47 protein-coding genes and 1 pseudogene are annotated in these 49,232 nt (G+C 69.7%); 22 read left to right on the forward strand and 26 right to left on the reverse strand.

Features of this window, described 5'->3' with window-relative positions; all coding sequences use genetic code 11:
• Window positions 1-475: alkaline phosphatase PhoX (locus tag FREUN1FDRAFT_RS18450; RefSeq protein WP_006541644.1), on the reverse strand; the 475-nt coding region annotated here is incomplete at its 3' end.
• A 286-nt stretch (window positions 476-761) separates the two neighbouring features.
• Entirely contained in the window at window positions 762-1,343 is a 582-nt protein-coding gene (locus FREUN1FDRAFT_RS18455) for a TetR/AcrR family transcriptional regulator (RefSeq protein ID WP_006541645.1), read from the reverse strand.
• 115 nt (window positions 1,344-1,458) lie between these two features.
• Here FREUN1FDRAFT_RS18455 and FREUN1FDRAFT_RS18460 point away from each other — a divergent pair, with 115 nt between their 5' ends.
• Window positions 1,459-2,949, forward strand: coding sequence for an MDR family MFS transporter (locus tag FREUN1FDRAFT_RS18460; RefSeq protein ID WP_006541646.1), 1,491 nt, complete (start codon window positions 1,459-1,461; stop codon window positions 2,947-2,949).
• A gap of 40 nt (window positions 2,950-2,989) precedes the next feature.
• Here the strand turns inward: FREUN1FDRAFT_RS18460 and FREUN1FDRAFT_RS18465 are convergent, their stop codons facing one another.
• The 10 genes from FREUN1FDRAFT_RS18465 to mftA form a co-directional block, all read right to left on the reverse strand.
• Window positions 2,990-3,823 (reverse strand): SAM-dependent methyltransferase, encoded by an 834-nt coding sequence (locus FREUN1FDRAFT_RS18465; protein ID WP_006541647.1) that lies wholly within the window; start codon window positions 3,821-3,823, stop codon window positions 2,990-2,992.
• Between the two features lie 96 nt (window positions 3,824-3,919).
• Window positions 3,920-4,582 (reverse strand): mycofactocin system transcriptional regulator, encoded by a 663-nt coding sequence (gene mftR, locus FREUN1FDRAFT_RS18470; RefSeq protein WP_006541648.1) that lies wholly within the window; start codon window positions 4,580-4,582, stop codon window positions 3,920-3,922.
• Window positions 4,583-4,637: 55 nt separating this feature from the next.
• Window positions 4,638-4,760, reverse strand: coding sequence for a hypothetical protein (locus tag FREUN1FDRAFT_RS47430; RefSeq protein WP_006541649.1), 123 nt, complete (start codon window positions 4,758-4,760; stop codon window positions 4,638-4,640).
• A 35-nt stretch (window positions 4,761-4,795) separates the two neighbouring features.
• On the reverse strand, window positions 4,796-6,406 hold the full coding sequence (mftF, locus tag FREUN1FDRAFT_RS18475) for a mycofactocin biosynthesis glycosyltransferase MftF (RefSeq protein WP_006541650.1): 1,611 nt from the start codon (window positions 6,404-6,406) through the stop codon (window positions 4,796-4,798).
• Window positions 6,403-7,251 (reverse strand): mycofactocin-coupled SDR family oxidoreductase, encoded by an 849-nt coding sequence (locus tag FREUN1FDRAFT_RS18480; RefSeq protein WP_006541651.1) that lies wholly within the window; start codon window positions 7,249-7,251, stop codon window positions 6,403-6,405. The genes mftF and FREUN1FDRAFT_RS18480 overlap by 4 nt, the downstream gene beginning before the upstream one ends.
• Window positions 7,248-8,087 carry a mycofactocin biosynthesis peptidyl-dipeptidase MftE gene (mftE, locus tag FREUN1FDRAFT_RS18485; RefSeq protein WP_035952216.1) on the reverse strand — a complete coding sequence of 280 codons (840 nt, stop codon included), beginning with the start codon at window positions 8,085-8,087 and terminating at the stop codon, window positions 7,248-7,250. The genes FREUN1FDRAFT_RS18480 and mftE overlap by 4 nt, the downstream gene beginning before the upstream one ends.
• 2 nt (window positions 8,088-8,089) lie before the next feature.
• Complete coding sequence (gene mftD, locus FREUN1FDRAFT_RS18490; protein ID WP_006541653.1) at window positions 8,090-9,382, reverse strand: pre-mycofactocin synthase MftD; 1,293 nt, start codon at window positions 9,380-9,382, stop codon at window positions 8,090-8,092.
• A 31-nt stretch (window positions 9,383-9,413) separates the two neighbouring features.
• Window positions 9,414-10,697, reverse strand: a complete 1,284-nt coding sequence (mftC, locus tag FREUN1FDRAFT_RS18495) for a mycofactocin radical SAM maturase (RefSeq protein ID WP_006541654.1) — start codon at window positions 10,695-10,697, stop codon at window positions 9,414-9,416.
• Window positions 10,694-11,023, reverse strand: coding sequence for a mycofactocin biosynthesis chaperone MftB (mftB, locus tag FREUN1FDRAFT_RS18500; protein WP_006541655.1), 330 nt, complete (start codon window positions 11,021-11,023; stop codon window positions 10,694-10,696). Before mftB ends, mftC begins: the two co-directional genes overlap by 4 nt.
• Window positions 11,013-11,183, reverse strand: a complete 171-nt coding sequence (mftA, locus tag FREUN1FDRAFT_RS40685; protein ID WP_006541656.1) for a mycofactocin precursor MftA — start codon at window positions 11,181-11,183, stop codon at window positions 11,013-11,015. Before mftA ends, mftB begins: the two co-directional genes overlap by 11 nt.
• Window positions 11,184-11,398: 215 nt before the next feature.
• Between mftA and FREUN1FDRAFT_RS18505 the strand changes: the two genes are divergently transcribed.
• The 4 genes from FREUN1FDRAFT_RS18505 to FREUN1FDRAFT_RS18520 are packed head-to-tail and all read left to right on the forward strand — an operon-like array spanning window position 11,399 to window position 16,005.
• Complete coding sequence (locus FREUN1FDRAFT_RS18505) at window positions 11,399-13,795, forward strand: xanthine dehydrogenase family protein molybdopterin-binding subunit (RefSeq protein ID WP_006541657.1); 2,397 nt, start codon at window positions 11,399-11,401, stop codon at window positions 13,793-13,795.
• Window positions 13,792-14,664 (forward strand): xanthine dehydrogenase family protein subunit M, encoded by an 873-nt coding sequence (locus FREUN1FDRAFT_RS18510; protein WP_006541658.1) that lies wholly within the window; start codon window positions 13,792-13,794, stop codon window positions 14,662-14,664. The genes FREUN1FDRAFT_RS18505 and FREUN1FDRAFT_RS18510 overlap by 4 nt, the downstream gene beginning before the upstream one ends.
• Window positions 14,657-15,178 (forward strand): (2Fe-2S)-binding protein, encoded by a 522-nt coding sequence (locus tag FREUN1FDRAFT_RS18515; protein WP_006541659.1) that lies wholly within the window; start codon window positions 14,657-14,659, stop codon window positions 15,176-15,178. Before FREUN1FDRAFT_RS18510 ends, FREUN1FDRAFT_RS18515 begins: the two co-directional genes overlap by 8 nt.
• On the forward strand, window positions 15,175-16,005 hold the full coding sequence (locus FREUN1FDRAFT_RS18520; protein WP_006541660.1) for an SRPBCC family protein: 831 nt from the start codon (window positions 15,175-15,177) through the stop codon (window positions 16,003-16,005). Before FREUN1FDRAFT_RS18515 ends, FREUN1FDRAFT_RS18520 begins: the two co-directional genes overlap by 4 nt.
• A gap of 86 nt (window positions 16,006-16,091) precedes the next feature.
• Here the strand turns inward: FREUN1FDRAFT_RS18520 and FREUN1FDRAFT_RS18525 are convergent, their stop codons facing one another.
• Both FREUN1FDRAFT_RS18525 and FREUN1FDRAFT_RS18530 read right to left on the reverse strand, forming a co-directional pair.
• Window positions 16,092-16,529 (reverse strand): nuclear transport factor 2 family protein, encoded by a 438-nt coding sequence (locus FREUN1FDRAFT_RS18525; RefSeq protein WP_006541661.1) that lies wholly within the window; start codon window positions 16,527-16,529, stop codon window positions 16,092-16,094.
• A 261-nt stretch (window positions 16,530-16,790) separates the two neighbouring features.
• Entirely contained in the window at window positions 16,791-17,168 is a 378-nt protein-coding gene (locus FREUN1FDRAFT_RS18530; RefSeq protein WP_006541662.1) for a VOC family protein, read from the reverse strand.
• 345 nt (window positions 17,169-17,513) lie between these two features.
• On the opposite strand from FREUN1FDRAFT_RS18530, the gene FREUN1FDRAFT_RS18535 reads away from it, so the two are divergent.
• From FREUN1FDRAFT_RS18535 to FREUN1FDRAFT_RS18565, 8 genes are all read left to right on the forward strand, one after another.
• A complete protein-coding gene (locus tag FREUN1FDRAFT_RS18535; protein WP_006541663.1) occupies window positions 17,514-18,311 on the forward strand; it encodes an enoyl-CoA hydratase/isomerase family protein in 798 nt (265 codons plus the stop codon).
• Between the two features lie 31 nt (window positions 18,312-18,342).
• Window positions 18,343-18,501: a hypothetical protein gene (locus FREUN1FDRAFT_RS43980; RefSeq protein WP_006541664.1), complete on the forward strand. Its 159-nt coding sequence runs from the start codon at window positions 18,343-18,345 to the stop codon at window positions 18,499-18,501.
• 16 nt (window positions 18,502-18,517) lie between these two features.
• Window positions 18,518-19,333, forward strand: coding sequence for an SDR family NAD(P)-dependent oxidoreductase (locus FREUN1FDRAFT_RS18540; protein WP_006541665.1), 816 nt, complete (start codon window positions 18,518-18,520; stop codon window positions 19,331-19,333).
• A gap of 79 nt (window positions 19,334-19,412) precedes the next feature.
• Entirely contained in the window at window positions 19,413-19,907 is a 495-nt protein-coding gene (locus FREUN1FDRAFT_RS18545; protein WP_232295269.1) for a hypothetical protein, read from the forward strand.
• 50 nt (window positions 19,908-19,957) lie between these two features.
• Window positions 19,958-20,548: a DUF4231 domain-containing protein gene (locus tag FREUN1FDRAFT_RS41625; RefSeq protein ID WP_083828736.1), complete on the forward strand. Its 591-nt coding sequence runs from the start codon at window positions 19,958-19,960 to the stop codon at window positions 20,546-20,548.
• Window positions 20,549-21,004: 456 nt separating this feature from the next.
• On the forward strand, window positions 21,005-22,243 hold the full coding sequence (gene mdoC, locus FREUN1FDRAFT_RS18555) for a glucans biosynthesis protein MdoC (protein ID WP_006541670.1): 1,239 nt from the start codon (window positions 21,005-21,007) through the stop codon (window positions 22,241-22,243).
• 418 nt (window positions 22,244-22,661) lie between these two features.
• Window positions 22,662-24,020 carry a Na+/H+ antiporter NhaA gene (gene nhaA, locus FREUN1FDRAFT_RS18560; protein ID WP_006541671.1) on the forward strand — a complete coding sequence of 453 codons (1,359 nt, stop codon included), beginning with the start codon at window positions 22,662-22,664 and terminating at the stop codon, window positions 24,018-24,020.
• Window positions 24,021-24,144: 124 nt separating this feature from the next.
• Window positions 24,145-24,915: an SDR family NAD(P)-dependent oxidoreductase gene (locus FREUN1FDRAFT_RS18565; protein WP_035952240.1), complete on the forward strand. Its 771-nt coding sequence runs from the start codon at window positions 24,145-24,147 to the stop codon at window positions 24,913-24,915.
• 171 nt (window positions 24,916-25,086) lie between these two features.
• Here FREUN1FDRAFT_RS18565 and FREUN1FDRAFT_RS18570 read toward each other — a convergent pair whose 3' ends face one another.
• Window positions 25,087-25,863, reverse strand: coding sequence for an enoyl-CoA hydratase/isomerase family protein (locus tag FREUN1FDRAFT_RS18570; protein WP_035952221.1), 777 nt, complete (start codon window positions 25,861-25,863; stop codon window positions 25,087-25,089).
• 393 nt (window positions 25,864-26,256) lie between these two features.
• Between FREUN1FDRAFT_RS18570 and FREUN1FDRAFT_RS18575 the strand changes: the two genes are divergently transcribed.
• The gene (locus FREUN1FDRAFT_RS18575; protein WP_006541674.1) at window positions 26,257-28,074 is read left to right on the forward strand and encodes a protein kinase; all 1,818 of its coding nucleotides are present in this window, start codon (window positions 26,257-26,259) and stop codon (window positions 28,072-28,074) included.
• 375 nt (window positions 28,075-28,449) lie between these two features.
• Window positions 28,450-29,640 (forward strand): amidohydrolase family protein, encoded by a 1,191-nt coding sequence (locus FREUN1FDRAFT_RS18580; RefSeq protein WP_006541675.1) that lies wholly within the window; start codon window positions 28,450-28,452, stop codon window positions 29,638-29,640.
• Between the two features lie 111 nt (window positions 29,641-29,751).
• Here FREUN1FDRAFT_RS18580 and FREUN1FDRAFT_RS18585 read toward each other — a convergent pair whose 3' ends face one another.
• The 5 genes from FREUN1FDRAFT_RS18585 to FREUN1FDRAFT_RS18605 all read right to left on the reverse strand — a co-directional run bounded on the left by FREUN1FDRAFT_RS18585 (window position 29,752) and on the right by FREUN1FDRAFT_RS18605 (window position 34,411).
• On the reverse strand, window positions 29,752-30,504 hold the full coding sequence (locus FREUN1FDRAFT_RS18585; protein WP_006541676.1) for an SDR family NAD(P)-dependent oxidoreductase: 753 nt from the start codon (window positions 30,502-30,504) through the stop codon (window positions 29,752-29,754).
• A 112-nt stretch (window positions 30,505-30,616) separates the two neighbouring features.
• Window positions 30,617-31,450, reverse strand: coding sequence for a TauD/TfdA family dioxygenase (locus tag FREUN1FDRAFT_RS18590; RefSeq protein ID WP_006541677.1), 834 nt, complete (start codon window positions 31,448-31,450; stop codon window positions 30,617-30,619).
• 13 nt (window positions 31,451-31,463) lie between these two features.
• A complete protein-coding gene (locus tag FREUN1FDRAFT_RS18595) occupies window positions 31,464-31,808 on the reverse strand; it encodes a hypothetical protein (protein ID WP_006541678.1) in 345 nt (114 codons plus the stop codon).
• Between the two features lie 14 nt (window positions 31,809-31,822).
• A complete protein-coding gene (locus FREUN1FDRAFT_RS18600; RefSeq protein WP_006541679.1) occupies window positions 31,823-33,118 on the reverse strand; it encodes an aromatic ring-hydroxylating dioxygenase subunit alpha in 1,296 nt (431 codons plus the stop codon).
• Window positions 33,119-33,220: 102 nt separating this feature from the next.
• Window positions 33,221-34,411: a CaiB/BaiF CoA-transferase family protein gene (locus FREUN1FDRAFT_RS18605; protein WP_006541680.1), complete on the reverse strand. Its 1,191-nt coding sequence runs from the start codon at window positions 34,409-34,411 to the stop codon at window positions 33,221-33,223.
• Window positions 34,412-34,640: 229 nt separating this feature from the next.
• Here FREUN1FDRAFT_RS18605 and FREUN1FDRAFT_RS18610 point away from each other — a divergent pair, with 229 nt between their 5' ends.
• Window positions 34,641-35,618, forward strand: coding sequence for a TIGR03621 family F420-dependent LLM class oxidoreductase (locus tag FREUN1FDRAFT_RS18610; RefSeq protein ID WP_006541681.1), 978 nt, complete (start codon window positions 34,641-34,643; stop codon window positions 35,616-35,618).
• 71 nt (window positions 35,619-35,689) lie between these two features.
• Here the strand turns inward: FREUN1FDRAFT_RS18610 and FREUN1FDRAFT_RS18615 are convergent, their stop codons facing one another.
• Together FREUN1FDRAFT_RS18615 and FREUN1FDRAFT_RS18620 are read right to left on the reverse strand one after the other, a co-directional pair.
• Window positions 35,690-36,460 carry an SDR family NAD(P)-dependent oxidoreductase gene (locus FREUN1FDRAFT_RS18615; RefSeq protein WP_006541682.1) on the reverse strand — a complete coding sequence of 257 codons (771 nt, stop codon included), beginning with the start codon at window positions 36,458-36,460 and terminating at the stop codon, window positions 35,690-35,692.
• 277 nt (window positions 36,461-36,737) lie between these two features.
• Window positions 36,738-37,616: a CoA ester lyase gene (locus tag FREUN1FDRAFT_RS18620; protein ID WP_157474974.1), complete on the reverse strand. Its 879-nt coding sequence runs from the start codon at window positions 37,614-37,616 to the stop codon at window positions 36,738-36,740.
• 666 nt (window positions 37,617-38,282) lie between these two features.
• Between FREUN1FDRAFT_RS18620 and FREUN1FDRAFT_RS18625 the strand changes: the two genes are divergently transcribed.
• Window positions 38,283-39,740, forward strand: coding sequence for an aldehyde dehydrogenase (locus FREUN1FDRAFT_RS18625; protein ID WP_006541684.1), 1,458 nt, complete (start codon window positions 38,283-38,285; stop codon window positions 39,738-39,740).
• A gap of 241 nt (window positions 39,741-39,981) precedes the next feature.
• Here the strand turns inward: FREUN1FDRAFT_RS18625 and FREUN1FDRAFT_RS41630 are convergent, their stop codons facing one another.
• The 4 genes from FREUN1FDRAFT_RS41630 to FREUN1FDRAFT_RS18645 all read right to left on the reverse strand — a co-directional run bounded on the left by FREUN1FDRAFT_RS41630 (window position 39,982) and on the right by FREUN1FDRAFT_RS18645 (window position 45,187).
• Window positions 39,982-40,344: a hypothetical protein gene (locus FREUN1FDRAFT_RS41630; protein ID WP_006541685.1), complete on the reverse strand. Its 363-nt coding sequence runs from the start codon at window positions 40,342-40,344 to the stop codon at window positions 39,982-39,984.
• A gap of 577 nt (window positions 40,345-40,921) precedes the next feature.
• Window positions 40,922-42,313, reverse strand: coding sequence for a glutamate decarboxylase (locus tag FREUN1FDRAFT_RS18635; protein ID WP_006541686.1), 1,392 nt, complete (start codon window positions 42,311-42,313; stop codon window positions 40,922-40,924).
• A 107-nt stretch (window positions 42,314-42,420) separates the two neighbouring features.
• Window positions 42,421-43,593 (reverse strand): PP2C family protein-serine/threonine phosphatase, encoded by a 1,173-nt coding sequence (locus FREUN1FDRAFT_RS18640; RefSeq protein ID WP_006541687.1) that lies wholly within the window; start codon window positions 43,591-43,593, stop codon window positions 42,421-42,423.
• 139 nt (window positions 43,594-43,732) lie between these two features.
• Window positions 43,733-45,187, reverse strand: coding sequence for an amidase (locus tag FREUN1FDRAFT_RS18645; protein WP_006541688.1), 1,455 nt, complete (start codon window positions 45,185-45,187; stop codon window positions 43,733-43,735).
• Between the two features lie 415 nt (window positions 45,188-45,602).
• Here FREUN1FDRAFT_RS18645 and FREUN1FDRAFT_RS18650 point away from each other — a divergent pair, with 415 nt between their 5' ends.
• From FREUN1FDRAFT_RS18650 to FREUN1FDRAFT_RS18670, 5 genes and pseudogenes are all read left to right on the forward strand, one after another.
• Window positions 45,603-46,142, forward strand: a complete 540-nt coding sequence (locus FREUN1FDRAFT_RS18650) for a hypothetical protein (RefSeq protein WP_006541689.1) — start codon at window positions 45,603-45,605, stop codon at window positions 46,140-46,142.
• 162 nt (window positions 46,143-46,304) lie between these two features.
• Window positions 46,305-46,610: a GlsB/YeaQ/YmgE family stress response membrane protein gene (locus tag FREUN1FDRAFT_RS18655; protein ID WP_006541690.1), complete on the forward strand. Its 306-nt coding sequence runs from the start codon at window positions 46,305-46,307 to the stop codon at window positions 46,608-46,610.
• Between the two features lie 521 nt (window positions 46,611-47,131).
• Window positions 47,132-47,626 carry a GNAT family N-acetyltransferase gene (locus FREUN1FDRAFT_RS18660; protein ID WP_063745325.1) on the forward strand — a complete coding sequence of 165 codons (495 nt, stop codon included), beginning with the start codon at window positions 47,132-47,134 and terminating at the stop codon, window positions 47,624-47,626.
• 238 nt (window positions 47,627-47,864) lie between these two features.
• A complete protein-coding gene (locus FREUN1FDRAFT_RS18665; protein WP_006541692.1) occupies window positions 47,865-48,683 on the forward strand; it encodes an SCO2525 family SAM-dependent methyltransferase in 819 nt (272 codons plus the stop codon).
• A 128-nt stretch (window positions 48,684-48,811) separates the two neighbouring features.
• Window positions 48,812-49,232, forward strand: a pseudogene (locus FREUN1FDRAFT_RS18670) (hypothetical protein); the annotation flags it as partial.

Raw genomic sequence — 49,232 nt, forward strand, 5'->3', positions numbered from 1 at the left:
GCCGCCGGCGCAGTTGGTGAGGGGTTCCGGCCAGGCTGACGTACTCGCGGACCCGGTTGCCCTTCCGGTCGACCTCGATGTTGGTGGTTCCGCCGGGGGCGCCCGGGTCGTAGGTGTAGTCCGCGATGTGCGGCACCGGGTTGGCCGCGGCGCCGCTGAGCTCGTGGTTGTTGACCAGCACCGAGCCGCCGTTGCGGGTGGGGAAGGAGGCGGTGCCGTCCGGGGCGCCCGGGGTCGGCTCACCCGACTCGAGCGTCGTCACGCCGGTCTGGGCGATGATCTTGTAGGAGAAGCCGTCGGGCAGCGCGAGCAGGCCCGCCGGGTCGGCGATGACGGCGCCGTAGCCGGCCGCGGAGCGGGACGTGGCCTGCGCGGCGGTGCCGGCGAGAACGTCCATGCTGCCGGCGGCAACCAGGCCGAGGCCGCCCACCGCACCGGTGCGCATCAGGTTACGGCGGGAAATGGAAGAAGTCACCGGCGTGCCTCCACGATCATTATTAACTGGGACGCCATGGACATTGTCGGGTCGACCTGACACCTCGTTTGTCGGTATGTGGCCGGACGGCCAACAGCTGGGAAACGATTGCTACGTGCGCGCAGGTTGGGCCCCCGGTCACCAGCAGGTCCGTGTCTGTTGGGGCAGGCATTCCCGGGCCGGGAAAAGCCGTGTACGCGGGGTCCCCGCAATGAATACCGAGCGTCGCCGATTCGGGTGCCGAATCCGCGAAAAAGGCTTCCGCTCTTGTTTGGTAAGCCTAAGTTTAGTTTGAAGCTCGCCGTGCGAGCGGCAGGAAGATCGTATCGACGATCTCGGTGAGGACGTCCTCGGGTACCGGCGCGAGAGTCATCAGGACCTCGTGGTGCAGGAGGTCGAACGGCAGCGACCTCACCCGGTCGGGCAGAGGTGTGGGGCCGATCTCGCCCCGCTGGGCGGCGCGGGCGTACAGGGCGTCGAGCCCGTCCTTGCGGTCCCCTCGCAGAACACGGCGCAGGTCCGCGGGGCTGGTGCCGGTCTCCTGGTAGTAGCCGGCCAGGTGGACGCTCACCAGCGTGACGAGCTGGATTCGGGTGGCGTTGACCTGCCGCATGAGCGTGAGGACGTCACCGCGCAGGCTGCCCGTGTCGGGGACGGTGATCTCGTCCCGTTCGAGGGCGCGGATGATCGTGGCGCGGACGAGCTCGTGCCGGTCGGACCAGCGGCGGTAGAGGACGGGGCGGCTGGTTCCGGCGCGCTGGACGACGGCATCCATCGTGAAGTTGGCATAGCCGTGCTCGGTCAGCTCCGCCCAGGCCGCGTCGAGCAGTGCTGCCTCCAGCGCGGCCCCGCGACGACGCTCCGTCATCTTCCCTTCGACCACTGTCTACCCATTTCGCGTTAGACACACTTGCGTATCTTACCGGGGACGCCTACGATCGCCCCCGGTAAGAAACGCCGATGTATCTTAGGTGGTCGTTCATTTGAGTACCTCCGACCGGACCGCAACCGCTGCGCAGCAGGGCCAAGCCGACCCCGACCGCATCGACCCGGTGGTGTGGCGCATGGCGATCACCGTCATCGTGGGTGCGCTGGCCGTCATCTTCGACACCACGATCGTCAGCGTCGCCATCAATGATCTCACCCGCGAGCTGGACACCTCGCTCTCCACCATCCAGTGGGTGAGCACCGGTTATCTGCTGGCCATGTTCGTCACGATCCCCGTCGCCGGGTGGGCGCAGTCCGTACTCGGCGGCAAACGGCTGTGGATCGCCGCCCTCGGTATCTTCCTGCTCGGTTCGGTCCTGTGTGCGGCTGCGTGGGATGTGCACAGCCTCATCGTGTTCCGCGTCGCGCAGGGCATCGGCGGCGGGATCATGATGCCACTCATGATCACGTTGATCATGCAGGCGGCGCGGGGAAGCAACATAGGCAAGGTCATGGCGACGATCTCGCTGCCGGCTGCCCTCGGGCCCATTCTCGGGCCGGTCCTGGGCGGCGTCATCCTGCACATCGGCGACTGGCGCTGGATGTTCCTGGTCAACATCCCCTTCTGCGTTGTCGGTGCCTGGCTCGCAGCCCGGAACCTGCCCGACGACCGGCCGCGGGGGGCCGCCCGAGCCCGCCTCGACGTCGTCGGCCTGCTGCTGGTCTCGCCGGGCGTCGCCGCCGTCATCTTCGGTCTCTCCCGGGTCGAGGGCAGCGCCGGTTTCGCCAGTGTGGAGGTCCTGCTGCCGCTGCTCGTCGGCCTCGCCCTGACCGCGGCGTTCGTGGGCTGGGCGCTGGCGCGCTCCACGACCGCGCTGGTCGACCTGCGCCTGTTCCGCCACCGCCCGCTGGCGTCATCCGCCGCCGTCGGCTTCGTTCTCGGTGGGGCCCTCTACGGCTCCATGCTGCTGCTGCCGCTGTTCTGGCAGCAGGCTCGCGGTGAGGATGCCCTTGGGGCGGGGCTGCTGCTGATCCCGCAGGGAGTCGGCACCCTGTTCTCCCGGAACCTCGCGGGCAGGTACACCGACCGGTACGGGCCCCGCTGGGTCGCGCTGACCGGATTCGCCCTCGCCTGCGTGGCCACCCTGCCGTTCGCGTTCGTCACGGCCGGCACGGGCGACGTGCCGCTGCTGGCCGCGCTCTTCGTGCGTGGGCTCGGCCTCGGCGCCGCCACCATCCCACTGGCCGGCGCCGCCTACATCGGCCTCGGCCATGCGGAGATCCCGCACGCCAGTGTCATCACCCGAGTCGGCCAGCAGATCGGCGGCTCCCTGGGCACCGCGGTCCTTGCCGTGGTCCTCCAGCACACGGCCGGGGGAGCTCACACCCCCGAGGCAGTCGCCGCCGCCTTCGGCGAGGCCTTCTGGTGGTCGATCGCCTTCACCGCCGTCGCCGTCCCGCTCTGCCTGCTGCTGCCCGGCCGCCCCACCTCGGCGTTCGTTCCCGAGGCGGCCGACGTCAACGCGGAAGTCGCTGCGCCGGCGTAGGACGGAAGCCGCCGTGCCGGCGCAGGGCAGACAAACGTCTTCAGGGCTTGCGGGCCACGCCTGCGAACAGCCAGTCGGTGCGCGGGCTGTCATCGTCCCCCGGGTTCCACTGCCACGGCCGGACAATTCCGGGTTCGACCGGGTCGAGGCCGGAGAAGAAATCCTCAATGGCGGCCCGTGGCCGGAAGATTATCGGCGATGTCGCGTTCTTGTAGGCTGCCTCCGTCCGGGCCACGCCCTCGGCCGGAGGCCCGTCCGTCGTCAGGTGCGAAAGCGTCAGGAAGGATCCGGCGGGAACCGCGCTCATGAACTCGGTGAGCAGCTCATGGGGTCGCTCGTCGTCCTGGATGAAGTGGAACAGGGCCACGGAGAGAACGGCCACGGGCCGGGAGAAATCGATGAGGGCGCCCGCGTCCGGATGGTCGAGGATCGACCGGGGCTCGCGTGCGTCCGCAGTGATTATTGTTGTCGTCTTGTTCGTCGCGAGCAGCGCGCGGCCGTGTGCCAGGACGATCGGGTCGTTGTCCACATAGACGACCCGGGCATCCGGGTTCACCTGCTGGGCGATCTCGTGCACGTTCCCCTGCGTCGGCAGGCCGGTCCCGATGTCGAGGAACTGGTCTATACCGGCGTTCGCGAGCCAGCGGGTCGCCCGCTGCAGGAAACGGCGGTTCTCCCAGACGATGTCGAACGTCATCGTCTTGCCCAGGGCGGCGTCGACCGCGGCGGCAGCCGTCCGGTCGACCTCGAAGTTGTCCTTGCCTCCGAGGAAGAAGTCGTACATGCGGGCCGGGGTCGGCCGGTCCGTCCGAAGATCGGCGTTGGGGTCACCGCCGTCCGCCTCGGACACCGCTGATTTGAAGTTCCAGCCCATCAGCCCGCCTCGCCAGCTGTCTCGTCGAATCCGGCGACCTCGATGACGCCGGTGAATGTGCATTGCGGAGCGTATCGCCTGGGATGTCCCCTCGACCTACCCGAGGTAGGTCCGCAGCGCGCCCAGTGCCTCGTCGAGGATCTCCTCAATCGTGCGCTGCTCGTCGTCCAGCCACTGCTCGTAGGCGGAAACCGCGATTGCCAGGGCAACATGACCGACGGTGCGCGGCAACAGGTCCTCAGGTGTCAGCCCGTGGCGTTCGGCGACATAGGAGGCGATGACCCGGCGCCACTGCCGGTACTTCAGCGCGGAATGGGCCATCAGCGTCGGAGTTCTCAGCAGCAGGGTCATCCGTTGCCGGTGCTGGGCCACGGCCGCCGCGTCGACATGGTTGAACGCGAGCACCGCCCGATGCACCGCCTCGTGGACGGGAATGTCCCTCGGCATGGCGGCGAGGGTCTTCTGCAGTCCGACCAGGCTCTCGTCGAACTGTCCCCATGGGATGTCGTTCTTGGACGGGTAGTACCGCAGCAGCGTCCGGCGCCCGACCCCGGCCGCCGCGGCGATCGCGTCCAGGGTGGTGGCATCGAAGCCGTGCTCGGTGAACACCGCGAAGGCGGCCCGCTCGATCGAGGCATGATCAGTGACGGGCGGGCGCCCTTTCGGCCGGCGGGCCGGGGCGTCCAGCGCGCCTGGGATGTCCGAGATGTTCGAGATGTCGGGGGTGCCCGAGGTGTCTGGGGTGTCCAGGCTGTTCACCGAAGCTCGTCACTCGAGGAGTTGAGGATTTTGGTCGTTCCCGTGACCAAGATCCTCAGATCTTGTCCAGCAGCAACTCCAGCCGCGCCAGCGGCTCGAAGCCGCGGCTCGAGGAGTTGAGGATTGCGGTTGTTCCCGCGACCAAGATCCTCAGGTCTTGCTCGGCAGCAGCGGTCATGCTCGCGGAGATCGAGCGCGGCGATGGCGCTCCTGTCAGCGCGGCGCGCCCGTGGGGTGCCACCGGGCATGGCGGAACTCTGCTGGGTGCCCAGGAGCAGGGCGAGGTCCGCGCGCATGACCCGATTCTTCCCTACCCGCGGGGCGCGATCGTGCTCGCGACCCGGGCGGTCGGGCTGGGAGCAGCGGTCGAAGGGCCCGGCCGCGCAGCGCGCCGGCCCACAGCCCGGTGCCGTAGGCGAGGTCGTCGAGGCGGCGGGCGAGCAGGAACCTGGCCGGATCAAGCCGTGGGGTGCACCGGCGGTAGTCGACCATCCCGTCGACGACCGCGGCGGCCAGCACGGCGCGGCGCAGGCGGCGGGAGACCAGGCAGCCGGCCAGGCTCAACGGCCACCAGTGACGCAGCAGCAGGCCGCTGGTCTGGCTGGCATTCGCGGCCAGTCCGTGGCGGGCGACACCAGGTGAGATCCCCGCGCGGGCGAGACGCACGGACTGGGCGGTGAGGATGGCCGCCGCGGCCGGCAGCGACCATCGTCGCTGGGCGAGCAGGGCGACGGCGACGCCCGCGCTCCACGGCGCGAAGACCGCAGGTGCCACCGCGTCGCCGTGCCGGCTGGCGAGGACGGTCGCTCCGGTGCCGTAGAACGCCTTGCGGCCCAGCCAGGCGGTGAGGCCGGTGCGGTGATCGTGCCGGGCGGTCACGGCGGGCTCGTGCCGCACCTGCCAGCCGGCGGCGGCCAGCCGCCAGACCAGGTCGACGTCCTCGGCGACCCGTTGGCCGTCGGTGAAGGTGAAACCGGCGCCGAGCGTGGCGACCCGGGCCATCAGGCACGCGGCGGGCACCCAGCCGACCGCGGAGCGAGGATGCACCAGCGCGGCCACGGGGCCCATGTCGAGTGAGGAGCGGGCATCCTCGTAGCGCCCGATCCAGTTCGTGCCGCCCGGCTCGGCCAGACCGAGGACGCGGGGTGCCACGGCGGCGACCTGAGGCTGGTGGAAGTGGCGGGCCAGCATGGCGAGCGCCGCCGGCTCGACGACGACATCCGAGTCGACGAAGACGACCAGCGGTGTGGTCACCTGCGCGAGCCCGGCGTTGCGGGCCGTCGCCGGGCCGCGGTTGGCTGGCAGGGCGACGAGCTCCGCACCATGCCGGTCGGCCACCCGCGCGATGGGCGCCGGGTCACGTGAGCAGTCGTCGACGACGATCACCCTGAGCTGTCCGGCGAGGCCGGACAGCAGGCGGTCGAGCGGCCCGTCCCGGTCGCGGACCGGGACGACCACCGTGACCGCGGACAGCTCGGCCGGTGGCAGCTCGTCGAGCACCGGGTTCGCCACGCCGCTGGCGAGCAGCCGGTCGGCGAGCTGCGCGGACGTCGCGTCGACCACCCGCAGCCGGCGTCCGTCCAGGTAGCGTGCCGCGCGTTCGTTGAGGCGGAGCAGCCGCATCGGCGCACCGCCGACCAGCACCCGGCCGCCGTCGGAGACCCGGACGCGCTCCCCGAGCTCGACGACGAGCCCCAGGCCGACACCGGGATCCCTGTCGACACCGGTGCCAACGCCGGTACCGACACCAGTGCCAGTGCCAGTGCCAGTGCCAGTTCCAGTGCCAGTGCCAGTTCCAGTTCCAGTGCCGGTGCCGGTGCTCATCCGCGGAATCCGCCTTCGGCGCTGACGACGGAGCCGGTCAGCACCCCTCCGGCGACCGAACAGCAGAAGGCGATGGTCTCGGCGATCTCGCCGGGGTCGATCAGCCGGCCGGTGAGCTGCCCGGAGGCGAAGGACTCGACGCCGTCCAGGTCGTACAGCGCCGCGGTGGCGGCCAGCATCGCGGTGCGGGTCGAACCGGGTGAGACCGCCACCGCGGTGACACCCGTACCGACGAGATCGGCGGCGAGGCCGCGGACGAGGCCGATGACGGCGTGCTTGGCCATGCTGTAACCGGCCAGGTGGAACAGCCCGCGGGTGCCGGCGGCGGAGGCGACGGCGGTGAAGCGACAACCGCCCGGGTCGGGCCCGGCCAGCATGTGCGGCACGCAGGCGGCGGCGGTGTTCCACACCCCCAGGACGTCGACATCCCACAGGGTCTGCACGTGCGTGGCCGGGGTCTCCCACAGCGGCTGGCCGCCGACCATCACGGCGGCGGCGGCGACCGCCGCGTCGAGACGGCCGAAACGCTCGACGGCCGTGGCCGCCGCCGCGTCGAGGGCGGCGCGGTCACGCACGTCGGCGAGCACGGTGTGGATCTGGTCGGGGTGCGCGGCGCGCAGGGCCGCCAGCTGCTCGCGGCTCGCCAGCGGGTAGTCGACCCCGGGCAGGTCCGTGGCGGTGTCGCCGGCACCGCTGTCGACCGCGACGACCCGGTAGCCGCGCCGGCACAGGGCCCGGACGGTCTCGGCGCCGATTCCGCGGCCGGCGCCGGTGACCAGCGCGACCCGCCCGGTGTCGGGCGGTCCGGAGTCGACCCGCCCGGTGTCGGGCCGGTCGCCGCTCACGGCTGACGCTCCGCGGTCAGCCGAGGACGCAGCCGGCCGTGCTGGTCCGGTTCGCCGTGGTCGATGAGGGCGGACACGTTCTCGATGATTGCCCGCAGCAGTTCCTCGCCGGCCCGGGCGCTGGCCGCGGTCGGGTCACCGAGCACGCCGGACGGCGCTACGGCCGCCACCCCGCCGGCGGCGATGGCGGGCATCAGCTCGGCAAGCGGGGCGGTGTTGCCGGGCTGGGCCCGGCGCATCCGCACCTGTTCCGGCGCCAGGTGCAGCATGAGGGACGTCTCGGTGAACCCGGCATGTGAATCGGTCGCCGCGTCGCGGCCGGCGTCGTCGTGCCCGGCGTCGTCGTGCCCGGCACTGCCGCGGCTGGCACTGTCGCGACCGGCACCGCTGGCGAGCCAGGCCACGTCGTGGCCTTCGTGGCGCAGCTGGCTGACGGCCTCGGCGAGTCCGCGCAGGTTGCCGCCGTGCGCGTTGACGAACACGATCGGTCCGCTCCAGTCCCGCATCGAGCGGACCAGCTCGACCAGCAGCAGCCGCAGCGCCTGCGTGCCGATGGACATCGTGCCCGGAAACCCCTGGTGCTCCCCGCTGGCCGTGTAGATGACCGGCGGGGCGACCAGCACCGGCACGGCGGCGCCGTGCTGGCGCAGGTGCTGATGCTGGCGCAGGTGCTCGGCCGCGCCTTCGGCCACCGCCACCGCGATCGTGGTGTCGGTGGTCAACGGCAGGTGCGGCCCGTGCTGTTCGCAGGAGCCCACCGGGACCAGCACCAGCGGCGCCGTCGGCACGGCGGGCCACGCCCGCGCCGCCAGCGCCACCGGCGCTCCCGATGGCATCGTCACTGCGCCGGCACCGACACCGGCTCTGGCGCGGACACCGACTCCGCTGCGGGCACCGGCTCTGGCGCGGACACCGACTCCGCTGCGGGCACCGACTCCGGCGACGATGTCGGCGCGGGCACGACGCCGAGCGTGCGGGAGAAGCCGCTGGGGATCAGGACGTCGTCCGGGGTCAGGTCGTGGATGGACGAGTGGCCGAGCGCGAGTAGCGCCGAGTCGATCCCGTTGCGCAGGACGTCCAGGACGTTCTCCACGCCGGCCTGCCCGTTCGCGGCCAGGGCCCACAGGTAGGCGCGGCCGATCATGACGGCCCGTGCGCCGAGCGCCAGGGCCTTCACGACGTCACCGCCGCGGCGGATGCCGCTGTCCATCACCACTTCGATGTCCCCGCCGACGGCCTCGACGACCGCGCGCAGGGCACGGATCGGGGCCGGGGTGCTGTCGAGGTTGTTGCCGCCGTGGTTGGAGACGGAGATCGCGCTGACACCGGCGTCGCGGGCACGCAGGGCGTCGTCCACCCGGCTGACGCCCTTGAGCATGAACGGCCCATCCCACTGCTGGCGCAGCCAGGCGATGTCGTCCCAGCTCGGCGGGGGTGTCTGCATCCATTCGCCGTAGGCGCCGAAGAAGGTGGGCACCGGCTGGCCGGGTTCGGCCAGGTTCGGCACCGACAGGTCGGGGAGCTTGCCGGTGCGCAGGTAGCTCGCCAGCCAGGCCGGCCGGGACAGGCCCTGCGGAGCCATCTTCACCATGGTCAACAGGTCGAGCCGTTCGGGGATCCAGGGGCTGCCCCAGTCGCGGCTGTGCGAGAACGACCAGTCGAGGGTCACGATGAGGCCGACCGCGCCGCCCTCGCGGGCGCGTTCGAGCCGGCGGACCATCGACTCCCGGGTGCCCATCCAGTAGATCTGGAAGAACGTGCGCGGGTTGGCGGCGACGACGTCCGCCAGCGGCTTGCTGGCGAACGAGCTCAGGCCCATCGCGGTGCCGCGGGCCGCGGCGGCCCGGGCGACGGCGACCTCCCCGTCGGGGTGGACGGCCTGGACACCGGTCGGGGAGATGATGACCGGCAGCGAGATCTCCTGGCCGAGGACGGTCGTCGCCAGCTCACGCTTTTCCTTCAGCCCGGCCACGTGCGGGGCGAAACCGAGCTCGTCGAACGCGCCGGTGTTGTCGCGGTAGGTCACACCGGCTTCCGAACCGGCCAGCAGTGCGCTGTACACCGATTTCGGGAGCCGGCGCTGCGCGCGCCGCTGCGCTTCGGCGACTGATTCGAACCAAGCGTTACCCATGCTCCACCTTCTTGAATGTCCTGCCGGTGCTTCAGCGCGCCGGGGTGAATCCCGCCAGCGGGTTCTCGGCGCACGCGGAGACCGGCGGAGCCGCCGGAGCCGCCGGAGCCGCCGGGGTGGCCGCGTCCGGCCGGGTGCCGAGCTGGAGCAGCACCGGCTCGCGCCGTCCGGCGGGTTCCCGCCGGTGCGAGTGGTCGAGGCTCAGTGCCGGGACGGTCCGCTGCGGGTCGGCCAGCGCGGCCTGCCCGTAACCCTGGACGCATTCGGGATCCGGCCCGTCCAGGGGCAGGCCGGTGAAGAACTTCGCCGCCATGCAGCCGCCGCGGCACACGTCGTAGTGCTGGCACGCCGAACAGGCCCCGCCGCCCTGCGGTTCGCGCAGCCGGCCGAACAGCTCACTGGTTCGCCACACCTGGGCGAAACCGCCGTCGGTGACGATGTTCCCGGCACGGAACGTCTCGTGGATCGTGAATGGGCAGGCGTAGACGTCGCCGACCGGGTCGATGAGGCAGACCACTCGCCCCGCCCCGCACAGGTTCAGCCCGGGCAGTTTCTCGCCGAAGCCGGCGAGGTGGAAGAAGGAGTCGCCGGTGAGCACCTTCTCGCCGGCCCGTACCAGCCATTCGTAGAGGTCACGCTGCTGGTCGTGGGTGGGATGGAGCTCGTCCCACACGTCCGCGCCGCGCCCCGACGGGCGCAGCCGGGTGAGCCGCAGGGTCGCGCCGTGATCGTCCGCGATGCGCTTGAACTCGTCGAGCTGGTCGACGTTGTGCCGGGTGACGACAACCGAGATCTTCGCGTCCCGGAAACCGGCGGTGGTCAGGTTGTCCAGCGCCCGCAGCGCCATCGCGTACGAGCCCTCGCCGCGAACCTGGTCGTTCACCGCCGCGGTGGCGCCGTCGAGGGAGACCTGGACATCCACGTAGTCGGTCGAGGCGAGGTAGCGGGCCCGAGCGGCGTCGATCCGCACGCCGTTGGTGGAGAACTTCACCCCGACCTGGTGGTTGACGGCGTATTCGAGCAGGTGCCAGAAGTCGGGGCGCACGGTCGGCTCGCCGCCGCCGACGTTGACGTAGAAGACCTGCATCGCCTGCAGCTCGTCGATGATCGACTCGCACTGCTCGGTGCTGAGCTCCCGCGGGTCACGCCGGCCGGACGCCGACAGGCAGTGCACGCACGACAGGTTGCAGGCGTACGTCAGTTCCCAGGTCAGGCAGATCGGTGCGGCCAGGCCGCGTTCGAACCGCGCCACCAGCGGCATCGCCCGCTCGGTCGCCGCGAGCCCGGTGCTCGCGGGCTCGGTCAGGAGGGTCATCCGGGTTCTCCCTGTTCTCCCGCTGGCTGTTCCGCGGCTGGCTGTCGGGGACGGATCACGTCGGCGTCGGCCAGCCCGCGCAGCGCGGCGGCGAACGACGCCCACTGTTCGGCGGGGACACCGGCTCGGCGCAGGGCGGTGCGGGCGTCGGGCGCGTCGCCGAGGCCTCGCACCACCTCGACCAGCTCCCTGCGCTTCAGGAAGATCAGGCGGCGGTTGCCGAAGTGGTACGCGAGCGCCCCGAACGACTCGGGGCGCAGCGCAACGGACCGGGACAGCTCCCAGGCCGCGTCGAGGGTTTGGTCCTCGAGGGTGTCAGTAGACACCGCACATCCCGTCGATCGAGACCTCCTCGATCAGGGTGTCCTCGACCAGCGGTGCCTCGGCGCCGTGGACGTGGTGGATCTGCGCGGCGGGGCCGGTGGGGACGCCGGGGCCGGTGGTGCCGACCTGCTCCGCCTCGACCTGGGTGCTGGGCCTGCGCATGTTGCCTCCTCGTGTCACGTACCGGTGGTCACGGACCGGCCGGCAGCCGGCGCGCTCGGTGGTGTGTGGTCACATTAATGGCACCTGTGGCTAAAATAAAGCCCCATGAGGCCACCGCCCGGGTTGTTACCGCCGTTACCCGTCCTGTCCGCCCTGCCTGCCCTGCTGGCGCTGCTCGCCGACAGGGCCGCACCCCCGAGCCGTCGGGAGGGCCGATGAGCGGCTCCCAGCAGGCAACAGACACCGACCGCTACGCCGGCAGGCGGGTGAAACGGGTCGAGGACGCACGGCTTCTCACCGGGCGGGGCACCTTCGTCGACGACGTGGTGCGTCCCGGCATGCTGCACGTGAACTTCGTGCGCAGCCCGATCGCACGGGCCCGGATCACCGGCATCGACATCTCCGAGGCACTCGCCCTCGACGGCGTGTACGCGGTCCTCACCGCCGCCGACATCAACCCCTACGTCCACGAGCAGTGGTTCAGCCTGGAAGGGCGCCACGCGCCGGACACCCCCCGCCCGCCGCTGGCCGAGGGCGAGGTGCGCCACGTCGGTGACCCGGTGGCGATGATCATCGCGCAGGACCGCTACGTCGCCGAGGACGCCGCCGAGCTGGTGATCGTCGACTACGACCCACTGCCGCCGGTGGTCGACTACGCCACCGCGTTCGATTCGTCCGAGCTGGTCCACGAGGCGTACCCGGGAAACCTCGTCGGGCAGATCGGTGGCCGGCCGATGGCCGACCTCGCGCCCACCTTCGACAACGCCCCGCACGTGGTGAGCGAGACGTACCACCAGCAAGCCTACTGCGCGATGCCGATGGAGACCCGCGGCATCGTCACCGAATGGTCGCCGTCCGACGGGACGATGACGATCTGGACGGCGACGCAGTCCCCGCACGAGGTGCGCGGGTTCTGCGCCCGCCTGCTCGCGATCCCCGAGCACTCGGTGCGGGTCGTCATGCGTGACACCGGCGGCGGTTTCGGGCAGAAGGTGCTGCCGCTGCGCGAGGACATGTGCCTGATGATCGCGGCGACGAAGGTGCCCGCCCCGCTGAAGTGGATCGAGGACAGGCAGGAGCACCTGCTCGCGGCCGGCCAGGCCCGCCACGAGCACGGCGAGGCGCGGATGGCCTTCGACGACGACGGCCGCATCCTCGCCGCCACCATCGACCACGTGCAGGACGCCGGCGCCTACCCGTCACCGAACCCGGTGGGCAGCGGCATCGCGGTCGGGCTGATCTTCCCCGGGCCGTACCGCATACCCGAGGGGACGTTCAACTCCCGGTTCGCCTTCTCCAACACCAGCGGGCGGGTCGCCTACCGTGGCCCGTGGCAGTTCGAGTCGGTCGCCCGTGAGTGCCTCCTCGACGTCGCCGCCCGCCAGATCGGCATCGACCCCGTCGAGCTGCGCCGCAAGAACATGCTGCGCCGCGACGAGCTGCCGACGGCGAACTGCAACGGCATGCCCTACAGCGACATCACGCCGCTGGAGACGTTCGAGCAGGCGCTGGAGATCCTCGACTACGACGCGTTCCGCCGCGAGCAGGAGCAGGCGCGGGCCGCCGGCCGCTACATCGGCGTCGGCACCTGCACCTACGTGGAGCCGACCGCGGGCGCGAGCGCGCTGTACGGCACCGAGGGCGCGACGATCCGGGTCGAGCCGTCCGGCAAGGTCAACGTGTACGTGGCCGGCGGCTCGTGCGGCAACAGCCTGGAGACCACGGTCATCCAGCTCACCGCCGACGCCCTCGGCGTCGACATCGCGGACGTCAGCAGCATCCAGGGGGACACCGCCGTCACCCCGTTCGGTGGCGGCACGGGCGGCAGCCGCTCGGGCCCGATGACCGCCGGCGCGGTCAACCAGACCGCCACCGAGCTGCGCGGACGGATCCTGGCCCTGGCCGCCCACCTGCTCGGCGGCGTCCCGGTCGACGAGGTCGAGTTCACCCGCGGCGTCGCCTCGGTGAAGGGCAGCCCCGAGAAGCAGGTGACGCTGGCGGAGATCGCCGACACCGCCTACTTCAAGTCCGGCTCGCTGCCCGCGGAGCTGTCCGTGGGCCTGGAGGTCAGTGGACGGTTCCGGGCCCAGCACCTCATGCTGTGGGCCAACGCGACGCACGTGTGCACCTGCGAGGTCGACATCGTCACCGGCGAGGTGAAGCTGCTGCGCTACATCGTCAGTGAGGACTGCGGGCCTATGATCAACCCGAACGTCGTGGAGGGCCAGATCTTCGGCGGCACCGTCCAGGGCATCGGTGGCGCGCTCTACGAGGAGCTCGCCTACGACGATGCCGGCAACCCCGTCACCACCACGTTCATGGACTACCTGCTGCCGACCGCGGCGGAGGTGCCCACGATCGAGCTCGGGCACGTCGAGACACCCAGCATCGGCCCCGGCGGCTACAAGGGCGTCGGTGAGGGTGGCGCCATCGGGGCCCCACCCGCGGTGATCAACGCGGTCGCCGACGCGCTCGCGCCGTTCGGCGTGCGTATCTCCCGGCTGCCGCTGACCCCGGCGACGATCGTCAACCTGCTGGAGGAAGCGGCCCAGCGCGGCGCGGCCGGCGCGGCTGCCGCGGCCGGCGCGGCGCGGACGGCGGTGGCGGGATGAAGCCGGCGACGTTCGAATACCACGCGCCGACCAGCGCCGAGGAAGCCGTCGGCCTGCTCGCCGACCTGGACGACGCGAAGGCCCTCGCCGGCGGCCAGAGCCTGGTGCCGATGCTGGCCCTGCGGCTGGCGGTCTTCGAGAACCTCGTCGACCTGCGCCGCGTCGACGAGCTGCGCGGCATCGAGACGCGCGACGGGTCGGTGTGGATCGGTGCCGGCACCACCCAGGCGACCATCGGGCGCTCCGAGTCGATCGGCCTCAACGTGCCGCTGCTCGCCCGGGCCACCCCGCTGATCGGCCACCTCCAGATCCGCAGTCGCGGGACCATCGGCGGCTCCATCGCCCATGCCGACGCCTCCGCCGAATACCCGGCGGTCGCGCTCGCCCTGGACGTCGAGCTCGACGCACTGTCACCCCGCGGGCGCCGCACCATCCCCGCCGCCGAGTTCTTCACCGGCACGTGGAGCACCGAGCTGGAGGAAGACGAGCTGCTCACCGGCATCACCTTCCCGGTCTGGCAGGGCCGCGCCGGGTTCGCCGTCGAGGAGTTCGCCCGTCGTCACGGCGACTTCGCGATGGCCGGTGCCTGCGTCGCCGTCGGTGTCGGCGCGGACGGGCGGATCGACCGGTGCGCCATCTCACTGTTCGGCCTGGGCCCGTGCGCCCGCCGGGCGACGGAGGTGGAGACGGAGCTGATCGGCACATCACCCGCCGACAGCGACGCCGACGAGATCGGGCGGACCGCCATGGCCGGCCTCGACTCGGTTCCCACCGACCTGCACGGGTCGGCCAGCTATCGCAAGCGCGTGGGCGCGGCCATGGTGGCCCGGGCCTGGCGGCGGGCCTTACAGGAGGCGGTCGGTGACTGACGTCGACATCCAGGTACGGGTCAACGGGATCGCGCGGCGGGCCAGTGTGCCGCCGCGGCTCATCCTCGCCGACTTCCTCCGGGTCAACTGCGGGTTGACCGGCACGCATCTGGGCTGCGAGCACGGTGTCTGCGGCGCCTGCTCGGTGCTCCTCGACGGTGAGGCCGTCCGCGCCTGCCTGATCTTCGCCGTGCAGGCCGACGGCGCCGAGATCACGACCGTGGAGGGGCTGGCGGAACCCGACGGCGAGCTCTCCGTCGTCCAGGCCGCCTTCCGTGATCACCACGGCCTGCAGTGCGGGTTCTGCACACCGGGATTCGTCGTCTCGGTGACGGCCTTCCTCGAGGAGAACCCGAAGCCCACCGACGACGAGATCCGGGACGCGCTGTCCGGGAACCTCTGCCGCTGCACCGGGTACCAGGGAATCATCAACGCCGTCCGGGCCGCGGCGGAAGCCCTGGCCGAAAGCGGCGGCTCCGCCAGCCGTGACGCCACCGCGAAGGAAACCGAATGAAACTGGAGAACACGCTCAGTATTCCCGTGCCGGCGGACGAGGCCTGGCGGGTGCTGCTGGACGTCGAACGCATCACGCCGTGCGTCCCCGGCGCGGTGCTCACGTCCAAGGACGGCGACAGCTACCAGGGCAAGATCAAGGTCAAGGTGGGCCCGGTCGGCCTGACCTACAACGGCACGATCAAGTTCGTCACGCAGGACGAGGTCGCCAAGGTCGCGGTGCTGGAAGCCAGCGGCCGGGAGCTGCGCGGGAACGGAACCGCCAAGGCGCTGGTCACCTGCCGGCTGGTGGACTCCGGTGACTCGTCCACCAACGTCGAGGTCGAGACCGACCTGGACATCACCGGAAAGCCCGCGCAGTTCGGCCGCGGGGTGCTCGCCGAGGTCGCCGGAACCCTGGTCGGAAAGTTCGCGACGAACCTCGCCAACGAGCTGACCGCGACCCCCGCCGCGAGCAGCGCGCCCGCCGAAACCCCGGCCGCCCCGGTCCCGGCCGCCGCGGTGCCGGCTGTACCGGCTGTACCGGCTGTACCGACGGCGGCGGGCGGTTCCGCGGAACCGCCCGCCGCGGAACCGGAGGCGCCATCGGCGCCCGAGGCGCCGATGGCCGAGCCCCTCGACCTGCTGGCCGCGGCGAGTACCGGACTGCTCACCAAGCTCACGCCGCTGCTCATCCGCCTCGCGCCGCTCGCGCGCTATCTCCCGCTCGCGCGTTCCGCGGCGGCACCGGCCGGCGCGGTGCTGCTGGTCGTCGCACTGCTGCGACGCAAGCCGCGCCCCATCGTGGTCAACGTGGTGCTTCCGCCCGCCCCGGGCACGAAGCGCTGACATTGCCCGCGCGGCTCAGATAGTCCTGGGAGTCGTCGGCGGTCGGTTCCGCGGAACCGACCGCCGGCCTCCGACCGGCGCCGGCTCTAGCGGGCCGCGCCAGCCGCGGCCTGGAACCACACGTTCTCCTCGACCAGGCGCCGGCTCTTCCAGCCCTCGTCGGTCCGAACCATCTCGTGGTTGTAGAAGCCGCCGCAGTAGCTCAGCTCGGTCGTCCCCGGCAGGCGCATGGGGTTGTAGAACATGGCCAGCACCTTCGCGGTGTCGCCGGCAAGCTCGATCTCGATGTTGGTGATGTAGTGCTGCGTCATCGGGAGCATGCCGACGCCGTTCTTCAGCCAGATCTCCATCTCGTCGCGTGAGCCGAAGCTGGTGTCCGACGAGCTGGCCGCGCGGAAATCAAGGAATGCGTCCTTGGTGAAAACCGTCCGCCACAGATCCCAGTCCTTGGTGTCGACACCCCGGGCGTACCGGGCCAACACCTCGTGAATCTCGATCTTGTCGGCCAGGTCCTGTAAGGACATGAGGCTCCTTTCTCGAAAATCTTCAGTTCACGGGTAGCGCCTGGTGCGGACGATGGGTAACATACGCTCGCACAGTGCGCCGCCGATCGGGCGCATGGCTACACGTGGGTATGCGGTTGTATGTGAGCGGTCGTATGTGAGCATGCGTGTAATGTCCGCAGGCCTGGCATGCAGGTATTCACGGCGTCACCTGATGCGACGTCGCGGCGCCGGGTTTTGCGGCGGAACGTCAGTTGTCTTACCACGCCCGGATGTGCGCAATCAACTGGCGTCGGTGGCGGTGTCCGGATTTCCGCCGGTGATCCGCAGCTCCCAGAGGTTGGCGGCGGGGTCGGCACAGAACAGCACGGTCAGGCCGTCTCGGCCGGTGCCGCGGTAACCGATGCCGGCGGCGCGCAGTCGGGCCTCGACGTCGGCATCGACCTCCACGGCGGTGTGCGCCCGGGCGGCTGGCCGGTGGTCGGGATCAGTGCTGAGGTGGACCTGGCTGGCGTCATCCGCCTCGTACCAGCGGGCGATGCCGACCAGGTCGGCGGGTACGTCGATCCGGCGGTACCCGAGGATGTCGACGAGGAAGGCCCCCTCGGCCTCCTCAAGACCGGGCGGAACGCCGAGGTTGGCGTGGTGGAATCGTGGCATGCCCCCAACGCTGACATCCGGCGCGGCCGAGTTCCAGCGGCTCGGGCGGACAATACGGCCTCTGGCGTCCGATGCGACGACCGGCGTAAAGTTCCCACCCGGCAGGGCGGCCCGTGCCGACGGTCTGAGCCGGGGAGGAATCCGAGTGGTGGAGCTGCTTAGTCCTGCCCGGCCGGAATGTCAATGAGTGGAAAGTCGGGGCCGGCGGCATAGGCCCCGGGTGGCGTTTTGACACCAGGAACGTCCGGCCGCGGAGAGCGCGAAATGCCGCATGGTGCGAGAACCTCCGCGCGCCCGAAATAGGTGCGATCACGACTGGGATCCTGCGAGAACGAAGGAGCTGGGATGGCGGACGATCTGGGAGCGGCAGGCCTGCGATTCGAGCGTGAGGGCGTCATCGGCTGGTGCATCATCGACCGGCCGGCGGCCCGTAACGCGCTCACCCCGGCCATGTACTACGGGATCAAACGGGCTGTTCGCCTGGTCAACACGGACCCCGAGCTCTCCGCCCTGATCATCACCGGCACCGGTGACGTGTTCGCCCCGGGTGGTGACCTCGGGAGCCGCTCCGAGCCGGGCGACTCCTACCCCACCGATCTCCGGAGCGAGGACATCCTGCCGTTCCTCACCGTCCGTGACAGCCGGGCGCCCGTCATCTCCGCGGTCAACGGCATCTGCCAGGCTGGCGGCCTGCTGATCGCGATGATGTCCGACATCGCGGTCGCCAGCGACCGCGCCACCTTCCGGGTGCCCGAGCTGCTGCGCGGCATCCCCGACGCCACCTATGCCGCGGTGCTGCCCGCGCACGTCGGGCTCGCCGTGGCCCGTGATCTGCTGCTGTCCGCCCGCCGCTTCGACGCGGCCGAGGCACAGCGCCTAGGTGTCATCAGCCGGGTCGTCCCGCACGACCAGTTGCGTGAGGCCGCACTGCAGGCCGCGGGTGAGATCCTGCAGACCGCTCCGGAGGCCCGGATGCACGTCAAGCGCATGCTCAACGAGCGCTACGGTCTCATCGACTACCAGACGATGACCTGGTCGCTGGAGAACTCGCCGGAACCGCGCGAGGGAATGCGCGCCTTCATGGAGAAGCGCGCACCCGCCTGGATTCCCGAGGAGTTCGCGAACGGCGGCGGTCGTCGATGACGCGGCGCGGCACCTTCCGCAGAGCCGTCCTGTGATCGCGGCCCGCTTACACGCCAACCGTGACGTGCGCATCGAGGAGGTTCCCGAACCGGAGCCCGCCGCCGGGCAGGTGAAGATCGCAGTGGCCCACAACGAGCCGGAGACGATGTCGCTTGCCGAGAGCGCCCTGGTCGATATTCCGCCTGTCTGAGCCGCGGAGGCTTGTAATGGAGACCGGACTCGGCGGTCGCACGGTGGTTGTCACCGGCGGGAACGCCAACATCGGGCGTGCGGTGGCGCTGGCCTTCGCCACTGAGAAGTGCAACGTCGTCATCGTGGGCCGGGACGAGAAGCAGGGCCGCCAGGTCTGCGAGGACCTGGTCAGCCAGGGGGCCCGGGGCGTGCTGTGGCAGGCCGCGGACGTCACGGACCGCGCCCAGGTCGCGGCGATGGCCGCCGCCGTGCACGCCCGGTTCGGCCCGGTGGACGTCCTCGTGAACAACGTGGGCGGCAACGTCGGCATGGACGCGTTCGCCGACTCCGACCCGGAGGCCTGGGAACGCGACATCGCGCTCAACTTCACCAGCACGCTGAACTGCACCCACGCTCTGCTGCCCCGAATGATCGAACAAGGCCGTGGACGGATCATCAACATCGGGTCGACGTCCGGAATAGTCGGCGACCCGCTGCTCGCCGTCTATTCGGCGATGAAGGGCGCGGTGCACACCTTCACCAAGGTGCTGGCCAAGGAGGTCGGGCGGCACGGCATCACCGTGAACGCCGTCGCGCCCTACGGCACGGTTCCGCAGGATTTCGAGAAGGAGGTCAGCGCCGGCAGCCGCTGGCATCCACAGGGCGTCTTCGCGCGGCTGGCCGCGACCAGGGCCGAGGAGTTCCACTCGATCGGCCGCCGGACCGTGCTGACCCGCCAGACCGCCTTCCCCGCCGAGATCGGCGCCGCGGCCGTCTACCTCGCCTCCGACGGCGCCGCCTTCGTGACCGGCCAGGTGCTCTGCGTGGACGGCGGAACGCAGATCGCCTGACGTCTCAGCGACAGTAGGGAAATCAGTGCAGGAATCAGGGCCATTACCGCCGTTGTGCCCGGTCGAACTGGCCGTCGGTGTGCCCGCACCGGATGGAGCGTGGCAGATCGCGGTAAGCATCCATCTGCCGGCGGGGGAGCTGGCTTCGGCAGGCCCGCGGCCCGTTCTCGTCGCGCTTCCCGGCGGTGGATACAACCGGCGCTACTTCGACCTGCCGGCCGCCGGATTCAGCCAGGCGGAACACCATTGTCGGCGGGGCACGGTCGTCGTCGCGATCGACCATCTCGGGGTCGGTGACAGTACCGTTCCGCCGCCGGCGGTCACGCCCGGGGTGGTGAGCGCCCAGATCGCGTGCATCGACGTCCCTGTTCTGCTCGCGACCGGTGAACGGGACGTCTGCCGTCCGCTCACCGTGGAGCTCGCCGGCTTCGTCGCGGCCACCGATCTCGCGGGTTTCGTCGTGCCCAGGATGGCGCACATGCACAACTTCGCGGAAACCCGCACCCTGCTGTGGGAACGCCTCGACGACTTCATCGCCCACGTGGCCCGGACCGCAACCCGATCCGGGGGCTGAACGAGGCCTCCCGGTCGGTTCGGGAATGGCCGCTTTGGGAGGATCAGCCCATGCGAACGCGCCCGGCCCCGGATACGTCGACTTCGGCCCCGGATACGTCGACTTCGGCCTCGAAGGCGCCGGCTTCGGCTTCGGAGGCGCCGGCTTCGGAGGCGCCAGCTCCTGATCCGGCTCCTGTTCCGGTTCCCGATCCGCCGGGTGCGGCATGGGCGCAGGCCGTTGCCAGCTGCCGCGGGATCGTCGACGCCGAGGTCCGTCCGCTGCGCGACCGGTACCGGCGGCGAGCGAGCCGACATCAGCTCCTCTATCGCCTCAGCGGGTTGGCCACGTTGTTGCTGGCGGTCAGCCTGCCGCTGCTCGCCGGCTTGCGGTTCGACCACCGTGACGTGGCCCTGTCCGTCGTGGGCGTCTCCGTGGCGGTGCTCACCGGGCTGCGCGAGTTCTACCGGTGGGACGAGGTGGGGTCCCGACTGCGGCGGACCGAGAACGCGCTCTCCGACGCGCTCCTGCGCTGGGAACTGGCGGTCAGCGACGGCGCCCCGGCCGTCGACCCCGAGCAGGGCCCGCGTGCCTGCTACGCGGCGACGGAGGAGCTCCTCACCGCGGTCCGCGCGATCCGTGACGCCCAGGCCGCCTCGTAGCAGAACCGCCGGCCGCCGCCGGTCGAGGACCCGAGGATTCTGGCGGGGCACCTGAGCACGGTGGCCTCGTTGGGCGAGTCGCAAGAGTGGAGGATTTTGGTCGTTCCGACGACCGAAATCCTCCCTTTTTGCGGATTGCCAGGCGGTCGCAGGCCCGGTTTGCGGGCTTGTTTGAATTGTCGGCGCCGCACCCGCCGCGCAGCGGCGCGGTGAGTGGGGGATGCCTGGTGGGTGGCCGTGCGGCGGGCGGTCATGGACCGCCTTCCTGGAATCTCTCCGGTCCTTCGGCCCGATGGTTGGGCGACCTTCTTCTCGCGGTGTCATTTCTCATCGGCGGCGGGTGCCGGCTGATGCGTAGCATTTCTCCGGTACCCGCGCCTGCGGTCGCGGTGCGTGGGTGCGTGGGTGCGCGGAAATGGCATCTGTCCCGGGCGAGACGGTGAGAGGAAAATACCTGTGGCGGAGCCGGTGGGTAAGCCCGTCGAAGGTGAGCGCTACCACGATCTCGACGCGCTGCGTGGGGTCCTCATGCTGGTGGGCGTCTTCGTCCACGTCTCGACCCTGGGGGTCGACCCGGTTTTCGACTTCATCGCCCGGGCCTCCGGTCTTTTCCGGATGGAGACCTTCTTCGTGGTCTCCGGATTTCTCTCCACGATGCTCGTCGCGAAATACGGCGCGACTCGTGCCGTGCGTCGCAGGCTTGTCGCGGTCGGGGTTCCGCTGCTGGCCACCCAGCTGGTGTTCAACCCGCCGACGCTGTGGATGAGCAGTGTCTTCCACAGCGGTCACGAGATGTCCTTCGCCGAGTTCCTGCGTATCGGTTCCGGGGAGGCGCTCGCCGGTCGGCTCAACTGGTACCTGCATCTGTGGTTCCTGTTGGTGCTGGTCGGTTATGTGCTGCTCACCCCCGCCGCGGTGGGTGCGCTGAGGGCGGTGGCCACGACCCGGGCCTACCAGCTGGCCACCGCGGGGCGGCTGCGCGCCATGACCGCGATCACGTTGGTGGTCCTGGCCCTCATGGCCGCCGGGCGGGCCTGCTGGAGCGGCGCCCTCGAGCCCGTTCTCGGCTCGGGATTCCATGCCGACCTGCTCCGCCGCGTCCTGGAGTTCCTGCCCTTTTTTCTGCTCGGGGTGCTGCTTCACCTGGACCGCGCCCGGCTGCTGCCGCTTTTCAGCCGACCCGCGCCGGTGGTGCTGGTGGTATACGCGCTGCTTCTCGCGGTCTCCTGGGGTCGGTGGGTGAGCGTGCTGTCGGGCGGCACCGGCCGTGCTCTGGTCGAGACGTTGTTCGCGCTTCCGGTGATAGCCACTCTCTTCGCCGTGGCCAACCGTTTCGGGTCCCGACCGCGACCCGTCTTCCAGTACCTTTCGGACGCGTCCTACACGGTGTATCTTCTGCACTTCTTCTGGATCTTCGCCTTCGCGCGGCTGCTGGGAATGGACCCGAGTCTCGGGTTCGCGCAGATGGCGGTTCTCGTCGTGGCGACGTACGCCGCCACCTTCGCCTCCCACCATTTCGTGGTGCGGCGCTCCGTGTTGCTGCGCAGGATCTTCAACGGGAGATCGATACGTGGCTCAGCTGGCGCGCGCGAGATGCAGGGCGGCGCCGTGACGTCGATCGACCTGCCTGGGCGGCCGGCCGACACCGCAGGTCGCCCGGCCGCCCAGATCGAGCGTGTTTCTTCGGCCCGCTGACAGAGCCCCGGCTCAGCTGGCCGCGGCGCCGCCGGCAATCGAGGCTGCCAGCGCCGCGAGCAGGGTCTGCCGGGCGGCAGCCACTGCAGGGGAACAAGGCGGAACTGGTCCGGGTCGCCCTGGAGCGGCAGCTGAGCCCGGTACCTATGCAGGGCCCGGTTGTGGTCAGTCCGCTGGCCAGGCCGGACACCGGCGAGCTGGCGAGATCATGGTCTGGTGCTGCCTGGTAGGGCCCATGTAGGCTTCCCGGAGGTGTGCCGGGAAGCCTGGTCGGCAGTTCAGTGCGTTGTGCCCGAAATCGTGAGGGCTCGAGGGTTCGTCTCAGTGGCCCCGCGGGGCCGCCGATGATCGGAATTTTCAGGTCATTTTTCGCGGTCCGGGCATGAGCGCGCTCCGTACCGACCGAGAAGAGCTGCCGATGCCCGTTCCGCCCCGCCGAGAGTCGCGTGGAAGTGCCGGACCCCAGCCGTCCGACCCTGCGCCGTCCCGGTCACGGTTGCTGGGCCTGCCGAGCTGGCCGCAGGCTCAGCACGTCGCGGGCATCCTGCGCGACGAGACGGTGGGCGGCATCCTGCTGCTGGCCGGTGCCCTGATCGCGCTGATCTGGGCGAACTCGCCCTGGCGGGAGTCGTACCACTCGTTGATCGAGACCAGCGTCGGGCCCGGTTCGCTGCACCTGCATCTGAGCCTGGAGCAGTGGGCGGCGGACGGCCTGCTGGCGATCTTCTTCTTCGTGGTGGGGCTGGAGCTCAAGCGGGAGTTCCTGCTGGGGGACCTGAGGTCGGTGAGCCGGGCGGTGCTGCCCGTCGTCGCCGCGGTCGGTGGGATGGTGACCCCCGTCCTGATCTACCTGCTGGTCAACACGGTGAGCGCGGACGGATCATCCACCGGCTGGGCGGTGCCCACCGCGACGGACATCGCGTTCGCCGTGGCCGTGCTGGCGATCATCGGTACGTACCTGCCGGCAGCGCTGCGGTCCTTCCTGCTCACGCTGGCGGTGGTCGACGACCTGCTGGCGATCGCGATCATCGCGCTGTTCTTCACCGATCATCTGAGCCCGGGCCCGGCGCTGGCCTCACTGGCTCTCATCGTCGTGTTCGGGCTCCTGGTGAACCGTTCTGTCACGCGGTGGTGGCTGCTGGTGCCGCTCGCGGTCGCCGCGTGGGCCTTCATGCACGCCTCGGGGATCCACGCGACCATCGCCGGGGTGCTCCTGGGCTTCACCGTCCCGGCTCGCCCCGGCCCCGGGGAGCAGGCGGGGATGTCGGAGCGCTTCGAACACTTCTGGCGCCCCGTCTCGGCGGGCGTGGCCGTGCCGCTCTTCGCGCTGATGGCTGCCGGTGTCTCCCTGCTCGAAGGCGGCATCGGCGGGGCGTTCACCGATCCGATCGCCATCGGGGTGGCGCTGGGTCTGCTGCTGGGCAAGCCGATCGGGGTGCTGGGGTCGACCTGGCTGCTGGCGCGGTTCACCCGGGCCGAGCTGGATTCGGAGCTTTCCTGGTGGGACGTGTTCGGCGTCGCGCTGCTCGCCGGAGTCGGCTTCACCGTCTGCCTGCTGCTCGGTGAGCTCGCGTTCGACGACGACGCGGGGCAGGTCAATCACGTCAAGATTGCGATCTTCGTCGGCTCGGTGGCCGCGGCGATGTTCGCCACGATCGTGCTGCGCGCGCGCAACCGGGTCTACCGTCGGCTGGCCGCCGAGGAGGCGGTCGACCTCGACGCCGACGGCATCCCCGACATCTACCAGACCTCCGAGGCCGACCGGCGGGGCCGGTGACCGGCCTGCCCCGGGCCACTGCCTGCCCGGTCGTCTTCTCCGTCGCCTGCTCCGCCGGTTTGTCGCTAAGACAGGTGTCTGCCAGGGCGAGGTAGGCGAGACTCGCATGGTGACCGAAGACAAGATGAGTACACCTAGTCAGATGCTAGATCTCTCCGGTCGGGTGGCTGTCGTCACCGGCGGCAGCAGGGGAATCGGCCGGGCGGTCGCCGAGGGCTTCGCCGCGGCCGGCGCGGACGTCGTCGTCGCGAGCCGAAAGCTCGACGCCTGCAAGGCCGCGGCGGCCGAGATCGAGGCGGCAACCGGACGACGCGCCCTCCCCGTCGCCTGCCACGTCGGCCGGTGGGAAGACTGCGACAGCCTCGTGGACACGGTCTACGCCGAGTTCGGCCGCTGCGACGTGCTCGTGAACAACGCCGGAATGTCGCCCGTGTACGACGACCTGGCCTCGGTCAGCCAGGCACTGTACGACAAGGTGCACGCGGTCAACGCGGGTGGGCCGTTCCGGCTGAGCGCCCTGATCGGCACGCGCATGGCGGCCGGCGACGGCGGCTCGATCATCAACGTGACGACGGCCGGCTCGCTGCGGCCGAACCCGAGCGACCTGCCCTACGCGATGGCGAAGGCGGCCCTCAACGCGCTGACCCTCGGCCTTGCCGGGGCCTGGGCGCCCAAGGTGCGGGCGAATCTGGTCCTGCCCGGGGCGTTCGACACCGACATCACCAACGCCTGGGGCCCGGACGCCAAGCGCCTCGCCGCCGAGATGAATCCGATGAAGCGGATCGGCGTGCCCGGCGACATGGTCGGCGTCTGCCTCTTCCTCGCGAGCGACGCCGCCGGCTACGTCAACGGCGCCCAGATCCTCGTCGACGGCGGCCTGTTCCGGACGCTCTGACCAGCCGGCCCGCTGATGTTGCGGCTTCTGATGCCGCTGCTTCTGAGCAAGAAGTGAGGATTTCGGCTGCGAAAACGACCGAAATCCTCACTTCTTGCTGATTGTCTAATCCGGTTTGCGGCTATTGGTGTGAATTGCGGGCGCGTGCACACACGATCCCGCCAGCCCTGATCAGCTCTTGGCGGCGTTCTTGGCGGAGAGCCTCGCGACGATGGCGGCGAAGTCGTCGGTCTGGAAGGACTGCTCCTCGGCGGTGTTCGCGTAGTCGAGGCTGGCGAGCACAGCACGCTCCTGGTGGATGTTGAGCAGCCGCTTGGTGGCCTCCACCGCCTGCCGGGGCAGCTCGGCGATGCGCTTCGCGCAGGCCACCGCCTCGGCCAGCGGGTCGGCGGCGATGTGGTTGGCCAGCCCCATCTGGATGGCGCGCTCGGCCGAGATGCGCGCGCCGGTGAACGCGTACTCCTTGGCCAGGTGCAGGCTGGTGTTCAGCGGCCAGGTGAGCGGGCCGCCGTCGGCGGCCACCAGCCCGACCTGGATGTGCGGGTCGGCGAGGAACGCCTTCTCGCCGATGTAGACGATGTCACTGAGGGCGACCAGGCTGCATCCGAGGCCGACCGCGGGGCCGTTCACCGCGGCGACGACCGGGATGCGGCACCGCACCATGTTGAGGACGATGTCACGCCCGTGCGCGATCGACTTGGCGCGCAGCTCCCGGTCCTGGAACAGTTCGTTCAGGTAGGTGAAGTCGCCGCCCGCGGAGAAGGCCCGGCCGGCGCCGGTGAGCACGGCGGCCCGGACCTCGCGGTCCTCGTTCAGCTGCGGCCAGAGCTTCGCGAGCCCGGTGTGCAGGGCGTCGTTGACGGCGTTGAGCTCGTCGGGTCGGTTCAGAGTGATGATCCGCAGCGACCCGTCGGCGCGGACTTCGATCTCCTCCGGCATGTCGTACACGTCATACGTCCAATCCGCTGGTCCGGGTAGCGATGGTGTCGGTGGCCGGCCCCGGTGCGTGGCCCTCGACGATGCCCACCGGTCGTCGCGGAGTCACCGTGACGATCCGGAACCGTATCTTCTCGTCCCCAACGCTTGCAAACTACATTCTCGTTGAGAGCGAATCAACTTCTGTCCCCTGAGAATGATGTTGGTGACGCTCGGCATCGCCCGGCCGGGGCCGGGTGTCCCGTTGCGACGCTCGAATGTCGGCTGACCTGGGCGGACACACATTTATGGCCGGATCGTCCGGATAGCCTCGACCGTGTTGTGCAGTCATCGGCTCTCGTCCCCTGGCGACTGTTAAGATCCCGTTCGACCTGCTTATTGTATTTTTCCTCGGTATCGGGATGCATGCACTACGGGGAGACGATGATCAATACGCCATCGGGCGTGCCCATGGGTGAGCCAGGCAGGCCGGAGTCCGCACCAGGCACCGTTTTCTCGCCGCTGGCCCCACAGGATCCCCGGGTAGTCGGCGGATACCTGATCCGGGCCCGGATCGGCGAAGGTGGCATGGGGGCGGTGTTCCTTTCCTACACGCCTGGCGGGCGGCCGGTGGCGCTCAAGGTGGCGCGGCCGGAGTTCGCGGCCGATCCGGAGTTCCGGCGCCGATTCAGGACAGAAGTCGCTATCGCGCAGCGGGTGCAGGGCCTCTACACCGCCCCCGTCATCGACGCGGACCCCGAAGCCCCGCAGCCGTGGCTGGCCACGGCGTACGTTGCGGCGCCTTCGCTGGCGGTGACGGTCGGCCGCCAGGGTGCGTTGCCGGTGGAGACGGTCCTCGTCCTGATCGCCGGTGTGGCCGAGGCATTGCAATCGATTCACGCGGCCGAAATCATTCACCGCGACCTCAAACCAGGAAATGTCATCCTGGCTGCTGACGGCCCCCGGGTCATCGACTTCGGAATATCCCGGGCCGTCGAGGCCTCCTCGGGGGCCATTACGCAGACCGGGGTACGGGTCGGTACCCCGGCCTTCATGTCTCCCGAACAGGTCCAGGGGGCACCCCTCGGCCCGGCCGTGGACGTTTTCGCCCTGGGTGCCACTGCCTACTACGCCGTCACCGGCGAGCTTCCGTTCGGGGCGGACGCCTCGGTTTTCTACCGCATCGAGAACAAGCCACCGGCCTGGGATCGTTGCCCGGACCAGATCCGCGGGCTCCTGGAAGTCTGTGTGGACAAGGATCCGGCGCGCCGGCCCACCCCGGCAGTGCTGATCGACATGTGCCGGGAGGCCTCCACCGACGAGCGACTGCGTATCGGTGAGGGCTGGCTACCGGCCACCGTGATCGCGGATCTCACCCAGTACAGCCTCACCCCACCGCCGCCACCGCCGCTGCCACCGGGCGGCACCATCGGCCACGTTCCGACCGGCCCCATTCCGCCGGGTTCGTCGCAGTGGGGCCCGCCGTCGGTACCCCCAACCGCTGGACCTCCATCCGCTGGGTCTCCGCGTGGGAAACAGCTGGCCTGGGCGGTGGGTGGTCTGGGCGCGGCAGCGCTCGTGCTGGCAGTCGTGCTCGCGGCGCTGAACAACGACTCGCCAGACAAGGGGGCCACCGGTGATGGCCTGACCCCCCAGACCGTGAGTGCCAACGAGTCCACCTTCTCCAGCGAGCCCACGTTTTCCAGCGAGCCCACGAGCTCCAGCAGGTCCACGGCGACTCGTGGCAGCAGTCCGTCGCCGGAGACGAGTTCAGGTCCCGTTTCCCAGGGCGTCGATCGTTACCTTTCCGAGTTCACGGCGCTGGAGAGCGCCGGGGCGGTGGAGACCGGAGCCGTGGCGGTGAACGGCCAGCAGCAGACGCGTAGCATTCTTATCCGGGCTGTGGGTGACAAGTATGCCGCAAACTACCGCGTCGGGAAGGTCGACTACGATCTCGGGCGTCATTTCCAGAGGTTCCAGGCGGTGGTCGGACTTGCGGATGATGCTCGTAGTACCGCGGTGTACCAGGTCAGTATCTACGGAGACAACCAACGACTGGCCGATCATACGATCCGGCTCGGTGAATCCATCCCGATCGACATCGATGTAAGGGGAATCCTGCGACTCCGTCTCGAGATCACTCATACGGACGGAGACACCGGTGAGGGATATTCCAGGTATGACTCGCGGGTGGTTTTCGGGGAGGCGAAGGTGATCGGCTCCGCGGACGAGGTTCCCAGCTGAACCGCTACGTCACCTGAACCGTCAGGTCATCGGAGCCAGGAGTCATGGGCCGTTGGCTGCGGACGGGGGGCTCGGCTTGGCGCGCGGCGCGCGCGGGACCGAGCCTCCGGATAGCGGTGTGCCTCCACCTCGGTCGGCGGAGGCGAGAGGACAGACGGTCCGGAGGGCATCGGGTCTGACTTCGCCGTGCCCGTGCTGCGGCGCCCGGGGTGGCGCGGTGCCGACCGCTGGCGCGTGGCGGCCTCGCCGTGTAGTCAGGATATGGGTGTTTATCGCGAACGGTCGGCCTGCGCCGACCGTCTTTGGCCTGCCCCGGCCGACTTCTGCGACCGACTACCCACGTCTACGGACCGACTACCCATGGGAGGGCGCCGCGTGCCCCGCTCAGACATTCCGGTGTTCGACGCCGATAATCACCTGTACGAGACGCGTGAGGCGTTGACGAAATTTCTGCCCGACCGGTACAAGGGCGCGGTCGACTATGTCGAGGTCCGTGGTCGCACCAAGATCATGGTTCGTGGCCAGGTCAGCGAGTACATCCCGAACCCGACCTTCGACGTCGTGGCCCGGCCCGGTGCGCAGGAGGACTACTACCGGAAGGGAAACCCCGGCGGCCTGTCCCGGCGGGAGATTTTCGGCAAGCCGGTCAAGTGCATCGACGCCTGGCGAGAGCCGGCCTCTCGGCTCCAGCTGCTCGACGAGCAGGGGATCGAGCGCACCCTGATGTTCCCGACGCTGGCGAGCCTCATCGAGGAGCGCATGCGCGACGACCCGGATCTGGTGCACGCCGTCATCCACTCCCTGAACGAGTGGCTGTACGAGACCTGGCAGTTCAACTACGAGGGCCTGGACCGCATCTTCACCACTCCGGTGATCACCCTGCCGATCGTGGAGAAGGCGATCGAGGAGCTGGAGTGGGTGCTGGAGCGCGGCGCGCGCGCCGTTCTCATCCGGCCTGCGCCGGTCCCCGGCCTGCGCGGCCCGCGCTCGTTCGGCCTGCCGGAGTTCGACCCGTTCTGGGAGCGGGTTCAGGAGTCCGGCATCCTCGTCGCGATGCACTCGTCCGACAGCGGCTACTCGCGGTACCAGAGTGAGTGGATGGGCTCGAGCACCGAGATGCTGCCCTTCCAGCCGAACACGTTCCGCATGCTGCAGGCCTGGCGGCCGATCGAGGACGCGGTCTCGGCGCTGGTCTGCCACGGCGCGCTCTCCCGCTTCCCGGGCCTCAAGGTCGCGGTCATCGAGAACGGGATGAGCTGGGTCGCCCCGCTGCTCACCGCGATGAAGGCGCTCTACAAGAAGATGCCGCAGGACTTCCTGGAGAACCCGGTCGAGGTCGTGAAGCGGAACATCTACGTGAGCCCGTTCTGGGAGGATGACCTCGGCGAGCTCGCGCAGCTGCTGGGCGAGGACAACGTCCTGTTCGGCTCGGACTATCCGCACCCGGAGGGCCTCGCCAACCCGGTGAGCTACATCGACGAGCTGTCCCACCTGCCCGAGGAGCTCGTCCGCAAGATCATGGGTGGCAACCTCGCCCAGCTCATGGGCGTCGGCGTGCCCGCCTGACGAGCTCGGCCGGGCCCGGCGCCGCATCGATGAGTGCGGCGCCGGGCCGCGGTGCTGACCGCGGCGGTGCCGACCGCGGCGGTGCTGACCGCGGTGCTGACAGCGGCTCGCTCAGGTGTTGCGGCCGCCGTTGACGCCGATGACCTGCCCGGTGATGTAGCCGGCCTCCTCGGAGATGAGGAAGGACGCGGCGGCGGCGATGTCCTCGGGCTTGCCGGGGCGCCGGACGGGGGTCAGGTCGGCGTGCTTGTCGACGCTTCCGCCGAGCAGGCCGCGCTCCTCGGACGCCCGCAGCATCGGGGTGTCGACGAAGCCCGGCGGAATCGTGTTGACCGTGATCCCCTTCGGGCCGAGCTCGAGGGCGAGCGACTTGGTCATGCCGATCAGGCCGGCCTTGGTCGACACGTAGTGCACCATGTACTGCTGCCCGGACTGGGCGCTGGACGACGAGATGTTGACGATCCGCCCCCAGCCCGCCTCGATCATGTCCGGCACGGCGTTCTGGGTGCAGTAGAGCGGCCCGCTGAGGTTCACCGCGACGATCCGGTCCCAGACCGGGTCGGTGATCTTCAGGAACTCCTTGAAACCGGTGATCCCGGCGTTGTTGACGAGGACGAGGATGGGGCCGTAGGTCTCGCGCACCTTCTCGAGCGCGGCGTCGACCTTCGCGCGGTCGGAGACGTCGACAGCGAACGCGGTGGCCTCGCCGCCCTTCTGGCGGGCCTCCTCGGCCACGACCTGGGCGGCCTCCTCGTTGAGGTCGAGTACGGCGGTCGCGAAACCGTCCTCGGCCAGCCGGAGGCTGATGGCGCGCCCGATGCCCGAGCCACCCCCGGTGACGACTGCCGTGCGTCGTTCGGTCACTGTGCCGAACCTCCCTGTGGTAGCTGTTTGCTACGTCGCTGTGATCCCTCGAGGACGCGAGAGCGGGCGAACCGCCAGGCGGATGACCCACTCTCGCACCCTGCGAACAGCATTACGCGACGGGCTCCTCGCCGGCCAGTGATGCGCGGTGCATAAGCCTGGAGGACGTCGGTCCGTAGGGCAGGGCCCGGTGCAGCATCCCGGTGTTGTCCCAGATCACCAGATCGCCCTGGGTCCAGCGGTGCCGGAGGACGAACTGCGGCTGGGTCGCCCAGTCCAGCAGGCGGTCGAGCAGCGCCCGGCCCTCGTCCGCGGGCAGGCCGACGACCTCGCCCGCCGTCGACCCGACCAGCAGCGACTTACGCCCGTTGCGGCGGGTCCACACCACCGGCTGCTCCCGGGTCGGGTTGCGGTCCCAGGCCGCCCGCTCCTCGGGCGAGGGGTCAGGGTTGGCCACGAGCTGGGAGGCGGTGAAGCTGTGCAGGGCGCGCACACCCTCCAGCGAGGCCTTGTCCTCGTCGGACAGGGCCTCGTACGCAGCGTAGGTGTTGGCGAACTCGGTGTCGCCCTCCGTGCTCCCCGAGATCTGGCGCGCCGTGAGCAGCGTGGCCTTGTCCGGCACCTCGCCGGTGGTCCCGTCGATGTGCCAGTAGAACGTGGCCTCGCGGTACGCCGCCAGTTTGCTCTGCGACGCGTCGCGGGTGATCCGCTGGATCTCCTTGAGCCGGTGGCCGCCCATCGGCAGCGGCAGGACATCTCCGAGCAGCCGGCCGAAGGCGACCAGGCTCTCGTCGTCGATGTCGGCCTCCCGGAAGACGACGACGCCGCTCTCCTCCAGAGCAGCGAGGGCGTCCGCGGCGACGCCCTTGTCGACGAGCTGGGTGCCCGTCAGCCCGCTGAACTCCGTCCCGGTGTTCGGGGTGATCTTCCTTGTGGTGATGCCCATGGCGGTCGCCTTCTCAGAGGGCCGGTTCGACGGCGGTGTCGAAGTAGGCGGCGCCCGAGTCCGGGATCCGCGGCTGCTTGAAGATGTTGACCGGGTAGGACGTCATGATCATCGAATAGAGCAGGTGGAGCAGGCGGGTGTCCTGGTCGGACAGGGCGTGCACGTCGCGGGTGTCGAGGTAGGCGATCGCGTCCTCGGCGAGTGGGGCGATCGCGTCGTAGAACGCCTGGAGCTCGTCGATGGTCTTGGACAGCCGCTTCTGATAGCGCTCTTCGCGGGTGGCCAGGGCCCAGTCGGTGACCCAGGGCTCGAGGGCGCGGAACGGCTCGGGCAGCAGTCCCGTGGCAGTGGTGGTCATGGTCCCGGGGTCCTTTACTTCTCGCTGCCGGCCTGGTGCGCCGCGACGGCGTCCCGGACGACCTTGTGGAACTGGCGGATCATCAGTTCCATGTCGGACAGGTGGAACGTCTGCAGCGCCCGGTTGTTGAGTTGTGACCAGGTCGCCTCGACCGTGTTCGTGTCCTGCATCGCGAACTCGATGGTGCTGTCGACGACGAGTTCCTGCGCGAGCCGTTCGGAGGCGGTCCTCGGCTCGGGGAAGTAGATGTCGACCTCGTAGGCGTGGGTGCCGACCGTTTCCGGGATGTACTGGTAGGTGATGTAGTAGCCGCGGCCCCAGAGCTGGATCGACAGGTTCGGGAACAGCCAGTACTGGTCGTTGCTCCAGGCGCGGATCCCGCCCGGGTTGCGGTCGTCGGTGAGGTGGCCGAGGTCGGTGCGGATGTCGTCCGGGCCGAACAGGCCGGCGCGGAACAGCCGGTAGGCCCAGTTCATGTCGCGGGCGGCGGGGCCGACCGAGCCGGTCTTCTTCTTCAGGACGGGCGGGCCGGGTACCGAGGTCAGCATGTGCGGGGTGAACAGGTCGTAGTGGTAGGAGTCCATCGGCGGAACGAGCTTCTCCGCCTCGGCCACGTTGGTGTTGAGGAACCGGCCATGGACGTATGCCGGGTGGTACCACTCCAGCAGCGCGTCGATGCCGATCTTCCAGTTGCCCTTGACCTTGGTCCGGAAGGACCAGTGGTTCGTGAACTTCTCGAACGGCCAGCTCTCCAGCTCGGCGGTCAGCTTCTCGCCGAGGAACTCACGCAGCGGCGGGGCGTCGGTGCTGAAGTTCACGAAGATGAACCCGGCGAAGACCTCGCAGCGCAGCTGCGGCATGGCGAGCTGGTCGTCGGGCAGCGACTCGAAGAACTCGTCGCGCTTGGTGACGTAGCTGCACTTGCCGTCGAGGCCGTAGCGCCAGCCGTGGTATTTGCAGGCGAACTGCCGTGCGGTGCCCTGTGTCTCGTTGGTCGGGTGTTCCTGCCAGACGACCTTGTTCCCGCGGTGCGCGCAGATGTTGTGCAGCGCGTACACCTGTCCGTCGGTGTGCCGGGTGATCACGATGGATCCCAGGCCGACGAGCTCGCGGGTGAAGAACGTGCCGTTACGTGGCAGTTGTTCGACCCTGCCGACCTTCAGCCAGGTCCGCTTGAAGATCGCTTCGCGCTCGGCCTGGAAGAACTCCTCGGAGATCGAGTCCTCATAGGACACCGGGCCGGTGTCGAGATCCGGATACCCCGGCGTGTACTTGCCACGGCCGGTCGCGAGTCGCTCCTGAATGGCCATCGGCTTCAACCCCTCTCACAGGATCATCTGGGTACGGACCGCCGATGGGCCCACACTGCCAAGGGCGGTTTTGGCTGGTTGTCAGGGTTCGACTGGCTCGGCTCAGATCACGCCGTCGGCGCGTAGCTGGCTGATCTCGGCCGGCTCTCGCCGGAGCAGCTCGGTGAGCACGGCGTCGGTGTGCGCCCCGAGCTCCGGCCCGAGCCAGCGGATCTCGCCCGGTGTGTCGGAGAGAGCGGGGATGACACCGGGCACGGCGAGTGGGCCGATGCGGGACTCCTCGACGGTGATGGTCTGCCGGTGCCGATACTGCGGATCATCGAAGATGTCGGCAATGGAGTAGAGCTGCCCGGCTGGGACCTGGGCCTGGCGGCACCGGGCCAGCACCTCCTCGCAGGGCAGCGAGCCGACCCATTCGCCCACCAGCGAGTTGACCAGGCCGCGGGCGGCGAGCCGGTTCGCCTTCGGGCCGAGCTGGTCGGCGTCGGCGAGCTCCGGCCGCTCCATGGCCCGGGCCAGCCGGGCGAACATGTCGTCGTTGGAGCAGGCGATCGCGATCCAGTGGTCGTCCTTGGTCTGGTAATGGCTGTGCGGCAGCACGTTCACGGTGTCGGCGCCCATCCGCTCCCGGACGAAACCGAACTGCTGGTAGGCGGGCGCGATCTCGTCGAGTGCCCGGAAGACCGACTCGTAGAGTGCCAGGTCGACGACCTGGCCCTTCCCGGTGCTCTCCCGTGCCCGCAGCGCCATCAGCACGCCGATGACCCCGTACAGCCCGGTCATGTAGTCGGCGAGTGAGGTGGAACCGGGGGTCACCGGGGGCCCGTCCGGCATGCCGGCGAGGTAGGCGAGGCCGGAGAAGGCGTGCGCGATCCGGGCGAAGCCGGGGAGTTCCCGGTTCGGCCCCGACTGCCCGTAGGCCGAGACCCGCAGCAGCACCGCCCGCGGGTTCAGTTCGGCTATCTCCTCCGGGCCGAGCCCCCACCGCTCCATGACCCCGGGCCGGAAGTTCTCGATCACGACATCCACCGTCGTGATGAGCTCGCGGAGGATCTCGATGCCGCGGGGGTCGGCGAGGTTGAGCGTCACCGACCGCTTGTTGCGGCTCTCGCTGAGCCAGACCAGGGTGTCGCCGCAGTCCGTCTCGGTGCCGAACCGGCGCAGGTTGTCGCCCGTCCGTGGGCGCTCGACCTTGATGACGTCGGCGCCGAACTCACCCAGCACCGTGGCGCAGAACGGCCCGGCGAGGTAGGTGCCCAGATCGAGAACTCTCAGGCCCTGCAGTGCATGCATGCTGCTCAGCTCCCGGTGCGGCCGCAGTTGGACTGTGCGCCGATTGTCGGGTTGGCCGGGCGCCCTCGTCTCACGGTCCGCCCAGCTGCGGTGCCGGCCCTCGACCCCTTGACCATGGGCACGTCCTCTCGGAAGGTGGATGAGAACGGCGATCTTTGTGACCGGAAATGACGCTACCACGAGATGTGAGGTCGTCCTATAGTCGGACGGGCATGTTATTCTCCGACTTGTGACGAACGAGCGACCCTTCCGCTTCGCGGTCCAGGCCACGAAGGCGAAGTCGGCTGCCGAGTGGCGCGACCTGGCTCATCGGGTTGAGGATCTTGGGTTCTCCACCCTCTTCCTCGCCGACCACTACCTGGGGCCGGGGCCGGCGCAGCGCGAGGCCAGGTGGCCACCGCAGTACCTCGCTCCCATCGCGGCCATGGCCACCGCGGCCGCGGTGACGACCACCCTGCGCGTGGGTTGTCGGGTCTTCTGCGTCGACTACCACGTGCCTGCCGTCCTCGCGAAGGAGGCGGCGACGATCGACCTGCTCTCCGACGGGCGCCTCGAGTTCGGTATCGGGGCGGGCTGGAGCGAGCCCGAGTACCGGGCCATGGGCGTGCCCTTCGACGCGCCGCCACACCGGATCAGCAAGCTCGCCGAGGCGGTCGCGTTGTTCAAGGCCCACTGGTCCGGGGAGGCCCTCGATCAGAAGGGCGAGTTCGTCAACGTCACGGGCTACGCGGGGCTGCCACTGCCGGTGCAGCGCCCGCACCCACCGATCATGATCGGTGGCGGCCGCCGGCGGGTGCTTTCCCTCGCCGGGCGTGAGGCCGACATCGTCAGCATCTCCAACGTGCCGTTCGTCCCGGTGAACTCCGACGGCCTGACGCCCGCCGAGGAGGCGGTGCGCCGGGTGGGGTATGTGCGGGACGCCGCGGGGGAGCGCTTCGGCGGCATCGACATCGAGAGCTCGCCGTTCTTCACCCGGGTGACCAAGGATGCCGAAGAGGCCGCGCAGGCCCTCGCCCGGGTCGCGGCGACGATGCAGGTCGACGCGGGCAGCCTGATGCGGCATCCGAACGTGCTGGTGGGGTCCGTCGACGAGATCGTCGAGCGGCTACAGGAGCGTCGCGAGGCATTCGGGGTGAACTACGTCAGCATCCAGCAGTCGGAGGTCGGCGCCTTCGCCTCCGTGGTCGAGCAGCTGACCGGCCGGTGACGCTGACCGCGGCGGGCTCCGGCGCCGGTGGTCAGGGTGGCCGCCCGGGAACAGCGGCCACCCGGATGGGGTCAGCGGGCGACGTAGCCGCCGTCGACCGGGATCGCCGTACCGGTGATGAACGAGGCCTCGTCGCTGGCGAGGAACAGCGCGGCCGCGGCCAGTTCCTGCGGCAGGCCCCAGCGCCGCATCGGCTGGGGCAGCTTGCTGCCGTCCGGCGGCTCGGAGTCGTCGGCCGCGTTGGCCAGGCCGGTCCAGGTCATGCCGGGGCAGATCGCGTTGACCCGGATACGGCTCTCGGCGTAGTCCAGGGCGGCGGACTTGGTGAGCTGGATGACCCCGCCCTTCGCGGCCGAATATCCGGCCTTTCCCTTCCAGCCGACGAGCCCGGCCGCTGACGCCGTGTTGATGATCGAGCCGCCGCCATGGCGCAGCATCGCGGCGATTCCGTATTTCATGCCGAGGAAGACGCCCTTGAGGTTGACCGCGACCAGAATGTCGAAGGTCTCTTCCTCGATTTCGGCGAGCGGCTTCGGTGGACCGCCGAAGCCGGCGTTGTTGAAGAGCACGTCGAGCCGGCCGAACTCGCGTTCGGCGGTGTCGATCATGTTTTTCGCGTCGGCGGCGACGGAGACGTCGGCGTGCACCGCGACCGCGCCGTCACCAATCGTCGTCGCGGTATCTTTCTCGCGGCCGCTGATATCGGCGCAGACGACCCTGGCACCGGCCTGTGAGAAAAGCAGGGCGGTGGCCCGGCCGATTCCGGAGCCGGCACCGGTAACCACCGCCACCTTCCCCGCCAAGCGGCGTGCCGCTAGAGAATCAGAAAGCTGCTCGACCATGCCCTCAGTCTACACATCATGCGTTCGAGGTAAAGATGCCGAAATAGCAATCTTGAAGGGTTCCTAAGTCCGCCGCCTGGAAAGATTCCCGCTAAGCCGGGCAAGGCTGTGCGCCGCGGCTTGCGGGATTTTGTCGTGCGTGTTTTTGGTACCCGGGTGGATCTGGCTCGCCGGCTGCATCCCAGCTACGGCGGGGATGCAGCCGGCGACAGCGCGGCGGAGCCTCCGTGTCCGCCTCCGTGGCCGCGACCGGAGGCCCTGCGTCGGGTGTCAGGTGTCAGGAGCCGGTGAGCGAGGCCTTGTACAGCGTGTTCGCGGCGAGGCGCATGTGCGCGGCGTCGACGAGGCGGCCGTCCCGGCCGATCGCGCCCACCCCCTCGGCCTCGGAGGCCCGGTAGATCGCCACCGCCTCGTGTGCCTCCGCGACCTCCTGCTCGGTCGGCGCGAACACCTCGTTGGCGACGGCGATCTGGGCGGGATGGATCGCCCATTTACCGTCGAATCCCAACAGGCTGGCGTGCGTGGCGGCACGCCGGTAACCCTCGATGTCCTGGTACGCCGGGTAGGGCGCGTCGATCGCGTCGATGCCTGCCCCGCGCGCCGCGGCAAGCACCTGGACTCGTGCGAAATGCCAGAAATCCCCTGGATAGTCCCCTACCGGGTCGAAGTTTCCGTCCACCCGGGCCCGCAACGAGGCGGAGAGGTCTCCCGCGCCGAAGATGATCGCCTCCAGGCGGCTGCTGGCCCGGGCGATCTCGGCGGCGTTCGAGAGGCCCTCGGCCTCCTCGATGAGGACCTCCAGCGCGATCCGCCGGGTGAGCCCGAGCTTGTGCTCCAGCTGCGTGAGCAGGACGTCGACCCACCAGACATCCCGCGCGGACCGAGCCTTGGGCACGATGATCACGTCGAGCGCCTCGCGTGCGCCGGTGACGATCTCGATGATGTCGTCGTGACACCACGGAGTGTCCAGGCCGTTCACCCTGACGGCGCGGATGGTCCGTCCCCATTCCAGACCCGTGAGCGCGGCTACGGCGATGCCCCGGGCCGCCTCCTTCGCAGCTGGCGCGCAGGCGTCCTCCAGGTCGAGAAAAACCAGGTCCGCGTCGGAGGCGGCGGCTTTCTCGCACATTTTCGCGCTGCTGGCCGGAGTGGCCAGCTCGGACCGGCGGGCGCGTGGCCGGCCAGCGCCGGCGGCCACCGTGGCCGGATCCGCCGAGGCCGGGGACTCGGGCACGTCTCGTGCGGGCACAACTGCCTCCCTGTTCCTGCTCCGGCCGGGATTCCCGGTCAGATGACGGCAAATTCCGCGGCTGCTTCGGTGATCTCCTGAACGGGCCGGGAAGGCCCGTCCGAATCAGCTCGCGGGAAAGTTCTCGAAAGAGCTGTGATCCCACCGTGATGCTTCATCGAATGTTGTAGATCTGATCCGATTTCGATCCCGGGGATCGTGCGGGCATCGACTTCCGGTGTCGTGCTGTGCTGGTGGGTGGGTCGGCTGGGGTGGTGCCCGGAGGATCGCCCACTGATCACCCTCGGTGGGAACGCGTGCGAACGGCCTGGGCTCGCCCTGGCCGCGCGGCTGAATTTTCTCCGGGTGGATCACTTTCCCGCGGAGTGGGAGCGAGTTGGATTCGGTTGTTCGACTTTGTCTGCAACGTTAGTGTTGTCGCATGGCAACTGCAACTGTCGGCGGCTGCGCGGTGGGCGGGTCGTGGCACGGTGGGGTGCCGAGGGCGCGGTGGGGTGCCGGGATCGTCGGCATGCCCGGAGATGTTGCTCATCAATGACTGACCACTACTGCGGGCCGTGTCCGGAGGGACTCATGCAGGAGCAAGAACATCTGTACATCGGGGGCGAGTGGGTCGCGCCGGCGGGCACGGGCACCGGCGTGATCGAGGTCGTCTCGCCGCACAGCGAGCAGGTCATCGCCCGCATCGCGGCGGCCGGCAACGAGGACGTCGACCGGGCCGTGGCCGCGGCGCGCCAGGCGTTCGACGAAGGCCCCTGGCCGCGTCTCGACCCGGCGGAACGCGCCGAGGTCATCCGGCGGCTCGCCGGGCTGGTGAAGCCGCGCCGCAAGGAGCTCGCCGAGCTGATCAGCGCCGAGATGGGCGCGCCGATCTCGTTCGCGAAGCTGTCCCACGTGGCTCTGCCCTGGATGATGATGGGCGCCTTCGCCGACATCGCGGTGAACCTGGCGTGGGAGGAGCCTCGCAAGGGCTTCTACGGGCAGGACATCATCGTCCGCAAGGAGCCGATCGGCGTCGTCGCCGCCATCGTCCCGTGGAACATGCCGCTGTTCCTGACCGTCGGGAAGCTGGTGCCGGCGCTGCTCGCCGGGTGCTCGGTGGTGCTGAAGCCGTCCCCGGAGACGCCGCTGGACGCCTACGTGCTGGCGGACCTGCTCACCGAGGCGGGGCTGCCGCCGGGGGTCGTCAGCGTGCTGCCCGGCGACCGGGACCTGGGCGAGTACCTCGTGTCACATCCGGGCGTGGACAAGGTGTCGTTCACCGGGTCGACGGCGGCCGGTCGCCTGGTCGCCGCCTCGTGCGGGTCGAACCTCAAGCGGGTCAGCCTGGAGCTCGGCGGCAAGTCCGCGGCCGTGGTGCTCGACGACGCCGACCCGGCCGCGGTGGCGGCAGGGGTGGAGATCGCCGGGCTGATGAACAGCGGGCAGGCGTGCGTCGCCCAGACCCGGATCCTCGTCCCCCGGTCGCGGTACAGCGAGTACCTCGACGCGCTGGTCTCGATGGTCGAGTCTCTGCCGGTGGGTGATCCGTCCGACCCCGCGACGAAGGTCGGCCCGATGGTCGCCCGGCGCCAGCAGGAGCGGGTGCGCGGCTACATCGAGGAGGGGCAGAAGGAAGGTGCCCGGCTGGTCACCGGCGGCAGTGATCTGCCGGCCGGTGTCGAGAGCGGCTGGTACGTGCGCCCGACCGTCTTCGCCGACGTCGACAGCGGCATGCGGGTCGCCAGGGAGGAGATCTTCGGCCCGGTCCTGACGGTTCTGCCGTACGGCGACGACGCCGAGGCGGTACGCATCGCGGACGCCACCGAGTACGGGCTGTCCGGCTCGGTGTGGACGTCCGACATCGAGCGCGGGCTCGCGGTGGCGCGAAAGGTCCGCAGCGGCACCTTCGGCGTCAACCAGGCCTACAGCATGGACCCGAACGCCCCGTTTGGTGGGGTCAAGGCCAGCGGGATCGGGCGTGAGCTGGGCCGTGAGGGCATCGAGGGCTACCTCGACGTGAAGTCGATCTCGGTGGCCCCGGCATCCTGAACGTCGTCGGCTGGCCCGGTCACCGGGAACCGACCGGGTCCCGCCTGCCTCGGGGCCGTTGACGCGGCCCCCGGGCAGGCGCTGGAACCCAGTCCGTGGGTGGGCGCGAGCGTGCCGCGTGACCGGTCGCGACGACACCGCGTCCTGTGCCCTGCGTCCGCTCGCGGGCGAGCGGCGCGGTTATGGGGGAGCTCGGCGTTACCGGGAAGGCCGGCGTTGCCGGGAGCTCAGCAGTAGGGGGTCACAGCTGGTTGTGACCTGGCTGGCTGGGGCCGGAGCGATCACAGCCCGGCGCGGCGGGCGCGGCGGGGCTGGACGACGGGTCGACGGCGACCCAGCGACGAGCGTGGGAGAGGGCGGCACCGCTGTCCTGCAGCCTGCGCAGTCCGGCGGTCACCTCGGCGGCCGGGAGGCCGAGGTCGAGGGCGAGGACGCGCGCGCGTACCGGTCGGTCGGCCCGGGCCAGGGCGTCACGGACGGCGATGAGGGTTCGGTCGGCACGGCTCACCTTGTCCCGGTGCCGGCGCTGAGGCTGGCGCGGGACGTCACCGGCTAACCTGCTCTTCGCCTGCACCGCGGCCGTGGGGGAGGTCACAGAATGCATTGCATCACCTTTCTCGATTTCGCTTAACTTCAACAATGCCTACTTTTGCGGCTGTCGTCATGGTGAGGTTCGCCGCGTTACGCTAAGTGTTTGCCAGAATACAGCCCGCCGAATGGTGTGTTCGCTGTAACAGGACGGGCTGTTCGGTGCCCGTCGGTCGGGTGACCCGTGCTACGTTGCCCGGCCGGTCCGTTGGTGCCACTGTGCCGACCGGCAGGTGTAATCCTGCCGATCGGCAGGTGCAAACGGGCGCACCGGCCACCGGCCTCGCGGGCCCCTGACCCGCGCAATCGCCCGGCGCCGCAGCGGCGGACCGGCCGGCGGCCAGCCGAACAGCCATGTTTTCTTGGGTTTTCATGTTCATTCTATGAAGAATTTCTCAGTTGCTGTGACACGTGGTCGCCGTCCTGATTACGACACTTCCTCCGGTCGTCCGGGGATCACCGGAGCGAAACATTCCATGACGCCCGGCTGGTCCGGCGGTCGCCCAAGGTGTTGTCCTGATCGTGTCTCCCTCCTCCTTCGGTGTGGGCAGGATCATGGCCGTGAGCTGGGCTTAGGCGCCCGTGAACGGGCGCTAGTGATGGAACGAAGCCTGGTCTGCGGCGGACCACGCCGGCCGGGAGGCCTGGCCGCTCAGCCGGCCGACCACCCGCTGAAGGTCGTCGACCAGCAGATGCGCCAGCTCGCGGCTGAAGTCCGCGCGGATCACGATCCGCAGCACGGCCAGATCCGTCAGATCGGCGGGGAACCGGTAGGCGGGCACCAGCCAGCCCCGGGTCCGCAACGCCTCGGACACGTCGAAGACGCTGAAGTCCGTGCCAGCCCTCGTCGTGAAGGCGAACGCGGGGATGCCGGAGCCGTCCGAGACAAGCTCGAACGGCCCCAGCTTGGCGACCTCGTCCGCAAGCCATCGCGCATTGTCACGGCACGTGCGGGCGGTGAGCTGATAGCCGGCGTGGCCGAGTCGCAACATCGAGTAGTACTGCGCTACCACCTGTGACCCTGGTCGGGAGAAGTTCAGGGCGAACGTCGGCATCGTGCCGCCGAGATAGTCGACGTCGAACACCAGTTCGTCCGGAAGGTGCTCGGTGTCGCGCCACACAACCCAGCCGACGCTCGGATACACGAGCCCGTACTTGTGGCCTGAGGTGTTGATGGAGACGACGCGCCGCAGCCGGAAGTCCCAGTGCAGGTCCGGGTCGCAGAACGGCGCGATGAACCCGCCGGAGGCGGCATCGACGTGCACCGGGACGTCCGGGCCGCCGGTCTCGGCCAGCTGGTCCAGCGCCCGGGCGATCTGCTCCACGGGCTCGTAGGTCCCGTCGAAGGTCGAGCCGAGGACGGCCACCACCCCGATCGTGTTCTCGTCGCAGCGGGCGACCGCCTCGTCCGGCGTCAGATGGGTGCGCCCGGGAGCGAGTGGGACCAGCCGGGGCTCGACGTCCCAGTAGCGGGCGAACTTCTCCCAGCAGACCTGCACGTTCGCGCCCATGACGATGTTCGGCGCCGGAGCGTCGCGCGGGTCCCGGGCGCCACGCCACCGGCGCAGCATGGCGAGCCCGGCCAGCATGCAGGCTTCGGACGAACCCGTGGTCGAACAGCCGATCGTGTCGGCGGCGTCCGGGGCGTGCCACAGCCTGGCCAGGATGTTCACGCAGCGTGCCTCCAGCTCGGCCGTCTGCGGGTACTCATCCTTGTCGATCATGTTCTTGGCCGCGCATTCCGCCATCAACCGGTCCGCGTGCTCGTCCATCCAGGTGGTGACGAAGGTCGCGAGGTTGAGGCGGGCGTTCCCGTCGAGCATCAGCTCGTCGCGCACGACCTGGTAGGCCGTCGCCGCCGGCATCGACGAGCGGGGCAGCCGGAACCGGGGAACCGTGGTGTCGGCGTCCGGGACCGCCAGGTGTGGGCGTATCGCGACGGTCTGGTCACCGTGTTCGCCCTTCGCCCGACCATGCAGGGCCATTGGACGTCCCTCCCTCCCGCCGCCACCGGTGTCGCCAAGAGTCTGCGACCCAGCAATCGATTACGCCAGGTGACGTACCGAGCGGGGAGGGTGGTAGTCGTGGGCCCTCAGCGGGCGTCGGCCAGCGGGATGTCCGCTTGGGCACCGGTCTGGCCGCTCTGGCCGCCCGGGCCGCTCTGGCCGGTCGAGGCAGGCAGACCGGTCGACGCGGTCGAGCGGCTCCGAGGCTGCGGTGGGGCCGTTGCCAGCCGCTCGACCAGCAGCAGCGCCAGATCGTCGTGCAGGTTGCCACCGACATGGCTGGTGAGCGCGGCGGTGAGCTGATCGAGGGCGGCGCCCGGCGACACCTCCCGGAGCAGGTCGACGTGCCGGTCCAGCGGGAAGAAGGCGCGGTTGCCGTCACGCGCCTCGATCAGGCCGTCGGTGAACAGCAGCAGCCGGTCACCGATCTCCCAGTCCGTGACCGTCGTGGCGAACTGCTCACCGAGCCCGAGCGGCGGGCCGGACGGACAGGTCAGCGTGGTCGTGGTCGTGGTGCCGACGAGCAAGGGCGGATGATGACCCGCCGAGCACAGGCTGAGCTGGCCGTCCGGATGGATGTCGACCAGCAGTGCGGTCACGAAGTCCTCCGGATCCGCCTCGCGGCTCACCGACCGTGCGCAGGCGGCCGCGACCTGCCCCTGGTCGAGCCAGGTGACCGCGGCCTCGCGGAAGGCGCCGAGCACCACTGCCGCGAGCCGGACGGCGGGCAGCCCCTTGCCCCGCACGTCGCCGATGATGAGGCGGATCGTGTGCGGCGTCGCCACGACTTCGTAGAGGTCGCCGCCGACCGACGCCTCCTTGGACGCCGAGAGGTACCGGGCGGCGAAGCCGGCACCGTGCAGCGTCTTCGGCACGTCCGGCAACAGGGCCCGTTGAGCGACCTCCGCGACCGCCCGGACCTGCCGCAGCTCGGAGCTCCGGCGGATCCGGTGGGCCGAGACGTACACCGCGACGGCCACCTGGGTGGCGACCAGCACACACGCGGCGATGTGCTGGCCGCTGCCGAAGCGGTGGTCCCACACCCCGGAGACCACCGCCACGACCTCGCAGCACAGACCCAGACCCAGCGTCACCAGGGGTGGACAGGTCACGGCCGCGACCAGCGCGCCGATACCGAAATAACCGGTCGTGGACAGATCCGTGGCCGCGCCGACGGCGATCCCGGCGGCGAGGACCAGCAGGGCGGCGGTGAGCGGGTCGGTGTGGGCCCTGACCCGGTGAACCACGCTGGTGAGCATGCGCCATTGTCCCGGGCGGACGATGCCTGTCAGCCGGAGACCTTCATTTTCGCCTGTGATCGGAGGTTCGCCGGCGATCGGAGGTTCGCCGGAGTCGGATGTGCCGGAATCGGATGCGCCGGAATCGGGTTCGCCAACGTCAGGCGGGTGCCGAGGTCTCCAGCCGCCCCGGCCGGCGGGTGTACCACCGTTCGACGTCCTCCAGCTCCGCGGCCAGGGAGATCAGCGGGCCCTCGCCACCAGCCGGCCCCATCAGCTGCGCACCGACCGGCAGGCCGGCCGCGGTCAGCCCCGCCGGGACGTTGATCGCCGGCCAGCCGAGGACGTTCCACGGCCAGGTGTACGGAGCCGCCGCGATGATGGCCTGATCGGTCTCCCAGCTCGTCGGGCGGTTGAGCTCGCCGACCCGAGGTGGCGGCACCGCGGTCGTCGGTGCCAGCAGGACGTCCACCTGGCGGAAGACACGGCCGATGTACGCCCGGGCCGGAGCCTCGGCCGCCCTGGTCAGACCGAGCAGCGGCCGCAGCGCGCGCCCGTTGCGCGCGTTCGTCAGCGTCCTCGGGTCGAGCAGGCCGGGATCCGGAACCCGGCGGGACCAGTCCCGGATGCCGTCCATCGACCGGGGGAGGAAGAGGAGACCGAGCAGCCCGTACGGCGGATCGAGCGGCACCACCTCGTGCCCGAGCCGGGCGAGCACCTCGGCGAGACGTTCCACCGCGGAGCGGACAGCGGGATCAAGCGTGGCCGGCATCCCGCTGTACGGAATCCGCAACGACAGCCCGATCCGCAGCCGTGGCGGCGGGCGTTCGGCCGACCGCACGAACGACTCCATCGGTGGGGCGGCCCGGTCCCGGTCCACGGGGAGGCTGCCGGCCAGCAGATCCAGCAGCAGGGCGCCGTCGGCGACGGTGCGGGTCAGCGGGCCGAAGGTGGTCAACCCGTTGAACTGCTCGGTCACCGGTGCGCTGGAGATCCGTCCGCGCTGGGGCTTGATGCCGACGAGGTGGGTCCAGGCGGCGGGGATGCGGACCGAGCCGGCCCCATCCGAGCCGATCGCGGCGGGCACCAGCCCGGCGGCGACCGCCGCGGCCGCGCCGCCCGAGGACCCACCGGGCGAGTAGTCGAGGTTCCAGGGGTTGCGGGTGCTGCCGAACGCGGGCCCCTCGGTGAACGGCCACTGCCCGAACTCGGGGGTGTTCGTCTTCCCCACGATGATCGCTCCGCTGGCGCGCAGCCGGTGGACCATCTCGCAGTCCTCGGTCGCGGGCGGAAAGTCACCGGCGGCGCCGAACGCGGTCGGAAGCCCGGCGATGTCGGTGTCGTCCTTGATGGCGATCGGAACGCCCAGCAGCGGCAGCCGCTCGCCGGCGTCGAGCCGCCGGTCCGCCTGCGCGGCCTCTCGCAGCGCCCCGTCCGCGCGCAGGACCCGGAAGGAGTTGAGGGTGGAGGCCGTCGCCTGGATGCGTTCCAGGCTGGCCGCTACGAGCTCCTGCGAGCTCATCATCCCGGCCGCGAGCTGCGCGGCGAGTTCCCGCAGGCCGTAGAGGCCGTCGGGTTGGCCATCGTCAGCCCACACAGCAGCGGTATCCGACATCAGGCACCTCCTTGGCGCGACAGGCGCGGCGGGAGCCGTGAAGGGAACGCTAGACGACTCCGCCCGGCCGCTGCGCTCCGTTGCCGGACATGGGACGTACGAGCCAGCGCGCGGCGTCCGACCGATCCGGCCGATCCGGCCGAACACGAGCGTGCCGGAGCTCTACGAAGCGCGAGCGTGCGGGAACTCCGACGGAGCGCGAGCCTGTCGGAACCCCGACGGGCCGGGATGCGGGTCCAGGGGGGGTGGGGTGAAACGGACCTGGCGTGAGGTTCCGCCGCTGTCCCTTGAAACGGTGGGTTATCCGAAAATTCCATGGGTAGTCGGGAAGGGAGGGCAGCGCGTGCGGGCAACCGGGGAGTCCCCGCCAGCTCACCGTGCGCGAGAAGCGTGATCGACCGAGGAGGAGCGCGAGATGAATGAGGGTCCCAATACCGGAGGAAGCGCGGGATCGGGTACTGGCGGTGCCGTTTCCGTGGAAGCGGGTGGGCGCTCCGCGGACGCGGCCGAACATCCCCTGGAGGCCACCGCGACGGACAGCGGTGTGAGCGCCGCCGACATTCGCCGGAAGTTCAACGACATGACCACCGGTCTCGTCCCGCATGTGGTTTCGGCTACAGAGAAGACGCGGGATGTCGCGGAGCGGGCGGCGGGTGCGGTCCGGGAGAAGGTGGCCCAGAACCCGACGGTCGCGACCGCGACGGAGCGGACGGTCGAGGCGAAGGACAAGGCTCTCAGCACTGTGCGGGACCAGCTCGACCAGCATCCGCAGGCGGTGGCAGCTGTCGAGCGAACCGCCGTGACCAGTGGAAAGGCCGCTCGAAGCGTGGGCGAGCAGGCGCGGCGCCGTCCTCGCGCCGCCGGCGGGGCGGCCTTCGGCGTGGCGGTGCTGCTGATCCTCCGGCGGACCGTGCACCGCCGGGGGGCGACACGGTCCGCCCGCTCCGGCGACTGACCTCGCCCGATCACCTGTCGCTTTGTCCGGGGCCCGCGGAAACCGGTAAATCTGCCAGATCGTGAATTTTCAAGATAAATATGTTTGTGTCGGAACCGCCCGGGAACAATGATCTCAGTCGAACTTCGAAGGAAAAACATCTCGGTAAGGGAGAGCTCGCTGATGGTCACCTTTCTCGTCGTCATGGTCCTGCTCGGTCTTGTCGCCGGCGCGGTTGCCCGCCTGGTTCTCCCGGGCCGGGACCCGATCGGAATTCTCGGCACGATTGGCGTCGGAATCGTCGGTTCCTTCGTCGGCGGCTTTCTCGGCTATGTTCTCTTCGGTAAGGATCTCGGCGAGGGCGCCCTCCAGCCGTCGGGCGTCATCGGCTCGATCATCGGAGCCATCATCGTGCTCGCCCTGTGGCGTTCCTTCAGTGGCCGTGGTGTCTCCCGGGCCCCGCACAGCCGCCGGTACGCCCGCCGGTAGGTAGGAGCTGGCGCCCGCCTCGCGCCGCAGCGGGGCGGAGCGCCCGGAACGAGAGACTCCGCAAGGGCCGGATCCGGCTCTTGCGGAGTCTCTTTTTGCCGGCTACCTTGGGCGAAGATCGTCTTATCGTGATGTTGATGTGGCGGCACCCAGACATTTGTCGAGATGTGCGTTTTGTTGCTTCTCAGCAGTCACTGTTCGGGTCCAGGTGGAATTGTGTCGGCTTCGAGTCATCCGTTTTACGGATAATGTGCAACCGCTGATGCATCCTGTCTGTATGCACCCGCACCACGAGCCTTCACGCACGCCGCCGCCGGTCGACGGTGGTGAGCGCGGTACTGTTTGGAGCACGGCCTGGCGCCTGGGCGTGGCGCGCCGATTGCCGGAAAGCCGAGGGTGCCGTGGGTGTGCCGAGCGGTGGGTGAGCCGTTCCGGCAAGGCGGGTTCGCGTGGGTGTCGTCCATGGGCCGGTATGTCGAGATGGCAGGGAAGGCCGGGAGGGACGAGCCGTGGACGCGGTCATGGTGAGGTCGGTCAGGGCGGAGGACCTCTCCGGTCTCGAGCAGATCGACCAGAAGATCTTCGGTCATCTCGCCTATCCCTACTTCGTCCTCCGGCAGTACTTCGATGTCCACCAGAGCGAGATCCTGGTGGCCGAGTGCGAGGACAGGCTGATCGGCTATTCCATCGCGGTGCGGTCCGGTGCGGACTCCCAGCGCGATCTAGCTCACTTCCTCGCACTCGGGGTGGACATCGCGCAACGTGGGCAGGGGCATGGGCGCACGCTGGCGGTGGAGACGCTGCGGAGCCTGGACCGACGCGGGGTGAAACGGGTGCGCCTGGCCGTCGAGCCCAGCAACAAACCCGCGATCACTCTTTACGAATCACTGGGATTCGTGCGGCTCAGGCGCGAGCAGGAGTATTACGGCCCGAACGAGCCGCGGTTTCTGTACGAGCTGATGCTCGCCGCGGCCGTGTATTCGAGAGATCGCTCGTCGAGCGCGGTTCCGCGCTGACCTGGTCTGGTCCGACCTGCTCTGCTCTGACCTGCTCTGCTCTGACCTGCTCTGATCTCAGAAAGCCATGCTGGGGCGGGCGGGCTCCTGTGCTGCCGCCCGCCTACCGGGGTGCTGTGTCCGCGAGGGCGCACAGTGTGACCGCGCGCGGCCAGCCCCACGTTTCGTCGTCTGTAGATGCCGGGCCAGCCGCTGGCCCGTTCCGAAACACTGACGTGCGCATTCCGTGGGAGCCGATGTGGTGGAGCAAGAGCCCAGTGAATCCGGACCGGCCTGGACGGGGAACTCCAAGGGGCCATGGGACCTGTTCGACCCCAAGGAGTACCACGGGGACAACTACGCGGTCCTTCGCGACGACGACCGGGAGATCATCGAAGGCGTCCGGGACTTCTTCGTCACCTTCGCCGCGGAAGCGGCCGACGGCCCGACGCTGCGCGGCCTGGACGTCGGTAGCGGCAGCAACCTCTACCCCGCACTGACCATGTTGCCCTGGTGCCGGCGGCTGACCCTGGTGGAGTTCTCGGCGAAGAACGTCGAGTGGCTCAGGGACGAGGTCCAGTCCTACGGAAGCTCCTGGGATCCGTTCTGGGATGTGCTGAGCAAGGAACGCGCATACGCCGATGCCGGCGACCCCCGGCGGGCGCTCGCGGAACGGACCGAAATCCGCCGGGGCAGCGTCTTCGATCTGCCCCGGGCCCGCTGGGACATCGGGACGATGTTCTTCGTCGCCTGCTCGATCTCCACGCTGAAGTCGGAGTCCGAGCGGGCGGCCCGGTGTTTCCTGGACGCCCTCGTGCCGGGCGCGCCGTTCGCAATGGCCTACATGGAGAAGTCCAGTGGGTACAGCATCGGGGGGGTCAGTTTCCCGGCGGTGCCCCTGAGCATGGCTGAGATCGGTGAAAGCATCGAAGGAATCGTCACGGACCTCGAGACGCATCGGATCGAGACCGAGGTGCTGCTACGCGAGGGTTACGAGGCGATGGTCCTGGTACGCGGCCGGACCAGGCGGGAACCGGTAGGACCCGAGGAGCCGAAGAAAGTCGCCGTCACGCCGTGATGCCACCGAACAGGGCCCCGGCAGATGCGGGTGCCAGCCGCGCTTCGAGCCAGGAGGGCTCGCTGCCTCGCCGGTGAGGCGGTGCGCATGCGTGCGGCTTCTGAACGTCAGGACAGGGGGAACAAGCGTTGGACATCCGACCGCGGCAGCTCCTGCTGGAGCTCTGGAAGGCAGCCGCCAGGTACTCGTTTCCCGACGAGGAATGGAATTTCGGTGGCCGTGACACTTCGAATTCGACCAGTGATGCCGAGCAGCTGCTCTGTATCATGTATCCCGCCTACCAGATGGCCGGTATGGGTTTCGTCCGACCGGACGAGACGGCCGGCGACGTCGCCGAGGCCCTTTCGGAGCTCGGCGATCCCCGCCGGATCCCGCAGGTTCTGGTGCGGACTCTCCTGGCGTACATGGAGCGGTACTCCGACGAGGGCGGAAACCCAACCTTCGCCGGCGGCTCCTATTTCCGGGCCCAGCGCGAGGGCGACGAGCTGAAGCCGGACCAGCTCGGCCTGGACGTCGTCGACTCGTTCTCGATGTCCATCACGCTTTCGC

It is taken from the genome of Parafrankia sp. EUN1f, from assembly GCF_000177675.1.
GTDB lineage: Bacteria > Actinomycetota > Actinomycetes > Frankiales > Frankiaceae > Parafrankia.

What these genes read in the sequence shown, in the direction of transcription:
- nhaA (WP_006541671.1), top strand. Translation starts at nt 22,662, where the DNA reads ATGCCCGTTCCGCCCCGCCGAGAGTCGCGTGGAAGTGCCGGACCCCAG.
- mftE (WP_035952216.1), bottom strand. Translation starts at nt 8,087, where the DNA reads ATGCCATCGGGAGCGCCGGTGGCGCTGGCGGCGCGGGCGTGGCCCGCC.
- FREUN1FDRAFT_RS18615 (WP_006541682.1), bottom strand. Translation starts at nt 36,460, where the DNA reads ATGGTCGAGCAGCTTTCTGATTCTCTAGCGGCACGCCGCTTGGCGGGG.
- FREUN1FDRAFT_RS47430 (WP_006541649.1), bottom strand. Translation starts at nt 4,760, where the DNA reads ATGACCGCTGCTGCCGAGCAAGACCTGAGGATCTTGGTCGCGGGAACA.
- FREUN1FDRAFT_RS18520 (WP_006541660.1), top strand. Translation starts at nt 15,175, where the DNA reads ATGAAACTGGAGAACACGCTCAGTATTCCCGTGCCGGCGGACGAGGCC.
- FREUN1FDRAFT_RS18625 (WP_006541684.1), top strand. Translation starts at nt 38,283, where the DNA reads ATGCAGGAGCAAGAACATCTGTACATCGGGGGCGAGTGGGTCGCGCCG.
- FREUN1FDRAFT_RS41625 (WP_083828736.1), top strand. Translation starts at nt 19,958, where the DNA reads ATGCGAACGCGCCCGGCCCCGGATACGTCGACTTCGGCCCCGGATACG.
- FREUN1FDRAFT_RS18535 (WP_006541663.1), top strand. Translation starts at nt 17,514, where the DNA reads ATGGCGGACGATCTGGGAGCGGCAGGCCTGCGATTCGAGCGTGAGGGC.
- FREUN1FDRAFT_RS18530 (WP_006541662.1), bottom strand. Translation starts at nt 17,168, where the DNA reads ATGCCACGATTCCACCACGCCAACCTCGGCGTTCCGCCCGGTCTTGAG.
- FREUN1FDRAFT_RS18605 (WP_006541680.1), bottom strand. Translation starts at nt 34,411, where the DNA reads ATGCATGCACTGCAGGGCCTGAGAGTTCTCGATCTGGGCACCTACCTC.
- FREUN1FDRAFT_RS18660 (WP_063745325.1), top strand. Translation starts at nt 47,132, where the DNA reads ATGGTGAGGTCGGTCAGGGCGGAGGACCTCTCCGGTCTCGAGCAGATC.
- FREUN1FDRAFT_RS18645 (WP_006541688.1), bottom strand. Translation starts at nt 45,187, where the DNA reads ATGTCGGATACCGCTGCTGTGTGGGCTGACGATGGCCAACCCGACGGC.
- mftF (WP_006541650.1), bottom strand. Translation starts at nt 6,406, where the DNA reads ATGAGCACCGGCACCGGCACTGGAACTGGAACTGGCACTGGCACTGGA.
- FREUN1FDRAFT_RS18655 (WP_006541690.1), top strand. Translation starts at nt 46,305, where the DNA reads ATGGTCACCTTTCTCGTCGTCATGGTCCTGCTCGGTCTTGTCGCCGGC.
- FREUN1FDRAFT_RS18595 (WP_006541678.1), bottom strand. Translation starts at nt 31,808, where the DNA reads ATGACCACCACTGCCACGGGACTGCTGCCCGAGCCGTTCCGCGCCCTC.
- mftC (WP_006541654.1), bottom strand. Translation starts at nt 10,697, where the DNA reads ATGACCCTCCTGACCGAGCCCGCGAGCACCGGGCTCGCGGCGACCGAG.
- FREUN1FDRAFT_RS18640 (WP_006541687.1), bottom strand. Translation starts at nt 43,593, where the DNA reads ATGCTCACCAGCGTGGTTCACCGGGTCAGGGCCCACACCGACCCGCTC.
- FREUN1FDRAFT_RS18600 (WP_006541679.1), bottom strand. Translation starts at nt 33,118, where the DNA reads ATGGCCATTCAGGAGCGACTCGCGACCGGCCGTGGCAAGTACACGCCG.
- FREUN1FDRAFT_RS18650 (WP_006541689.1), top strand. Translation starts at nt 45,603, where the DNA reads ATGAATGAGGGTCCCAATACCGGAGGAAGCGCGGGATCGGGTACTGGC.
- FREUN1FDRAFT_RS41630 (WP_006541685.1), bottom strand. Translation starts at nt 40,344, where the DNA reads ATGCATTCTGTGACCTCCCCCACGGCCGCGGTGCAGGCGAAGAGCAGG.
- FREUN1FDRAFT_RS18635 (WP_006541686.1), bottom strand. Translation starts at nt 42,313, where the DNA reads ATGGCCCTGCATGGTCGGGCGAAGGGCGAACACGGTGACCAGACCGTC.
- FREUN1FDRAFT_RS18540 (WP_006541665.1), top strand. Translation starts at nt 18,518, where the DNA reads ATGGAGACCGGACTCGGCGGTCGCACGGTGGTTGTCACCGGCGGGAAC.
- FREUN1FDRAFT_RS18505 (WP_006541657.1), top strand. Translation starts at nt 11,399, where the DNA reads ATGAGCGGCTCCCAGCAGGCAACAGACACCGACCGCTACGCCGGCAGG.
- FREUN1FDRAFT_RS18575 (WP_006541674.1), top strand. Translation starts at nt 26,257, where the DNA reads ATGCACTACGGGGAGACGATGATCAATACGCCATCGGGCGTGCCCATG.
- FREUN1FDRAFT_RS18590 (WP_006541677.1), bottom strand. Translation starts at nt 31,450, where the DNA reads ATGGGCATCACCACAAGGAAGATCACCCCGAACACCGGGACGGAGTTC.
- FREUN1FDRAFT_RS18455 (WP_006541645.1), bottom strand. Translation starts at nt 1,343, where the DNA reads ATGACGGAGCGTCGTCGCGGGGCCGCGCTGGAGGCAGCACTGCTCGAC.
- FREUN1FDRAFT_RS18525 (WP_006541661.1), bottom strand. Translation starts at nt 16,529, where the DNA reads ATGTCCTTACAGGACCTGGCCGACAAGATCGAGATTCACGAGGTGTTG.
- FREUN1FDRAFT_RS18465 (WP_006541647.1), bottom strand. Translation starts at nt 3,823, where the DNA reads ATGGGCTGGAACTTCAAATCAGCGGTGTCCGAGGCGGACGGCGGTGAC.
- mftA (WP_006541656.1), bottom strand. Translation starts at nt 11,183, where the DNA reads ATGCGCAGGCCCAGCACCCAGGTCGAGGCGGAGCAGGTCGGCACCACC.
- FREUN1FDRAFT_RS18565 (WP_035952240.1), top strand. Translation starts at nt 24,145, where the DNA reads ATGAGTACACCTAGTCAGATGCTAGATCTCTCCGGTCGGGTGGCTGTC.
- FREUN1FDRAFT_RS18510 (WP_006541658.1), top strand. Translation starts at nt 13,792, where the DNA reads ATGAAGCCGGCGACGTTCGAATACCACGCGCCGACCAGCGCCGAGGAA.
- mftD (WP_006541653.1), bottom strand. Translation starts at nt 9,382, where the DNA reads ATGGGTAACGCTTGGTTCGAATCAGTCGCCGAAGCGCAGCGGCGCGCG.